Source organism: Methylobacterium gnaphalii (assembly GCF_007992215.1).
GTDB classification, from domain to species: domain Bacteria; phylum Pseudomonadota; class Alphaproteobacteria; order Rhizobiales; family Beijerinckiaceae; genus Methylobacterium; species Methylobacterium gnaphalii.
The window spans coordinates 113,186-165,443 of sequence record NZ_BJZV01000012.1 but is presented as its reverse complement, the minus strand read 5'-3'; the positions used below and the strand labels follow the sequence as shown (position 1 = coordinate 165,443).

General features: G+C 66.6%; 40 protein-coding genes and 1 other RNA gene (1 of these 41 only partly in view). 29 read left to right on the top strand and 12 right to left on the bottom strand.

Features of this window, described 5'->3' with window-relative positions; genetic code table 11:
* On the top strand, positions 1-497 hold a 497-nt coding region (locus tag MGN01_RS23565; RefSeq protein WP_210246075.1), incomplete at its 5' end, for a hypothetical protein.
* A 21-nt stretch (positions 498-518) separates the two neighbouring features.
* Here MGN01_RS23565 and MGN01_RS12300 read toward each other — a convergent pair.
* The 3 genes from MGN01_RS12300 to MGN01_RS12290 form a co-directional block, all read right to left on the bottom strand.
* A complete protein-coding gene (locus MGN01_RS12300; RefSeq protein WP_147046905.1) occupies positions 519-1,721 on the bottom strand; it encodes an ABC transporter permease in 1,203 nt (400 codons plus the stop codon).
* 28 nt (positions 1,722-1,749) lie between these two features.
* Complete coding sequence (locus MGN01_RS12295) at positions 1,750-2,217, bottom strand: DUF4112 domain-containing protein (RefSeq protein ID WP_147046904.1); 468 nt, start codon at positions 2,215-2,217, stop codon at positions 1,750-1,752.
* Positions 2,218-2,283: 66 nt separating this feature from the next.
* Positions 2,284-3,426, bottom strand: a complete 1,143-nt coding sequence (locus tag MGN01_RS12290) for an aminotransferase (RefSeq protein ID WP_147046903.1) — start codon at positions 3,424-3,426, stop codon at positions 2,284-2,286.
* A 644-nt stretch (positions 3,427-4,070) separates the two neighbouring features.
* On the opposite strand from MGN01_RS12290, the gene MGN01_RS12285 reads away from it, so the two are divergent.
* The 5 genes from MGN01_RS12285 (at position 4,071) to zwf (ending at position 15,278) form a co-directional block, all read left to right on the top strand.
* The gene (locus MGN01_RS12285) at positions 4,071-5,492 is read left to right on the top strand and encodes an MdtA/MuxA family multidrug efflux RND transporter periplasmic adaptor subunit (RefSeq protein WP_147046902.1); all 1,422 of its coding nucleotides are present in this window, start codon (positions 4,071-4,073) and stop codon (positions 5,490-5,492) included.
* Between the two features lie 83 nt (positions 5,493-5,575).
* Entirely contained in the window at positions 5,576-8,695 is a 3,120-nt protein-coding gene (locus MGN01_RS12280) for an MdtB/MuxB family multidrug efflux RND transporter permease subunit (protein WP_147046901.1), read from the top strand.
* Positions 8,692-12,132: an efflux RND transporter permease subunit gene (locus tag MGN01_RS12275; protein WP_147046900.1), complete on the top strand. Its 3,441-nt coding sequence runs from the start codon at positions 8,692-8,694 to the stop codon at positions 12,130-12,132. Before MGN01_RS12280 ends, MGN01_RS12275 begins: the two co-directional genes overlap by 4 nt.
* Positions 12,132-13,637, top strand: a complete 1,506-nt coding sequence (locus tag MGN01_RS12270) for an efflux transporter outer membrane subunit (protein WP_147046899.1) — start codon at positions 12,132-12,134, stop codon at positions 13,635-13,637. Before MGN01_RS12275 ends, MGN01_RS12270 begins: the two co-directional genes overlap by 1 nt.
* 102 nt (positions 13,638-13,739) lie before the next feature.
* Positions 13,740-15,278 (top strand): glucose-6-phosphate dehydrogenase, encoded by a 1,539-nt coding sequence (gene zwf, locus MGN01_RS12265; protein ID WP_147046898.1) that lies wholly within the window; start codon positions 13,740-13,742, stop codon positions 15,276-15,278.
* On the opposite strand, the gene MGN01_RS12260 is transcribed toward zwf, so the two are convergent.
* Positions 15,267-16,037: a restriction endonuclease gene (locus MGN01_RS12260; protein WP_147046918.1), complete on the bottom strand. Its 771-nt coding sequence runs from the start codon at positions 16,035-16,037 to the stop codon at positions 15,267-15,269. The genes zwf and MGN01_RS12260 overlap by 12 nt on opposite strands.
* Positions 16,038-16,648: 611 nt before the next feature.
* On the opposite strand from MGN01_RS12260, the gene MGN01_RS12255 reads away from it, so the two are divergent.
* Complete coding sequence (locus MGN01_RS12255) at positions 16,649-19,519, top strand: bifunctional acetate--CoA ligase family protein/GNAT family N-acetyltransferase (protein WP_238257742.1); 2,871 nt, start codon at positions 16,649-16,651, stop codon at positions 19,517-19,519.
* A gap of 38 nt (positions 19,520-19,557) precedes the next feature.
* Here MGN01_RS12255 and MGN01_RS12245 read toward each other — a convergent pair whose 3' ends face one another.
* Entirely contained in the window at positions 19,558-19,962 is a 405-nt protein-coding gene (locus MGN01_RS12245; RefSeq protein WP_147046897.1) for a tautomerase family protein, read from the bottom strand.
* Positions 19,963-20,060: 98 nt separating this feature from the next.
* Between MGN01_RS12245 and MGN01_RS12240 the strand changes: the two genes are divergently transcribed.
* A complete protein-coding gene (locus MGN01_RS12240) occupies positions 20,061-20,912 on the top strand; it encodes a LysR family transcriptional regulator (protein WP_147046896.1) in 852 nt (283 codons plus the stop codon).
* 329 nt (positions 20,913-21,241) lie between these two features.
* Complete coding sequence (locus MGN01_RS12235) at positions 21,242-21,451, top strand: cold-shock protein (protein ID WP_147046895.1); 210 nt, start codon at positions 21,242-21,244, stop codon at positions 21,449-21,451.
* A gap of 143 nt (positions 21,452-21,594) precedes the next feature.
* Here MGN01_RS12235 and MGN01_RS12230 read toward each other — a convergent pair whose 3' ends face one another.
* Positions 21,595-21,789, bottom strand: coding sequence for a hypothetical protein (locus tag MGN01_RS12230; RefSeq protein WP_147046894.1), 195 nt, complete (start codon positions 21,787-21,789; stop codon positions 21,595-21,597).
* A 365-nt stretch (positions 21,790-22,154) separates the two neighbouring features.
* On the opposite strand from MGN01_RS12230, the gene MGN01_RS12225 reads away from it, so the two are divergent.
* From MGN01_RS12225 to MGN01_RS12215, 3 genes are all read left to right on the top strand, one after another.
* A complete protein-coding gene (locus MGN01_RS12225) occupies positions 22,155-22,364 on the top strand; it encodes a cold-shock protein (RefSeq protein WP_147046893.1) in 210 nt (69 codons plus the stop codon).
* A 115-nt stretch (positions 22,365-22,479) separates the two neighbouring features.
* On the top strand, positions 22,480-22,848 hold the full coding sequence (locus MGN01_RS12220) for a DUF6481 family protein (protein WP_147046892.1): 369 nt from the start codon (positions 22,480-22,482) through the stop codon (positions 22,846-22,848).
* A gap of 37 nt (positions 22,849-22,885) precedes the next feature.
* Positions 22,886-23,083, top strand: a complete 198-nt coding sequence (locus MGN01_RS12215) for a hypothetical protein (RefSeq protein ID WP_147046891.1) — start codon at positions 22,886-22,888, stop codon at positions 23,081-23,083.
* Between the two features lie 85 nt (positions 23,084-23,168).
* Here MGN01_RS12215 and MGN01_RS12210 read toward each other — a convergent pair whose 3' ends face one another.
* The 4 genes from MGN01_RS12210 to pepN form a co-directional block, all read right to left on the bottom strand.
* A complete protein-coding gene (locus MGN01_RS12210) occupies positions 23,169-23,699 on the bottom strand; it encodes a Dps family protein (protein ID WP_147046890.1) in 531 nt (176 codons plus the stop codon).
* 158 nt (positions 23,700-23,857) lie between these two features.
* Positions 23,858-26,263 (bottom strand): PAS domain-containing sensor histidine kinase, encoded by a 2,406-nt coding sequence (locus MGN01_RS12205; RefSeq protein ID WP_147046889.1) that lies wholly within the window; start codon positions 26,261-26,263, stop codon positions 23,858-23,860.
* Positions 26,264-26,621: 358 nt separating this feature from the next.
* Complete coding sequence (locus tag MGN01_RS12200; RefSeq protein WP_147046888.1) at positions 26,622-27,677, bottom strand: HD-GYP domain-containing protein; 1,056 nt, start codon at positions 27,675-27,677, stop codon at positions 26,622-26,624.
* A 312-nt stretch (positions 27,678-27,989) separates the two neighbouring features.
* Positions 27,990-30,623: an aminopeptidase N gene (gene pepN / locus MGN01_RS12195; protein WP_147046887.1), complete on the bottom strand. Its 2,634-nt coding sequence runs from the start codon at positions 30,621-30,623 to the stop codon at positions 27,990-27,992.
* Positions 30,624-30,749: 126 nt separating this feature from the next.
* Here pepN and gloA point away from each other — a divergent pair, with 126 nt between their 5' ends.
* On the top strand, positions 30,750-31,190 hold the full coding sequence (gene gloA / locus MGN01_RS12190; protein WP_147046886.1) for a lactoylglutathione lyase: 441 nt from the start codon (positions 30,750-30,752) through the stop codon (positions 31,188-31,190).
* A gap of 150 nt (positions 31,191-31,340) precedes the next feature.
* On the opposite strand, the gene MGN01_RS23560 is transcribed toward gloA, so the two are convergent.
* Positions 31,341-31,505 (bottom strand): hypothetical protein, encoded by a 165-nt coding sequence (locus MGN01_RS23560; protein WP_170245961.1) that lies wholly within the window; start codon positions 31,503-31,505, stop codon positions 31,341-31,343.
* 201 nt (positions 31,506-31,706) lie between these two features.
* Between MGN01_RS23560 and rnpB the strand changes: the two genes are divergently transcribed.
* From rnpB to murD, 8 genes are all read left to right on the top strand, one after another.
* An RNA gene (rnpB, locus tag MGN01_RS12185) (RNase P RNA component class A) lies at positions 31,707-32,113 on the top strand.
* 358 nt (positions 32,114-32,471) lie between these two features.
* Positions 32,472-33,521, top strand: coding sequence for a 16S rRNA (cytosine(1402)-N(4))-methyltransferase RsmH (rsmH, locus tag MGN01_RS12180; protein ID WP_238257955.1), 1,050 nt, complete (start codon positions 32,472-32,474; stop codon positions 33,519-33,521).
* Positions 33,522-33,635: 114 nt separating this feature from the next.
* Complete coding sequence (gene ftsL / locus MGN01_RS12175) at positions 33,636-34,070, top strand: cell division protein FtsL (protein ID WP_147046884.1); 435 nt, start codon at positions 33,636-33,638, stop codon at positions 34,068-34,070.
* 71 nt (positions 34,071-34,141) lie between these two features.
* Positions 34,142-35,947 (top strand): peptidoglycan D,D-transpeptidase FtsI family protein, encoded by a 1,806-nt coding sequence (locus MGN01_RS12170; protein WP_373319181.1) that lies wholly within the window; start codon positions 34,142-34,144, stop codon positions 35,945-35,947.
* 226 nt (positions 35,948-36,173) lie between these two features.
* Positions 36,174-37,643, top strand: a complete 1,470-nt coding sequence (locus MGN01_RS12165) for a UDP-N-acetylmuramoyl-L-alanyl-D-glutamate--2,6-diaminopimelate ligase (RefSeq protein ID WP_147046883.1) — start codon at positions 36,174-36,176, stop codon at positions 37,641-37,643.
* 88 nt (positions 37,644-37,731) lie between these two features.
* The gene (locus tag MGN01_RS12160) at positions 37,732-39,189 is read left to right on the top strand and encodes a UDP-N-acetylmuramoylalanyl-D-glutamyl-2,6-diaminopimelate--D-alanyl-D-alanine ligase (RefSeq protein WP_147046882.1); all 1,458 of its coding nucleotides are present in this window, start codon (positions 37,732-37,734) and stop codon (positions 39,187-39,189) included.
* Between the two features lie 105 nt (positions 39,190-39,294).
* Entirely contained in the window at positions 39,295-40,377 is a 1,083-nt protein-coding gene (mraY, locus tag MGN01_RS12155) for a phospho-N-acetylmuramoyl-pentapeptide-transferase (protein WP_147046881.1), read from the top strand.
* Positions 40,377-41,735: a UDP-N-acetylmuramoyl-L-alanine--D-glutamate ligase gene (gene murD, locus MGN01_RS12150; protein ID WP_147046880.1), complete on the top strand. Its 1,359-nt coding sequence runs from the start codon at positions 40,377-40,379 to the stop codon at positions 41,733-41,735. Before mraY ends, murD begins: the two co-directional genes overlap by 1 nt.
* Before the next feature lie 198 nt (positions 41,736-41,933).
* Here the strand turns inward: murD and MGN01_RS12145 are convergent, their stop codons facing one another.
* A complete protein-coding gene (locus MGN01_RS12145; protein ID WP_147046879.1) occupies positions 41,934-43,409 on the bottom strand; it encodes a methyl-accepting chemotaxis protein in 1,476 nt (491 codons plus the stop codon).
* A 323-nt stretch (positions 43,410-43,732) separates the two neighbouring features.
* Here MGN01_RS12145 and MGN01_RS12140 point away from each other — a divergent pair, with 323 nt between their 5' ends.
* The 8 genes from MGN01_RS12140 to ftsZ all read left to right on the top strand — a co-directional run.
* On the top strand, positions 43,733-44,899 hold the full coding sequence (locus MGN01_RS12140) for an FtsW/RodA/SpoVE family cell cycle protein (protein ID WP_147046878.1): 1,167 nt from the start codon (positions 43,733-43,735) through the stop codon (positions 44,897-44,899).
* The gene (locus MGN01_RS12135) at positions 44,896-46,005 is read left to right on the top strand and encodes a UDP-N-acetylglucosamine--N-acetylmuramyl-(pentapeptide) pyrophosphoryl-undecaprenol N-acetylglucosamine transferase (RefSeq protein ID WP_147046877.1); all 1,110 of its coding nucleotides are present in this window, start codon (positions 44,896-44,898) and stop codon (positions 46,003-46,005) included. Before MGN01_RS12140 ends, MGN01_RS12135 begins: the two co-directional genes overlap by 4 nt.
* 45 nt (positions 46,006-46,050) lie before the next feature.
* Positions 46,051-47,457 carry a UDP-N-acetylmuramate--L-alanine ligase gene (gene murC, locus MGN01_RS12130; protein WP_147046876.1) on the top strand — a complete coding sequence of 469 codons (1,407 nt, stop codon included), beginning with the start codon at positions 46,051-46,053 and terminating at the stop codon, positions 47,455-47,457.
* Positions 47,458-47,467: 10 nt separating this feature from the next.
* Positions 47,468-48,397: a UDP-N-acetylmuramate dehydrogenase gene (murB, locus tag MGN01_RS12125; protein ID WP_147046875.1), complete on the top strand. Its 930-nt coding sequence runs from the start codon at positions 47,468-47,470 to the stop codon at positions 48,395-48,397.
* 49 nt (positions 48,398-48,446) lie between these two features.
* Positions 48,447-49,370, top strand: coding sequence for a D-alanine--D-alanine ligase (locus tag MGN01_RS12120; protein ID WP_147046874.1), 924 nt, complete (start codon positions 48,447-48,449; stop codon positions 49,368-49,370).
* Positions 49,337-50,281 (top strand): cell division protein FtsQ/DivIB, encoded by a 945-nt coding sequence (locus MGN01_RS12115; protein ID WP_147046873.1) that lies wholly within the window; start codon positions 49,337-49,339, stop codon positions 50,279-50,281. Before MGN01_RS12120 ends, MGN01_RS12115 begins: the two co-directional genes overlap by 34 nt.
* A gap of 60 nt (positions 50,282-50,341) precedes the next feature.
* Positions 50,342-51,664: a cell division protein FtsA gene (ftsA, locus tag MGN01_RS12110; RefSeq protein ID WP_147046872.1), complete on the top strand. Its 1,323-nt coding sequence runs from the start codon at positions 50,342-50,344 to the stop codon at positions 51,662-51,664.
* A gap of 100 nt (positions 51,665-51,764) precedes the next feature.
* A protein-coding gene (ftsZ, locus tag MGN01_RS12105; protein ID WP_147046871.1) for a cell division protein FtsZ crosses the window boundary here: on the top strand, positions 51,765-52,258 show its 5' portion. 1,198 nt of this gene lie beyond the right edge of the window; the window shows 494 of its 1,692 coding nt (coding positions 1-494); its start codon is at positions 51,765-51,767; its stop codon lies off the right edge, out of view.

The window sequence follows — 52,258 nt, the reverse complement described above, 5'->3', positions numbered from 1 at the left end:
GCGCCGAACTCATCGAACAGATTGGGAGGAATGAAAAAGGTCAACCTGACAAAATGATTGAATTGCCGGATATTTGTGTTCGGCTGAGGGAATGTCCACCCTATGGTTCAATGGAGAATATGTCTGCGACAGGAATTGCGCTCGACGATGGTGTTATTAAACTATTTTATAGATCGGCAGACTCGCTGTTCGAGATTCGGTTTTCTTTAAATTTTCAAGATGAAAGATTGTTGTTTGACGTAACTCAGGGAGTTTTTCTAGAAGACGACGGCTCGGTGGCAGCTGCTAGACATTTGATAGAAATCGAGAGATTTATCAGAGATTATTTTTTGAACGGAGAATTACAGATCTGGAACGCTCTAACTGATGAGCTGCTTTCGAGGAAAGATGCGTACATTCCGCTCAACTGCTTCCTCGACCTGGACGCCTGCAACGCGAGGATTGAGCACGCAAAATCAGAGTTAGATCGCAGAATCAAAAGCATAGATTATCAGTAACAAAATAGATTTTCTATGATCTTATGCAAAGGTTTTACGCGGATCGAAGGCATCCCGAACCGCTTCGCCGGCAAATACCAGCAGGCTCAGCATCGCCGAAACGACGAAGAACCCGGTCAGCCCGAGCCAGGGCGCGTTGATGTTGTCCTTGCCCTGCGCCAACAGCTCGCCGAGCGAGGCCGAGCCCGGCGGCAGGCCGAACCCGAGGAAGTCCAGTGAGGTCAGGGTCGTGATCGAGCCGTTCAGGATGAACGGCAGGAAGGTCAGGGTGGCCACCATGGCGTTCGGCAGCAGGTGGCGGGTCATGATCGCGATGTTGGAGAGGCCGAGCGCGCGCGCCGCGCGCACATATTCGAAGTTCCGCGCGCGCAGGAACTCGGCGCGCACCACCCCGACCAGGGCCGTCCAGGCGAACAGCGTCAGGATGCCGAGCAGCGTGAAGAAGCTTGGGGCCAGGAAGGCTGACATGATGATGATCAGGTAGAGCGTCGGCACCGCGCTCCAGATCTCGATGGCGCGCTGAAAGATCAGGTCGGTCCAGCCGCCGAAATAGCCCTGCACCGCGCCGGCGATCACGCCGATCACCGACGAAACCGCCGCCAGCATCAGCCCGAACAGCACCGAGATGCGGAAGCCGTAGATCACGCGGGCGAGGACGTCGCGCGAGGCATTGTCGGTGCCGAGCCAGTGCTTCTCGATGTCACGACAGCCGAGCGGGCGGCCCTTCGCCTCCACGCCGGCCCGTTCTGCGACGGGGCGGCACTGCTCGTCGGTCAGGTTCCAGGTGGGCGGGGAGGGCGACGGCGTCGGCAGGTCGCTCATGAAGGTGTTGTAGGAATAGGGGATCGGCGGCCAGACCGCCCAGCCGTTCTCCTCGATCTCTTTCCGGGTCTCGGGAGCGCGGTAGTCGGTCTGCGCCAGGAAGCCGCCGAACTTCTCGTCCGGGTAGTCGACGAAGACCGGCCAGAGCCACTCGCCCTTGTAGGAGACGAAGATCGGCTTGTCGTTGGCGATGAACTCCGCGAACAGGCTGATCACGAACAGCGCGACGAAGATCACGGCGGACCAGGAGCCGCGCTTGTTCCGCCAGAAGTTCGCGACGCGGCGCCTGTTGAGCGGCGAGAGCCCGCGCCGAGTCTCCGGCGGCAAGGCCTGAATCTGCGGCGCGTTGTCGGGCGCAGTCGTGGGGACCGCGTCGACTTGCGGGCGCGGCACCTCGTTCATGACGTCACGGCCCCGGTGATGACAGCGCTCAATCGAGCCGCGTTGCCGTGCCCTCGATCTCGCTCGGCCGCAAGTTGCCTTTCTTCTCGAGATGCCGGCGTAGCAGCTGGACGTTGCGGCGATTGGCCTTGAAGGCCGCATCGAAGAGGTCGCCGGCCACCGGCACCGCACCGACGAGGCCGTCGAAGGCCACGTTCGCCGCCATGCGCGCGATCAGCCAGCGCGGCGCGCCGAGTCGCTTCGCCTCGTAGACGATGTAGGAGGCGATCGCGACGCCCGCGATGTCGCCGATCACCGGCACGAGACCCATCACCGCATCGAGGCCGACTCGCCGGTTGATGCCCGGCAACACGAAGGCCGTGTCCATCAGATGCGCGATCTGCTCCAGGCGCCGGAGGCTGGCCTCCGGCCCAGTATCGGTGAAGCGGCTCAGCTCGGCCGAGCCGAAGGGCTCGGCGAAGACGTGCGGATGGCGGGGCGTGTGTGCAGCGCTCATGCCAGAGCATGTGGTCCGCCGGCCCCCCGGCGGCAAGGAAGCGACCGTTGCTCGCGGAAAATTTCATCAGGCGGCGCTCGCGCGGCGCGACAGCCGGTCGAGGGCTGCATCGAGTGTCGCGTCGGTCTTGGCGAAGCAGAAGCGCACGAGGTTTCTGACCCGTCCGGTCTCGTAGAAGGCGCTCACCGGAATCGCCGCGACGCCGTTCTCGCGCACCAGCCGCTCGCAGAAGGCGACGTCGTCGTCCTCGCCGATGTCGATGCTGAGGAAATAGGTCGCGGCGCTGGGCAGCACCGTGAAGCCGAGGGCTGACAGGCCCTTCGCCAGACGGTCGCGTGAGCGGGCGAGCCCGGCGCGCATGCCGATGAAGTAGGCCTCGTCCTTCCCCAGGCCGTAGGCTGCCGCCTCCTGCAGGTTCGGCGGCGTGGTGAAGGTCAGGAACTGGTGGGCGCGGGCAAGCACCCGCATCAGCCCCGGAGCGGCCATCACGAAGCCGACCTTCCAGCCTGTGAGGCTGAAGATCTTGCCTGCGGAGCCGACCTTGATCGTTCGCTCGCGCATGCCCGGCAGCGCCATCAGCGGAACGTGCCGGGAGCCGTCGAACATCACGTGCTCCCAGACCTCGTCGCAGAGCGCGAGGGCGTCGAATCTCTGGCAGTACTCCGCGAGCAGCGACAGATCGGTCTCGCCGAAGACCGTGGCCGACGGGTTCAACGGATTGTTGAGGATGATGAGCCGGGTGCGGTCCGAGAACGCTGCCGCGAGCGCCTCGTCCTCCAGCCGGAAATGCGGCGGCTTCAGCGTCACGAAGCGCGGAATGCCACCGGCCCGGCGCACCAGCGGCAGGTAGGCGTCGTACATCGGCTCGAACAGCACGACCTCGTCGCCGGGCTGGATCAGCGCGAAGATCGCGCCGGCCAGAGCCTCGGTGGCGCCCGAGGTGACCATCACCTCCGTCTCGGGGTCGAGGTCGAGGCCCTGGTGGCGGCCGTAATGGGCCGCGATCGCCGAGCGGAGCGAGGCCAGGCCCATCATCGGCGGGTACTGGTTGTAGCCGTCGCGCAGGGCCTTGGCAGCCACCTCGCGGACGTCGTCCGGACCCGGATCGTCGGGAAACCCCTGGCCGAGATTGACCGCGCCGTGCTCGCGGGCGAGCCGCGACATCGTCTCGAAGACCGTGACGGGAAGATCGGCGAAGACGGGATTCATATACGGCAAATCAGAGCGGTGACGACACCTGTCGCAATGTCCACGGCGTCAAGACAAGAAGCGGATACCACGCAGGGATATCATGGCGAAACGTGCGGGAACGCACACGACTTCGAGCCCTGGCATCCAGCACGACTGACGAATGTTGACAATCATCAGTCGTGAGATAACTCTGAACCCACGGCCGACCGGCGACCGCCTGTAGAGAACTCCGCCCCCTCGTTCCCTGCATGTGGTCGCCGGCTCGGTTGTAGCGAAGAGGCTGCCGTCCCGCACGGCGGCCTCTTTGCGTTTCGGGCGCTGCCCCCTGTCCTGTCGTCGCAGGGTGCTTCGCGCGTACACGCTGAACATGTTGCCATGCGACATCGCTTCTCCGAAAAGCCCGCCGCGCTCAGCAACATCCGGGAAACCTGCACGCCGTACTCACGACGCATTGCCGAGACACCGTTCGCGTGCTTTTGCGATGAGCGCTTCCCATCTCGAAGCCTACGCCTGTTCGCCAGTCTCCAGCGGATCGGAATGGATCGGGACGGAGGCTGTGATCCGTTAGTCTTCGTCCGTTGGGCGAAAGCGCAGTCCGGTTCACGGTATAGGGACAATCGGAGCGAAGACGGTTTCGACGCGACGATCTGATTGAGACGAGGATGAACGAGAGTTCGCCGATCCGCAGGGAGACCGCACGGGAATATCCGGAGCAGGTTCCCGCCCCGAAGACCCGCCGGCGCAGTCGAGCCGGGCGCTGGATGCTGCTGCTCGTTTTACTCGGATTAGCGGGCGCAGTCGCACATCGTATGTACGACGCCAAGCGTGTGCCCGAGGGAGTCGCGGCGACGAAGCATGGCCGCGGTGGCGGTCGCCATGGGGGCGGCGACATTGCCCAGGCCGTAGGGATCGCCACCGCATCGGTTGGCGATATGCCGATCGTTCTCCAGGGGCTCGGCACCGTAACGCCGCTCGCCACGGTGACGGTTCGTTCGCAGATCAGCGGCTACTTGTTGGATATCGGCTTCCGCGAGGGGCAAACGGTCAAGAAGGGCGATTATCTTGCCCAGGTCGACCCGCGTCCCTACGAAGCCCTGCTCGCGCAGAACCAGGGCCAGCTCGCGCGGGATCAGGCCCTGCTTCAGAATGCCAAGCTCGACCTGCAGCGCTATCAGACCCTGAACCGCCAGGATTCGATCTCGAAGCAGAACGTCGACACGCAGGCCGCTCTGGTGAAGCAGAATGAGGGCACGGTCGCTGCCGACCAGGCCATGGTCGATCAACAGAAGCTCAACATCGCCTATGCCCGCATTACGTCACCCGTGGAGGGCCGGGTCGGCCTGCGCCAGGTTGATCAGGGCAACTACATCTCGGCCGGCTCCACCAATATTGTAGTGGTGACACAACTCCATCCGATCTCGGTGCTGTTCACGCTGCCGGAGGATGACGTCGCTCAAGTGATGAAACGTATCCGCGCCGGCGCCAAGCTGACGGTACGCGCCTACGACCGTGGCGACCAGCATGAGATCGCCACTGGGTCCCTCGACACGATCGACAACCAGATCGACGTCACCACCGGCACGGTGAAGCTACGCGCACTGTTTCAGAACGACGATGAGACGCTGTTTCCGAACCAGTTCGTCAACGCAAAACTGACGGTCGACACGATTAAGGACGCCACCGTCGTCCCGACCTCAGCGATCCTGCGGGGCACGCCCGGCGCCTACGTTTACCTGATGCAAGGCGACGACAAGGTCACGGTGCGCCCGATCACAGTAGGCGAGACTGACGGTTCCCGCACAGTCGTCACCACGGGCCTCAAGCCGGGCGACCGGGTCGTCACGGACGGCACCGACCGCCTGCGAGAGGGGGCAGCCGTGCGGATCACTTCCGGTGGAACGCAGGCCAAGGCAGGTGGTGCGCCGGGTGATAAGGCCGCTGCAGGAACCGCTGCCTCGCAGCTGGCCGAGACGGGCAGCGCCGGCAAGACGGACGGCGGCAAGGCCCCTGACGGCCAGGGCGATGCCGTGCAGACACAAGGCGGCGAGCACTCGCATCGGCGCGGCCGACAGAAGGCTCAGTGATGGGACGCGCGACGGCCTCGCGCTCATTCTCTCCCCGCCTGCAGGGGGAGAGAATGAGCATCGCTACGCGGTAGGCACACGCCATGAACCCGTCGCGTATTTTCATCCTCCGTCCCGTGGCGACGACGCTGCTGATGCTGGCGATCCTGATCGTCGGCATGGTCTCCTATGTTGGCCTTCCGGTTTCGGCGCTACCCGCCGTCGACTACCCGACAATCCAGGTGCAGACCTTTTATCCAGGAGCGAGCCCCGAGGTGATGACCTCGGCCGTCACGGCACCGCTGGAGCGGCAGTTCGGCCAGATGGCCAATCTCAGCCAGATGTCCTCGCAGAGCTCGGCCGGTGCGTCGGTCATCACTCTGCAGTTCAGCCTCGACATTTCTCTCGACATCGCCGAGCAATCGGTTCAGGCGGCGATCAATGCGGCCGGCAACCTCCTACCCTCGGATCTGCCCGCGCCGCCGGTCTACGCCAAGGTCAATCCGGCCGATGCGCCGATCCTGACGCTCGCCCTGACCTCGGCGACGATGCCGCTGACGCAGGTGCGCGACCTCGCCGAGACAAGGCTCGCCCAGAAGATCTCCCAGGTGGCTGGCGTCGGCCTTGTCAGTATGGGCGGCGGTCAGCGGCCGGCGGTGCGAGTGCGATTTAACTCCCTGGCGCTCGCCGCCTATGGGCTGAATATCGACGACCTGCGCACTACGATCGCGAACCTCAACGTCAACACGCCGAAGGGTAATATCGACGGGCCGACCCAGTCCTACACGATCAACGCCAACGATCAGGTCCGCGACCCGGCCGTCTATTCGAGCGCAATCATCGCCTACAAGAACGGCTCGCCGGTGCACCTGTCGGACGTCGCCGAGGTGATTGATGGCGCTGAAAACACTAGGCTCGGTGCCTGGATGGACCGGACGCCCGCCGTCATCCTCAACATCCAGCGCCAGCCGGGCGCGAATGTCATCGACACAGTCGACAAGATCAAGGCCTTGCTGCCTCAGCTGCAGGCCAGCATGCCGGCGGCCGTAGGCATCGCGCTTCTCACCGACCGCACGATCACGATCCGAGCTTCAGTGGAGGACGTCCAGTTCGAGCTGCTGCTCGCCATCGCACTAGTCGTGATGGTGATTTTCCTGTTCCTACGCAGCGTTTCCGCGACGATCATTCCTAGCCTGTCGGTGCCGCTTTCCCTCGTCGGCGCGCTGGCGGCAATGAGCGTCTGGGGCTTCTCCCTCGACAACCTCTCCCTGATGGCGCTGACCATCGCCACCGGCTTCGTCGTCGACGATGCGATCGTGGTCATCGAGAACATCGCCCGCCACGTTGAGGAGGGTGACTCGCCGCTCGAGGCTGCGATGAAGGGCAGCCGCGAGATCGGCTTCACCATTGTGTCGCTGACCGTGTCACTGATCGCGGTGCTGATCCCGCTCCTGTTCATGGGAGATGTCGTCGGTCGGCTCTTCCACGAATTCGCGATCACGCTCGCCGCCACCATCGTCATCTCTGCCTTCGTCTCACTGACCCTGGTGCCGATGATGTGCGCGCGTCTCCTCAAGCCCGAGGTGCACGGCCAGCGGCGCAAAGGTTTCATCGGCCGCGCCGGGCGCAGGCTGACCGAGGGGACCATCGCAGCCTATGGCCGCGCGCTGCGCGTGGTGCTCGCCAATCAGGGTCTCACGCTGATCGTCACTGTCGGCACGATCGCGCTCACCGCGTACCTTTTCGTGGTGATCCCGAAGGGATTCTTCCCGGTCCAGGATACGGGCGTCATCCAGGGTATCTCCCAGGCTGACCAGAGCGTGTCGTATGCGGCGATGGCGGAGCGCCAGCAGCAACTCGCCGACGTCGTGTTGAAGGATCCTGACGTCGCCAACCTGTCCTCGTTCATCGGAGTCGACGGGCAGAACGTCACCCTCAATTCCGGCCGCATGCTCATCAATCTGAAGCCGCGGGCCGAGCGTTCGGCGAGCGCCAGCGACGTCATCCGGCGTCTCAACCTGGCGACGCGCGAGGTTGCCGGCGTTCGCCTCTACATGCAGCCGGTCCAAGACCTGACCATCGACACAGCGGTTTCGGCGACTCAGTACCAAGTCATCCTGGAGAATCCGAACCTGTCCGAGTTCGAAACCTGGGTTCCACGCTTCGTCGACGCGCTGCAAGCTTCACCTTTGCTCGCCGACGTGACCAGTGACTACCAGGGCAACGGTCTCGCGGCCTATGTGACCATCGACCGGGCGACCGCCGGCCGCTATGGCATCACGCCGGCTTCGGTCGACAACGCGCTCTACGATGCTTTCGGCCAGCGCATCATCTCGACGATCTTCTCGCAATCAAACCAGTATCGGGTGATTCTTGAGGCCGATCCCGCGCTACACACGACGCTGGACTCGCTGAAGAAACTTTACCTACCGTCCTCCACCGCTGCTTCAGGACAGGTGCCGCTCTCGGCGATCGCCAGGATCGATGAGCGTCGCGCGCCGCTGCTCGTCGGCCATCTCGGTCAGTTTCCGGCGACCACCGTCTCGTTCAACCTAGCGCCCGGGGCGGCCCTCGGACAGGCGGTCGATGCCATCGAGAAGACGCGCAAGGAGATCGGGCTGCCGGCGAGCTTCAACGTAGTGCCGCAGGGCTCTGTCTTCGCCTTCCAGGCGGCGCTCTCCAACGAGCTCTTCCTGATCCTCGCCGCGATTGTCACCGTCTACATCGTGCTCGGCGTGCTCTACGAGAGCTTCATCCACCCGATCACAATTCTCTCGACGCTGCCCTCGGCTGGGATCGGCGCACTGCTCGGACTGATGCTGTTCGGACTTTCGCTCGACATCATCGCCATCATCGGCATCGTGCTCCTGATCGGCATCGTGAAGAAGAACGCGATCATGATGATCGACTTCGCGCTTCAGGCTGAGCGCGAGGAGGGAATGGCCCCACGCGATGCGATCTACGAGGCGTGCCTACTGCGTTTCCGCCCTATCATGATGACCACCTTCGCGGCCCTGTTCGCGGCGGTGCCGTTGATCCTCGGCACCGGCGTTGGGTCCGAGTTGCGCCAGCCGCTTGGCATTGTCATCGCTGGCGGCCTCATCGTCAGTCAGGTGCTGACACTGTTCACGACGCCGGTAATCTATCTTGCCTTCGACCGGCTGGAGCGACGGTTGACGGGCCGGCGTGAGGGCGGCTTCCGCGCGGGCGAGGCGCTGCCGTGAACGTGTCGGAGCCGTTCATCCGGCGCCCGATCGCCACGACGCTGCTTACGATCGGCGTTCTTTTGGCCGGCCTGTTCGCATTCATTAAGCTGCCGGTCGCGCCGCTGCCGCAGGTCGATTTTCCCGTCATCCTCGTCCAGGCGCAGATGGCCGGCGCCTCGCCGGAGACTATGGCAACGACGGTGGCGGCTCCGCTGGAGCGCCGGCTCGGCATCATCGCCGATGTCAATGAGATGACATCGACGAGCTCGACCGGCACTGTGCGCATCATTCTGCTCTTTGGCCTGAACCGCGACATCGACGGTGCCGCCCGCGACGTCCAGGCGGCGATCAACGCAGCCCGCGCTGACCTGCCGACGGCTCTGCGGCAGAACCCAACCTACCGGAAGTTCAATCCGGCAGACGCGCCGATCCTCATCCTAGGCCTTACCTCGGATTCTTTATCGCCCGGCCAGCTCTATGACTCCGCCGCGACGGTGGTTCAGCAGAAGATGTCCCAGGTCGAGGGCATCGGAAACGTCGATATCGGCGGCTCCTCACTGCCGGCAGTGCGCGTCGAGCTCGACCCGACGGCCTTGTTTAACTACGGCATCGGCCTTGAGGGTATCCGCGCGGCGCTGGCCTCGGCTAACGCTAACTCGCCTAAGGGCGACGTCGTTGCGGGTAACCGCCGTTACCAGCTCTACGCCAATGACCAGGGCCGGCAGGCTGCCGACTATCGCGACATCGTCGTGGCCTACCGGAACGGCGCGGGGGTGCGGCTGAGTGATGTCGGCCAAGTCGAGGATTCCGTCGAGGACAAGCGCAACCTCGGGCTCGTCAATGGCAAGCCTGGCGTCATCCTGTTCATCTACAAGCAGCCGAACTCCAACGTCGTCGAGACGGTGAAGCGGGTCAAGGCGGCGATCCCGCAGATCCGGGCCGCGTTGCCTGGGGACATCGACCTCGACATCTCGGGTGACCGTTCGGCCACGATCCGCGCCTCGCTTAAGGAGACCGAGGAGACACTGCTCATCGCCGTCGGCCTCGTGATCCTGGTGGTCTTCGTGTTCCTACGCTCGGGACGCGCGACACTGATCCCGGCCGTGGCGGTGCCAATCTCGATCGTGGGCACCTTCGCCGCGATGTACCTCTGCGGCTTCTCGCTCAATATCCTGTCGCTAATGGCGCTGATCATCGCCACCGGCTTCGTGGTCGACGACGCCATCGTCGTCTTGGAGAACATCCAGCGTCATATCGAGGCCGGCAAGCCGCGGATGGAGGCGGCCTTGCTTGGGGCACGCGAGGTCGGCTTCACGGTGATCTCTATGAGCCTATCGCTCGTCGCGGTCTTTCTGCCGATCCTGATGATGGGCGGCATCGTTGGTCGGCTCTTCCGCGAATTCGCGGTCACGCTATCACTGGCAATCCTGATCTCGCTCGTGGTCTCGCTGACCACGACGCCGATGATGTGCGCCCGCTTCCTGAATGCTCACGACCCTGCGGCAAAGCCCAGACGCAGCAATATCTTCGTCCGCGTGCTGGAGGGCGGCTTCGAGGGGCTGCTGCGCGGCTACGAGCGTTCCCTTGGCTTCGCGCTGCGCCACCGCCGGCTGGTGCTGCTCAGCGTCTTCGTGACGATCGGGCTGAACGTCTATCTCTACGTCATCGTGCCGAAGGGCTTCTTCCCCGAGCAGGATACGGGACAGCTCATGGGCGGCATCCAGGCCGACCAGCGCATCTCCTTCCAGTCGATGAAGGAGAAGCTGACCAGGGCGAGCGCCATTGTGCAGGCCGATCCGGCCGTGGACAGTATTGTCGGCTTCACCGGAGGGCGTGGCACAAACTCGGCCAACGTCTTCGTGGGGCTGAAGCCGTTGGGCGAGCGACCGTCGATCGACGCGGTGATGGCGCGACTGCGACCGAAGCTATCGCAGGTTGCCGGAGCCCGGTTGTTCCTGTTCTCCCGGCAGGATCTCAAGATGGGCGGCCGGCAGAGCTTCGCTCAGTATCAATACGCGCTTCAGGCGGACTCGGCGGAAGAACTCTACACTTGGGCGCCGAAGCTGGTTGAGACGCTGCAGAAGCAGACGGATCTCTTCGCCGACGTGACTTCCGACCAGCAGGAAGGCGGCCTAGAGAGCCGGATCATCATCGACCGGCCGACGGCCTACCGCTACGGCATCACGCCCGACAAGATCGACCAAACACTCTACGATGCCTTCGGCCAGCGTCAGGTCTCGACCATCTACAACCCTCTGAATCAGTACCACGTCGTGATGGAAATCGCGCCGCGCTACCTCCAGAGCCCCGAGACGCTGAAGATGATCTACGTCTCGACCTCAGGCGGGAATGCGCGCGGCTCGGCCACCACTAACGCCGTGGCCGGAACCGTGACCGGGCCGACGGCGGCATCAACCTCGAGCAATGCCACGCCATCGGCATCGAGCACCGGCAGCGGCGCGATGACCGGTGCCTCGAACGCGCTTAGCGGTGCCCCAGCGCCCGGGGCCGCCAGTTCCACGGTGGCATCCTCTGCTGGCGCGGACAGCACATCGACCGGCACAGACGCCTCTTCGGTGGCTTCGGATTCCGCGCGCAACGCCGCCTCAAACGCCATTGCCGCGAGCAAAGGCGGTGCCTCCTCCAGCGCGCCGGTTTCAAGCGCGAAGGAGACGATGGTGCCGCTGTCGGCCTTTGCCCGGTTCGAGCAGGGCACGGCGCCGGTCCAAGTCAGCCATCAAGGACTATTCGTGGCCACGACGGTTTCGTTCAACCTGGCGCCTGGCAAGAGCCTCTCGGACGCAACGAACGCGATCGAGAAGGCAATGCAGGAACTGCGCATGCCGGCTACCATTCACGGCGAATTCTCCGGCGCGGCCAAGAATTACCAGGAATCGGCCTCGCGCCAGCCTCTGCTGATCCTCGGCGCGCTCCTCGCGGTCTACGCAGTGCTCGGCATTCTCTACGAAAGCTACGTGCACCCGATCACAATTCTTTCGACGCTGCCCTCGGCTGGAATCGGCGCCGTGCTGGCGCTACTCGCGACGGGAACGGAGTTCACGTTGATCGCGCTGATCGCCGTCTTCCTCCTGATCGGCATCGTGAAGAAGAACGCGATCCTGATGATCGACTTCGCGCTCGATGCCGAGCGCACCCGTGGTGCCTCGCCAGCCGATGCGATCTACGAGGCCTGCCTCTTGCGCTTCCGTCCCATCATGATGACAACGGCGGCCGCGCTTCTCGGCGCCGCGCCACTGGTGTTGGCGGTGGGCGAGGGCGCGGAGCTCCGCCGGCCTCTCGGCATCGCGATCATCGGCGGTCTCATCGTGAGTCAGATCCTGACCTTGTACACGACCCCCGTCGTCTACCTGTATCTCGACCGGCTGCGCCATTGGGCGTTGAACCGGCGCAGCAGGCGAGCTGGCGGCGGTGCGGCTCCGTTCCCAGCCGAGTAATGTCTGTGAAGCTCATCCGCACGGTGGCGGCCCTCGGTGTCGCCGCCTCGACGTCGGGCTGCCTTGTCGGCCCCGACTACACGCGCCCTTCCGTCGAGACTCCGCTCGGCTTCAAGGAGGGCGGAATGCGCGAGGACAGCCTCGCCTGGGTCCAGAAGCGGAAGAACTGGCGGCCGGCCCAACCGAATGACGGTGCCGTGCGCGGCGACTGGTGGCGGGTGTTTCGCGACCCGACCCTCGACCGTCTGATGCGGCTCGTCGACGTCGACAACCAAAACTTACGTGCGAGCGTCGCGAACTACTCGCAGGCCCGCGCCCTCGTTGCCCAATCCCGTGCAGCGCTCTTCCCGACCGTGATCGGCGCGCCGACGATCACACGTGCCCGCTCCGGCGGCTCGGAACGGACGACCTACCAGTTGCAGGGTCAGGCCACCTGGGAGCCCGACCTATTCGGGCGCATCCGGCGGCAGCTTGAGAGCGACGTTGCCAGCGCCCAGGCCTCGGCAGCCGATATTGGCCTGGTGCGCCTTGGCATTCAGGCGGAACTCGCCACCACCTATCTGCAGCTCCGCTACCAGGACACGCTGAAGAAGGTCCTCCAGGAGAATGTAGCAGGTTACAAGCGCAGCCTCGGCATCGCCGAGAATCAGTACAATGCCGGTGTCGCCGCGCGGTCCGATGTTATCACGGCGCAGACCCAGCTTCAGACCACGGAGGCGGCGGTGATCGCCACCGACGTCCAGCGCGCGGTCTTCGAGCACGCTCTCGCCACGTTGATCGGTCGGCCGCCTTCCGAGCTGAACATCCCGATCGGCCGGCTAGCGGATCGGCCGCCGGCGGTTCCGGTCGGCGTACCCTCCGAATTGCTGGAGCGGCGACCCGACATCGCGCAGTCAGAGCGGCTGGTGCAGGCGCAGAGCGAGCAGATCGGCGTCGCTGTCGCGGCCTTCTTCCCGACGGTGACACTCTCAGCCTCCGGCGGCTTCGCGGGCCTTACCCGCGACGGCATCTTCTCTGCGACGAACTCGGTCTGGTCCGTGGCGGCAGCTGGCAATGAAGTACTGTTCGATGGCGGCGCGCGCAGCGCGGCCGTTCAGTCCGCTCGCGCCGGTTATGATGCTGCGGTGGCGACCTACCGTCAGACCGTGCTCACTGCCTTCGGGGAGGTTGAGAACGGCCTGTCCAGCGTACGCATCTTGGCCCGACAGCAAGCCAAGCAGGACGAGGCCGTGGTCTCCGCCCGCAAGGCCGTCGAGATCACCCTTAACGAGTACCGCGCCGGTACGCAGAACTATACTACGGTGGTCACCGCGCAGGCGCTGCAGGTGAACAACGAAGTGGCCGCGTTGCAGGTGAAGCTCAGCCGCTTCACCACGGCCGTCGATCTGATCCGCGCCATCGGCGGTGGCTGGGATGCCCGCTCCCTCCCAACAGGCGAAGAGCTGAAAGGCAAAGCGCTCGACCTGCCGGTCGACCACGGGCAGGCTCTGCGCACGGAGGAGTGAAGCGGCGCTGGCCGGATCCTTACGCAAGACATGGAACGCCTCCCTGGCCAACCGGTTGGTCCGCCGCTGCAGCGTTGCGGTGCGTCATTCGGAGCGGTTGTGATGGGCGATCAGGTTTCGCCGAAGAAGCGCAGCGCACCTGGCGCTGATCCGGCGCCCCCCTGCACCCTCGTGATCTTCGGAGCAGGCGGCGACCTGACCAAGCGATTGCTGATGCCAGCACTCTACAACCTTTCCGGTGGCGGGCTGCTCTCGAACGATCTCAAGATCATCGGCGTCGATCACAATGAGAAGACCGACGACGGCTGGCGCAAAGAGCTCACCGACACGATGGAGTCTTTCGCCAAGGACAAGTCCGGCGAATTCCATACTGACCACATCGACGAAGCCCAATGGAGCTTCATCCGCGACCGGCTGCATTTCGTGCAGGGCGATTTTGAGAAGGAAGAAACTTATAAGGCGCTCGGCGAGCACTTGCGGGGCAACGCGGTCTTCTATCTTGCCGTCGCCGCTCGGTTCTTTGGATCGATCGTCGACGGGCTCGGCAAGGCCGGTCTTCTGAAGCAGGGCGACGACAGCTTTCGTCGCGTCGTGATTGAGAAGCCCTTCGGCCACGACCTGGCCTCGGCGCAGGCGCTGAACGCGCGCATCCTGAAACAAGCGGATGAGAGTCAATTCTACCGGATCGACCACTTCCTTGGGAAAGAGACGGTGCAGTCAATGATGGCGATCCGCTTCGCCAACGGCATCTTCGAGCCGTTGTGGCGTCGCGAATACGTCGACCATGTCCAGATCACCGCGGCCGAGACGGTCGGCGTCGAACAGCGCGGCTCCTTCTACGAGCCCACCGGCGCGCTGCGCGATATGGTGCCGAACCACATGTTCCAGTTGCTCTGTATGGTGGCGATGGAGCCGCCGAACTCGTTTGATGCCGAGGCGGTCAGGACGGAGAAAGCGAAGCTCGCCGAGGCGGTTAAGCCGATCCAGCCCGACCACGCGGTGCGCGGCCAGTACACGGCAGGCGTCGAGTTCGGAAAGGACGTCCCGGCCTATCGCAACGAGCCGAACGTTGACCCAAACTCGAATACCGAAACCTATACCGCCCTGAAGCTCGAGATCGAGAACTGGCGCTGGGCGGGCGTGCCGTTTTACGTGCGCACTGGCAAGCGGTTGACCGGGCGCCTCACCGAGATCGCGATCCATTTCAAGCCGGCGCCCTACCGCCTGTTTCGCGGCACGCCGGTAGAAGACGTCGCGCAGAACGTGATGCGTATCCGCATCGCCCCCGAGCCCGGTGAGACCACCGAGATCAACGTCAAGGCGCCGGGCCCGCAGATGCGGCTCGGGCGCGTCGAGAATGCGTTCCAGTACAAAGACTTCTTCGACGAAACGCCGAATGTCGGCTACGAGACCCTGCTCTACGACTGCATGATCGGCGACGCGACGCTGTTCCAGCGTGCGGACAACATCGAGGCCGGGTGGGCTGCGGTCGATCCGTTGCTGAAGGCCTGGAAGGATGCCCCGGTGGAATTTTATCCTGCTGGCAGTGATGGGCCGAAAGGGGCCGACGAGCTGCTGGCGCGAGACAGGCGCGCCTGGCTCCCGCTGCCCGGAGATTCTCGAGGAAAATCAGGCGGGTAGGCGTCGGTTCGCAGACCGCATCGGACGCAGTTCTGCAAGATCATCATGGTGCAGAAGCTGAACGCCGGTGGTCGCGGCGAGCTTGCGCGCGGCGGGGGTGAAGCCAGCGTTGGAGACCACAGCCGCCATATCGGCAGACCAGTGGCGGGCTGCGGCCGCTACTTCCTGCACGGCGGCGTTGCCAACGGGCTTTCCGTAGCGCTTGCATTGGATGACGAGGCGGGTGCCGGCGTTTTCGGCGATAACATCGGCGCCCTGGTCTCCGCTGGCCTGGGTGGGGCGGGCGTGCCAGCCGGCCTGGGTGAGGAGGCCGGCGCAGAAGCGCTCGTAAGCTATTCCATCTTCAGGCATATCCGTCTCATCGGGCAGGCGGACGGAGGCAGCCGCCGCCTCGACGATCGCGATCATCTGGTCCCAGCGTGGATCCAAGTAATCGGAGAAGCCGCGCTGCTCTAGAATGGGTAGGACCGTGCGCTCGATGAAGTATTCGCGCTCGCGTAGCCAGCCGTCCTCGACGGTATTGCCGTAGGCGTCCACGAAGCATTCCTGGCGGCGGCGGAGCGCGAGGATACGAGCGTGGCGACGCGCGACGCGGCGCACGAGCGAACGGAATCGGCGTGGCCGATCAAGGCGATAGAGCAGGATGGCCGCGAGCCCGGCACCGGTCGCGACGAGCGCCGGTCGGCCATAGACGAGCGCCGCCGCGCCTCCAGCAACGAAGGTCCAGAACAGATGCGTGACCGTCTTGGCGGCGGACATGGAATGGACGTGGGCTGTGTTGGTATTCGCAGGGCCGAGCAAGAGCTTGAGGAGCATGTCAGGATCCGCTTGCCAGGCGGCTAACGGCGACCGGGCGATGAGGAGCCGCGCGACGTCGAGCGGCGACGATCAGCGCAGACGAACCGAAAAACCCTAGTTTCATCAGTCGGATGGCGTGCGGGGCGTTGGCCCTGCCACCTCATCAAAGACCTGTGGATGGCTCCGCCCTCTCCACATCATGACCCCGGGCGCTGCCGATCGACGGTCGTCAAAGTATTCGATCTAGAACGATACTGTGTATGACTGGAGGTTTATTGGGGCCGTGCGCAGCGCCAACGCCGAGGCGGGGCGCTCCGCGCGAGTACCATCTGTCCAAGTCACTACGGAAAAACGGCTTTCGCCAATCATTCCGCCTCGCCACCACGCGCTCGGCCTCTCGTCCGCCTCGCACAGATACTTGCGCCACAGCACCTCTCATCATCCCGCCAACGGGTGCGGGTGTTCAAAACACCGGAAAGGCTGATACTCCTCGGGCATCCCTTTTCCCCTGGTTCCGGTGCGGCCGTCGTGCTCACAGGGATCATGTTCCGCGCGAGCATCCGAGCCAGCTCATGAGCACTTACGGGTTCGCCGCGATGTTGGCGCCGGGCAGTGTGGCGATCGTCGGGGCGGGCGAGCGTGACGGTTCGGTTGGCCGGGCCGTGATCGACTCGCTGCGGGCCGGCGGGTTCGAGGGTGCGATCCGGCCGGTCAATCCGGGCTACGAGACGATCGACGGCCTGCCCTGTTTCCCCAACCTCGCCAGCCTCCCCGAGGTGCCGGACCTCGTGCTGATCGCGACCCCGCCGGAGACGGTGCCCGGCATCGTCGCCGAGGCGGGGCGTTGCGGGGTCGCGGCGGCGGCCGTGCTGTCGGCGCATCTCGGCCGGGGGGAGGGGGCGCCGATCGGCGCGGCGCGGCGGGCGGCGCGGGAGCACAGCCTGCGGCTGCTCGGACCGGACAGCATCGGCGTGGCCGTGCCGGGGCGCAAGCTCAACGCGTCGCTGCTCGCGCATCCGCCCCTGGCCGGCGATCTGGCGCTGGTCACGCAATCCGGCACCGTGGCCTCGGCCATCGCGGCCTGGGCGCATCGCCGCGAGGTCGGCTTTTCGGCGATCCTCACGGTCGGCCGCTCCGCCGATGTCGACGTGGCCGACGCGCTCGATCATTTCGCGGCGGATCTCCAGACGCGGGCGATCCTGCTGTCGCTCCACCGCATCGAGGATGCCCGAAAATTCCTCTCCGCTGCCCGAGCCGCCGCGCGCGTCAAACCCGTGATGGTGCTGCGCACCGGCCGGCACGAGGCGCTGGAGGAGTCGCCGCAAACCCACACCGGCGCACTCGCCCGGCCGGATGCGGTCTACGAGGCAGCCTTCCGCCGGGCCGGCCTGCTCTCGGTCGATACGCTGGACGAGATGTTCTCCGCCGCCGAGACCCTGCGCCGGCAGCGGCTGTTCTCAGGCCGCCGGCTGATGATCGTCGCCAACGGACGCGGCATCGGCGCGCTCGCGGCCGACAGGCTGGCCGAGCGCGGCGGCGAGGCGGCCGATTGCGCGGAGGCCACCCTGGAGGCCCTCGCGGAGGTCCGCCACGGCTCCTCGAAGAACCCGATCGATCTCGGCGTCGATGCCGAGGCGCACGAATACGCCACCGCGCTCAAACCCCTGCTCGCCGCCCGCGAGAACGATGCGCTGCTCGCCATCCACGTTCCCACCGCTCGGGCCCGCGCCCGCGAGACGGCGGAGGCCATCGCCGCCGCAGTGACGGCGGTGAGGCCGGATGGCGGACGCCGGAAGCCGGTCTTCGCGGTCTCGGTGGGCGAGAGCCCGGCAGCGGCGGCGGTCTATGCCAAGGCGGGCATCCCGCTCTTTCCCACCGATGCGGATGCGGTCGACGGGTTCCTGCACGCCGTGCGCTACCGCGAGGCGCAGGACGACCTGATGCGCACCCCGGCCTCGCTGCCGCAGGACTTCAGGCCGGATGTGGAGACGGCCCGCGCCATCGTCGAGGCGGCGCTGGCCGACGGCCAGAGCTGGCTCGATCCGCTCTCGGTGAAGCGGCTGCTCGGCACCTACGACATCCCGATGCAGCCCTGCCTGCTGGCGCCCGATGGCGAGCTCGCCGCGGAGGCGGCCTGGCCGATGATCGCGCAGGGCCAGCCCGTGGCGCTCAAGCTCGTCTCGCCAGACATCGTGCACAAGTCGGATGTCGGCGGCGTGCGCCTCGCCCTGACCTCGGAGGCCGATGTGCGCGAGGCGGCCACCCGCATGATCGCCAGGGTGCGCGCGCAGCAGCCCGAGGCGCGCATCACCGGCTTCGCCGTGCAGGCCATGGTACCGCGCGGCACCCGGCGCGAACTCATCGTCGGCCTCGCCGAGGACCCGACCTTCGGCCCCGTCGTGGTCTTCGGCCGCGGCGGCACCGCCGTCGAGGTGATCGACGACCGGGCGCTGGGCCTGCCGCCCCTCGACCTGCGTCTCGCCGCCGACCAGATCGCCCGCACCCGCGTCGCCCGGCGTCTCGCCGCCTATCGCGACGTGCCGGCAGCCGATGTCGATGCCATTGCCCTGGTGCTGGTCAAGCTCTCCCAGATCGCCATCGACCTGCCGGAGGTGCGCGAGCTCGACATCAACCCCCTCCTGGCCGATGCCGACGGCGTGCTCGGCGTCGACGGGAGGGTGCGCGTCGCCCCCTACCGCCTCCGTCATTCCGCGGCTGCGACGCAGAACCGGGACGCGCGGGCGCGCGCCGCAGGCGTGCCATCCACGACGGCCGACACCGTCAGCCCATCCTCCACGGCGACCGAGGAAGCCGCGACCGCGTCTCCCGCGTCACGGGGGGATGACGCGTTCTCCCCTCCGGTGGGCCCCGGAGTGACGGAGGGAGAGCCAGCTCGCATCCGCGCCACCCACGCCCACCTCGCCATCCGCCCCTATCCTGTCGAGTGGGAGCGAGTGATGACCCTCAAGGGCCGTCCCATCCAGGTGCGCCCGGTGCGCCCCGAGGACGAGGGCATGTTCGCGGCCTTCTTCGCCGAGATCGACCCGGAGGACGTGCGCCTGCGCTTCTTCACGCCGATGAAGCACTTCAGCCACGCCTTCCTCGCCCGGCTGACCCAGCTCGACTACGCCCGCGCCATCGCCTTCGTCGCCATCGATGCCAACACCGAACAGATGCTCGGCGCGGTGCGGGTTCATGCCGATGCCAACCACGAGAGTGGCGAGTTCGGCATCCTGGTCCGCTCGGACATCAAGGGCGTGGGGCTGGGCTACGCGCTGATGCGGCTGATGCTGGACTGGGCGCGCGCCGAGGGCATCGGGCGAGTCGAGGGGCTGGTGCTGGCGGAGAACAAGGCGATGCTGGCAGTGTGCCGGCGGTTGGGGTTCGAGGCGAAGGCGGATCTCGACGATCCGAGCGTGATGAAGGTGACGTTGGCGCTGTAGGGGAAGGGCTACCGCCAGGTAGTCCTTGTCGGATGGCGCTATCCGGGGTTCGCAACCGCCCAACGGCCGTTCTGAGTGCGGCCACCGTAGCCGTAAGCGTCGCCATCGACGGCGTGCACGTAAACGTAGCACTCCTCATGCAGCGGGCCGATCAGCTCTCCCATCCCCGCGAAGGCGGCTTGAACGAAAGACGTGGTCTCGGCCTTCGTGTTGGTCCCGGCCGTGATCTTGATATCCAGCCAGAACGCCGACAGCCCGGCATCTGTCGGTCGCTCGCCCGCGATGAACCAACTCTGCGGATCAGCCTCTTCGACGAGCACGGCCGTGACGTTCGGGTCCTTGCCGAGCCTCTCGGCTCCAAGCCTCGTGGCCAACCGGGCGATATCGGACCTGAGATCGTCTCTTGGCGAGGCCGTGACGTAGCGGACGGTAATCATGGGCATCGAAACCTCCTGGCATGAGTTGCGGCGGGAGATCTCGCATTGGTCCGAGCAATGTGTAACGCTATGAGATGCACTTCTCATCATAGCGTATTCGTATCATGCTCGATCTCGCTTCAGTTCGCCTGTTCATTCTTGCCGTGGAGTTCGGCAATCTGACGCGCGCGGCAGAGGCTGCAGGCACGGTACAGCCTGTGGTCAGCGCCCGCCTCAAAGGCCTGGAAACGGCCCTTGGCCGTAAGCTCCTCGATCGCACGCCTCGCTACGTTCGGCCGACCGATGATGGCGTCGCGTTTCTCACCAAGGCGCGTGCGCTGATGGCGGCGCACGACGAGGCCGCACGGTTCGATGACGAGCCGACGATGCGGCTCGCGATCGGAGCCAGCGATCACGCGCTCGGAACGGGACTGGAGCACGTCATCCGCCACGTTCGGGCGGCACTCCCATCGAGCAGCGCGATCGAACTTCGCAGCGGGACGTCCCAGCACGTTCGCGCCTCCTTCGACGACGGTGAACTCGACGCCGTCATCATCCGGCGTGAGGCGGGCGGAGCGGATGGCGAGGTGCTCGGCACGGATCCTCTTGGTTGGCGATCGGGAGACGAGAGCGCCGTCACGCTGGGGCACGCCGTCCCGCTGGTCACGCTCGGTCCGACCTGTGGCGTGAGAGCCGTTGCGATCAAGCGCCTCGATGCAGCCAACCGACCGTGGCGGGAAGCCTTTGTCGGAGGGGGTTGCACGGCGCTTCTGGCTGCCGTGAGAGCAGGGCTCGGCATCGCGCCGATGGGTGCCATTGCCTCAGGCCACATGAGCGATGTCGGATCGCGCTTCGGCCTTCCCGACCTCCCGCCGTCAGAGATCGTGATGTTCGCGCGCACCGGCTCCCCGGCGGCGAGCGCCGCCGCACGAGCACTCGAAGTCGCGGTCCAAACGATGCTGCGGTCGCGCGCCTGAGACGCAAGGATCGCGGTCCTGTTTCACAAGCCTCGACCCGGAGTGCCGGTATGAGCAGGCTGCGAGGGAATACCCTCACCATCGGGCGATGACGGGAGCGCGTCTTCGCGGCCTCCGCTCGGCGTCGTCCCAGATGCGGTAGGGGTTGGCCGCCTTGCCATCCCGCCCCCCGACCCCATGTCCTCTTGATCGATCTGTGGCCGGACTTTCCGGGTCGTGACTCCTTCGCAGGGCGGCCCCGTCGTTTCCACCCCTATCGGTATCTCCGGCCCTTCGCGTCCGCGCGGAGTGCTCTCCACTCGACAAGCCTGCGAAGACCAAGGACTGACATGGCGACCGGCACTGTAAAGTGGTTCAACGAGACGAAGGGCTTCGGCTTCATCCAGCCGGATGACGGCGGGCAGGACGTGTTCGTGCACATCTCCGCCGTCGAGCGCGCCGGCATGCGCAACCTCATCGAGGGCCAGAAGATCTCGTTCGAGCTCGAGACGGACAAGCGCTCCGGCAAGAAGGCCGCGGGCCAACTCCAGGCCGCCTGAGGCGCCTGAGCCGGGCCGTTCGATGCCCGGCCGGACATGAGAAAGCCGCTCCCACGGGAGCGGCTTTTTTCGTTCGCGTCGGTTCTGTGCGCGACGGGACGCGCAGCGGCCCGAACCCTTCCCCGTCGAGGGAGAGGACGTGCTCAGGTCTCGGACTCGCTGGTCTCCTCGGCCTTCGGCGCAGCGGGCCTGTTGTCGCGGCGGAAGCGGGACGGGGTGGCGCGGCGCGTCTCGCCCTTCTCGATCTCGCCGGTGGCCGCAGCCACCTTTTTCGCGCGGGCGTTGAACTCGGCCATCGAGAGGCCGGGGGTGCGCCCGCTGGAGCTGTTATGTGCCATGCGATGTCCTCTGAGCGGCTTGCCGCGGCGGCGCGGCACGCGAGGATGAGGGGCGGCATGAGCTGCCGGCCCCGTGGTTGCCCAAGGCACCGAATTGCGCAGAGGGTACCGGTATATAACACGCCCGGGCCGGCGAAGTGCCGATTAATTCTGGAGCCGGTTTCGCTCAATTTTCCGGCCACCCTTGCCGCGAAGGCGAGAAAGGTTTACTTAAGCGGCATCGATCTAAGCCCGGATTTTGGGCCGTGACGCCTTCGCAGGGCGGTTCGGAATTTCTCGTCTTCTATCGGTATCGAAGGGTTCACCGCTGCAAAGCGGTTGAACGACTATGCATAATTACCTGCGAAGTGACAGGAACGAGATTTATGGCTACCGGCACCGTCAAGTGGTTCAACGAGACCAAGGGCTACGGCTTCATCCAGCCGGATGACAATTCCAAGGACGTTTTCGTGCACATCTCCGCCGTGGAGCGCGCTGGCTTCCGCAACCTCGTCGAGGGCCAGAAGATCTCCTACGAGCTGGAGACCGACCGTCGCTCCGGCAAGGAATCGGCTGGCAATCTCCAGGCCGCCTGAGCCCGCCTCGACCACCGTGTCTGAAGCCGCTCCCTCCGGGGCGGCTTCTTCGTTTGTCCAACCGCATCGTATCCAGGCCGGGCCATCGGGGCCGCGGTCGCAGCTAGGACCCTACGTGAGCTTCATCAACCAGAACGCCCTCGACGACCGTCTCTCCGCCCAGCAGAAGGCCCGCGCGGCCATGGTGGAGCGCTTCCGCCAGCGCCCCAGTGCCGACGATCCGGCCGTGATCGCCCGCAGCGCCGAGCGCAAGGCCATCGCCGAGGCCCGTGCCGCCCGCGCGGAGGAGCGCGAGCTCGCCCGCATCGCCGAGGAAGAGCGCAAGGCTGCCGAGGCCGAGGCTGCCCGCCTGGCCGAGGTCGCCCGCAAGGCCGCCGAGCTCGAGGCCGCCGCCGAGCGCGCCCGCGCTCAGCAGGCCGCCCAGAAGGCCGAGCGCGATGCGCGCTACGCGGCCCGCAAGGCCAAGATCAAGCTGCGCCGCTGAGCGCGGCGCACCGACCCTACGAGACCAGGAGGACGTCATGTCCCACAAGTTCAAGCTCGGCCAGCAGGTGAAGCGCCTCGGGCCGATCCCCAGCAACGACAAGACCGGCTTCGGCGAGATCGCCGAGGTCGTCCGCCTGATGCCGGCCGACGCCTCGGGCGAGGTCTCCTATCGCATCCGCTCCGGCGCCGCCGAGCGTGCCGTGCGCGAGGACGAGATCGAAGCGGCGGCCTGATCCCGCTCCTCGGCCCCGCCGCACGAAAAAACCCCGCATCCTGCGATGCGGGGTTTTTCGTGTTCTGCCGTGAGGCAGAGGTGGCTCAGTGGCCACCCTCGCTGGCGTCGCGCGTCGACTCGTAGAGGAACCAGGTGCGCTCCTCGGACTGGTCGATCCACTCCTCCAGCAGGCTGGTCGTGGAGACGTCGTTGGCCTCGTCGGTGATCGCGTGCAGCTCACGCATGTTGGCGGTGAGGTTGCGGTTGTCGTCCCGCAGCTCCTTGAGCATGTCGAGCGGCGAGACATAGTCGGCGTTGTTGTCCGGCACCCGCTTCAGCTTCTCGGCCTGGCCGAGGGAGCGCAGCGTCGTGCCGCCGATCTTGCGGGCGCGCTCGCCCACAGCGTCGATGATCGCGAAGATCTGCTGGCTCTGCTCGTCGAGCAGCAGGTGATAGTCGCGGAAATTCGGGCCGCTGACGTGCCAGTGGAAGTTCTTCGTCTTGATGTAGAGCGCGAACAGGTCCGACAGCAGGACCGTGAGGCCCTCGGCGATCTTCTTGGTATCCGCCGGATCGAGATCGGTCGGCGTGTTGAGGCGGTCGCTGGCGACGCGCAGGGGCTTGGCCTTGGCCATGAAACGAACTCCGTTCGGTTGCCGTGAAGGGCTGTGCAACGCCCGCTCGTCCCGGAGCGTAGCGCTTCATGCCCGATGAATGAGCGGCAGTACCGATGGTTCCCCTCTGCATGGCCGGGCTGCACGAAATGGGCAGCTTAGACCAATTCTAACGGATCTCAGCCGGCTGCGGCGGCCCTGCCGTCCGGCCGTTGCGTGGCGCCGGAAGCGAGGCGGAGCGAGTCGAGCGTAGCCTCGGCACCGGGCCGTGTGAGCGCGGCGAGGCGCTCCGGCGTCGGAGCCGGCAGGCGCACCATGACGATCGTGCCGACGCCGATATCGGAGCGGATGCGCAGGCTCCCGCCATGCAGTTCCGCCGTCGAGCGGGCGATGGCGAGGCCGAGACCCGAGCCGCGATGGCTGCGGGTGAGGTTGTTCTCGACCTGCTCGAAGGGCTTGCCGATCTTGTCGAGCGCGCTCTTCGGAATGCCGATCCCGCTATCCTCGACGAAGAGGTGGATGAAGGTGCCGCAACTGCGTCCCCGCACCAGGACACGCCCGCCGGACGGCGTGAACTTCACCGCGTTCTGCAGCACGTTGCCGAGGATCTGGATCAGCGCGCGCTCGTCGGCGAGCAGACGCAGGTTCGGCTGCATCTCGACGCGCAGGGCGACGCCCTTGGATTGGGCGGCGAGCTCGACCAGCTTGACGGCATCGCGCACGGCATTCACGGCGGCGATCTCGCGGCGGTCCAGGCTGACGCGCTTGGCCTCGATACGGGCCATATGGAGGATGTCGTCGATGACGGAGAGCAGGTAGGTGCCGCTCTCCTGGATGTCCTGGCAATAGCCGACGTAGCGGGCATCGCCGAGGCGGCCATAGACCTCGTTCTCCATGAGGTCTGCGAAGCCCATGATGGCATTGAGCGGCGTCCGCAGCTCGTGGCTCATATTGGCGAGGAATTCCGACTTCGCCTGGTTGGCGATTTCGGCCTTGGCCTTCTGGTCGAGGTGCTGCTCGGCGAGTTCGGCGAGCTGGTGGGTCTGGATTTCGAGGGCGCGGCGGGACCGCTTGAGATCCTTCACCGTGGCGAGGAGCTCGCGCTCGGAGACGACGAGCTTTTCCTGCTGACGTTTCAGCCCCGTGATGTCGGTGCCGACCGAGACGTAGCCACCGTCCTTGGTGCGTCGCTCCGAGACCTGGAGCCAGCGCCCGTCTGTCAGCTCTACCTCAAGCGTGCGTGCGGAGAATGCATGATCCTGGGGGCTGACGCGGCCGATATCGGGCACTTCCCGGCGCACCGGCGGCAGCACGCCGCGGCCCATGATGTCCGCGTAGCGTCGGCCCGGCTGAGCATCCTCCGCCGAGAGTGCGTGCAGGTCCCGGAATTTCGAGTTGCACAGGACGAGGCGATTGGCGTCGTCCCAGAGCACAAAGGCCTCGGAGATCGCCTCGACCGCATCGCGCAGGCGCATGTCGGCGGTGGCGTTGGATTCGGCGAGGCGGCGCTGCTCGGTGACGTCGACGGCGATGCCGACGAGGTGGCGGCTGCCGTCGGCCTCGTCGTGGACGATTTCGGCGCGGGTGCGCAGCCAGATCCAGTCGCCGGAGGCGCCGCGCATGCGGAACTCGTGGTCGATGGTCGAATCGGTGGCGGCGAGCTGGCGGGCGAGGCTGTAGAGGTCGCCGTCGTCGGGATGCACCAGATCGTTGACATCGCCGAAGGAGAGCAGGCCCTTCTCGGCCGGGTAGCCGAGCATGGCGTACATCGAATCCGACCAGAAGATCTCGCCGCGCGGGATGTCCCAGTCCCACAGGCCGCAACGGCCGCGTCCGAGAGCGGTGTCGAGCCGGCGGCGGACCTCCTCGCAAACCCGGTCGGAGGCGCGCGCGCGGCGGCTCTGGAGCGTGTAGGCGGTGCCGATGCCGGCCACGACCAGCGTGGTCGCACCGAACAATACGGCCAGCGTGCAGAGCCGCTCCCACCATGCCGCCGTCACGTGAGCGACGGGGCGGATCACCGCGACCTGCCCGGAATTATTGGGCAGGCTGTGAACGGCGGCGATCACCTCGGCGCCGTCGGCAAGCCGCATGATCATCGCACCGGCGGACTCGGCGAGCGCGCCGATGGCTTGGTCGGGCCCAAGCACGGCGGTCAGGGTCGATGGCAGGCGGATCGGAGCCGGATAAGCGGCGACGATCCGGTCGTCTCGACCCGCGACGAAGACCTGACGGCCCCCCTGCGCGCCGGCAGGCATCAGCGCATGGAGGCGGTCCTGTGCCGAGGTGCGAGCGGCGTCACCGACCAGGTTGCTCTCGCCGAAGGCCGCGGCGGTCAGCCGTGCCAAGCCCTCGATCTCGACATGGGCCGTGCGCACGGCCTCGGCGTGCTGCAGGCGAAGGTGCAGGGTGATGACGGCGAGCAGGCAGAGCAGGAAGCCCGCCAGCATGCCCGGCACGGCGATGCGCAGCCAGGTCTCGGCCCGCTCCATCCGCTCATCGGCTGCGCTGCGCTGTCGCCGGATCCCAAGGATCGTATCGGCGCGCACGCGCGCGGCCAGGGAAGCGGAAACCGCCTCCGGCATGTGGACCCCCACTCTGTCACTGGAACGCTCCGGGGCGGTCACTCACGCTCGCCTCGAATCGTATTCACATTGAGCACTTACGGGGGCGTTTTGTCCACGAATTTTATCAGCGAAATTGTTGACTCTTTAACGATGTTGCGACTCGGTCGAGTCTGTCGGACGATCAAGAAAAGAAAAATGACAGAGTAGTTTAGATGGTGAGACTCACTCGCCGGCCGCAAGCTTCGCCCATGCACCGGCGCGCTTTTGGAAAGTCCATCCCAGAAATCCGGGGTGCGCGCGGAATTTTGCGGTGGACGGCTTCGGTTGCGCGCCGCCTCACAGCCGTTTCGATGCCCGCGCGCCCGTTCGGCGGAAATCAGCGCTTGAAGACGGCCTGCTCGAAGGCAGCCAGCAGATCGCCGTCGAGCTTGCCCTTCATGTCGCGCAGCACCTGCAGAGCGTCGGCAGGCTTCATCGGCTCGCGATAGGGCCGGCGCTCGATCAGCGCCGCGTAGATGTCGCAGATCGTCACGAGTCGGACCCGGTCGCTGATCTCGGACCCGCGCAGCCCGTCCGGGTAGCCCGAGCCATCGAGCATCTCGTGATGGTGGCGCACGACGTCGAGGGTTGCCGCGTCGAAGCCGGTGGCCTGTTCGAGGATCTCGTAACCAACAGCAGCGTGCGAGCGCATGACGCGCAACTCGTTCTCGTCGAGGCGACCCGGCTTGTTCAGGATCGCCAGCGGGATCCTCGCCTTGCCGATGTCGTGGATCAGCGCCGCACTCACCAGATGCTGCCGATCCGCCTCCGAGAAGCCGAGATGCAGCGCGAGCGCTGCCGTCAGGCCCGCCACCAGCAGGCAATGCTGGTAGGTGGCATCGTCGAAGCTCCAGACGAGGTCGAGCCAGCGGATCAGACCGCCCGCCGCGACTGCCGTCAGGATCGGGTGGACGCCCGCCTCGAAGGCCTCGGTGTCGAGCGTCTCGTTGGCGCGCGCGGCATCGAGCAGGGTGTTCAGCGCGCGCCCGGCGCGACCGACCGCCCGTGTCACGGTGAGGTCGATCATGTCCTGGCGGGGAGAGGTCTGCGCGAGGAAGGTCTGGGCGACAACGTGGGGCGAGGTTCGCGGCAGCAGGCAGATATCGGCGCCCATCGCCTTGGCGTCGGCAAAGCTGCGTGCACTGCGGCTGCGCATCAGCACGAGCAGGGGAGCGTCGCCCGGCTCGACCGCTTCCCGCAGCCTGCGCACCGTCTGCCTCGTCCGCGAGCGAACGATATCCACGTCCGCGATGATGCCGGCGAGCGGTGCCGACCCTGTCCAGGGCTCGTCCATGCCCAGGACGTGGCAGGCCATGGCTGGCTCCAGCGCGGCCGCGATCCCCGCGCTGCGATCGGCCCGGTCCGTCAGGAGAAGAGCGACAGGATCCTGCATCACGCGATCCGAAGCGAACGACTCAACGATTGCATGGCCAGACGTCGGGGCCAGCAAGCACGCCCACGGACTTACGCAGCGCAAGTTAATTTATATTTTCCGTTCGCACTTTTCTGATCGGTCCGCTGGTTGGCGGACGGTCTGGGCTACAGCGAAGAAATATACAAACATATACGTGACAGCACAGTGGCTAGTCGCTTTTTTCAGATCATGACTTGATCATCTCTGTGCCTATAGAAATTTAAAATTCACATCGACTGTTTTCGGTGTATTGGGGCTCGCTCATTGGCGTCGAAAGAGACTTTGCGCCGATCAGCTCGCCAGGCTGCGGCCGGCGATGTCCGCTACGTCTCGCGACAATCCTCCCACCGCTACGATCCCGCGCAGGGTCTCCTCTGCCGCAGCCCGGCGCCGGGGCTCCATTTGGCGCCACGAGCCGAAGGCGGTGAGGAGGCGCGCGGCGACCTGCGGGTTGCGCTTGTCGAGGGCCAGCACGGTCTCTGCAACGAGGGCGTAGCCGGCACCGTCGGCGCGGTTGAACTGCGTCGGATTCGACAGGCTGAACACGCCGACGAGGGAGCGCACGCGGTTCGGGTTGGTGATCGAGAAGGCGGGATGCTGCTGCAGCTGGCGGATGCGTGCGATGGTGCCGTCCTCGGGGATGGCGGCCTGGATCGCGAGCCACTTGTCGAGGATCAGCGGCTCGCCGGCATAGCGTTCGGCAAAAGCCGCGAGTTCGGCCTCACGCGCATCGCCGGGGATCTGCGAGAGCGTGGCGAGCCCGGCGAGCCGGTCCGTCATGGTGCCGGACGCGGCGATCTGCTCGCGGGCGAGCACCGTGCCGCGGTCAGGGTCAGCCACGGCGATCAGGTCGAGGGCCGCGTTGCGGAAGGCGCGCCGGCCGGCGGAGGCGGCATCCGGGCTGAAGGGCGCACCTGCCGGCTCGGCGAGCCTTTCCCGCAGGACGATGAGCGGGTCGCGCAGGCGCAGTGCGATCGCCTCGCGCAGGCGGCGGCGGGCAGCGAAGATGGCATCGGGATCGATGTTCGCGCCGATCTCGCTCGCCACCTCGCCCTCACTCGGCAGCGCCAGCATCAGCGCCGCGAAGGCCGGATCGTTCACGGCTTCCTGGTCGAGGAAGGCGGCGAGTGCGTCGGCAAAGCCCTCGGCCCCATCGAGCGTCTCCGAGCCACCTCGCGCGGCCGCGATGATGATGCGGAGCGCCACGCGCTGAGCGGATTCCCAACGGTTGAAGGCGTCGGTGTCGTGCCGGAGCAGCGTCAGGCGCTCGGCATCGCTCTGGTTGATCTCGACGCGCACCGGCGCCGAGAAATCACGAAACAGCGAGGGCACGGGCCGCGAGGCGACGCTCTCGAAAGTCACGCTGTCCTCCGCCTTGTCCAGCACGAAGACGCCGTCCTGTACGCGCTCACTCCTTGCCGCGAGCGGACCATCCTCGCCGACGAGACCGAGGGCCACCGGGATGACCAGCGGCGGCGCGTCAGCACCTGCGCCGGGGCGGGTCTGCCGGAAGTCGAGCCGGTAGGTCTTCGCGGCTGCATCATAGGTGCCGGTGACGGCGATGCGGGGCGTGCCGGGCCGCTCGTACCACTGCGCGAAATGCGAGAGATCGCGGCCCGTTTCCGTCGCGAAGGCCGCCAAGAAGTCTTCGACGGTAGCGGCAGTGCCGTCATTGTCGGCGAAGTAGCGGTCCATTCCTTTGCGGAACGCGTCTTCGCCGATCAGCGTCTTGAGCATCCGCACGATCTCGGCGCCCTTCTCGTAGACGGTCGCCGTGTAGAAATTGTTGATCTCGGCATATTGCTTGGGACGCACCGGATGGGCGAGCGGGCCGGCATCCTCGGGGAACTGGCGAGCGCGAAGCGTGCGGACCTCGCTGATGCGATGCACGGCGCGTGAGCGCATGTCCGACGAGAATTCCTGGTCCCGGAAGACAGTAAGACCTTCCTTCAGACAGAGCTGGAACCAGTCGCGGCACGTGACGCGGTTGCCCGACCAATTGTGAAAATATTCGTGCGCGATGATCGCCTCGATATTCGCATAGTCGGCATCGGTCGCGGTCTCGGGGCTGGCGAGCACGTATTTGTCGTTGAAGATGTTGAGACCCTTGTTCTCCATCGCGCCCATATTGAAGTCGGACACGGCAACGACGTTGAACACATCGAGGTCGTAGGCGCGGCCGAAGCCCTCCTCGTCCCACTTCATCGAGCGGATGACGGCGTCCAGGGCATAGTCGGCGCGGGCTTCCTTGCCCGGCTCGACATAGACGCCCAGCGCCACCTCGCGACCTTCCGAGGTGGTGAAGCGGCCCGTCACGCTGCCGAGACGGCCGCCGACGATGGCGAAGAGATAGGCCGGCTTCGGGTGCGGGTCCTGCCAAATCGCATAGTGTCGGTCGGTGCCGGGCACGTCGCCGCTCCCGACCGGATTGCCGTTGCCGAGGAGCACCGGCGCTTCCTCCCGCGAGGCCTCGATGCGCGTCGTGTAGATCGACAGGATGTCGGGCCGGTCGAGGAAATAGGTGATCCGCCGGAAGCCGTCGGCCTCGCACTGGGTGCAGTACACGCCGCTCGAGCGGTAGAGCCCCATCAGCTTGGTATTCGCCGTCGGGTCGATCTCGGTCTCGATCGCGAGCGTGAAGGGGCGCTGCGGCGGCCGGTGAATGGTGAGGCCGGAGGGCGAGGCGGTGTAGGCGTTCTCCAGCAGCACCTCGCCATCCATCGCGAGGGATACGAGCTTGAGCTCGTCCCCGTCGAGCACCAGCGGCGCGCCCACCTTGCCCTGCGGGTTCGGCCGCAGCGCCAGCAAGGCCGTGACCCGGCTCGCATGCGGGTCGAGCCGGATGTCGAGATCGACCCGGTCGATAAGATGGTCGCTCGGACGGTAATCGGCGAGGTGGATCGTCGGGGGCGTCTCGGTGCGCATGCGGGCTCGGCCTTCGGCTCGGACGGTCTGCGCCCTCTATCGAGTCCGCGGGGCGCGTGTGCAACCGTTGACGGGCGCCCGGGCGGGGCCATCTTGCCGGTCACGGCACGCAGCTGGGATCGGACGATGAAATACCTGCACACGATGGTTCGCGTCGCGGACCTCGACAAGGCGCTCGACTTCTACGTGGACACCTTCGGGCTCAAGGAGGTCCGCCGGGTCGACAACGAGAAGGGCCGCTTCACCCTGGTCTTCCTCGCCGCCCCCGACGACATGGCGCAGGCACAGGCCGAGAGGGCGCCGCTGATCGAGCTGACCCACAACTGGGACCCGGAAACCTATTCGGGCGGCCGCAACTTCGGGCATCTCGCCTACGAGGTCGACGACATCTACGCCTTCTGCCAGCGGCTGCAGGACAGGGGCGTGACGATCAACCGGCCGCCGCGCGATGGGTACATGGCCTTTGTGAAGTCGCCGGACGGAATCTCGATCGAGATCCTTCAGAAGGGTGGGACCAAGGAGCCTCAGGAGCCCTGGAAGTCGATGGAGAATACCGGCAGCTGGTAGTTCTTTGCCGAATTCGTCATGCCGAGGCCGTGCAGCGGAACCCGGCCTCCGCGACGGGGCGCAGCGTCACGGACGGATTGCGCCCCTCCGATGCACCCCTCTCGGTCCGGGTTCTCGCCGCTGGCGAAGTCCGGAATAACGGCGCGAGAGCTAGACGCTCACCGCCGGCGTGATGCCGAGTTCGGCGAGTTTGGCGGCGACGGCCTCGATGGGGCGTTTGAGCCGCATGCTGATCACCGACACCGGCACCCCCTCGCGGGCCATCGTGCGCAGTTGCTGGACAGTATCCAAGGTCCAGTTCGTCTCAATCGACATGGCGAGACCTCCTTCTCAGGTGGCGGCAGGCCCGGCACGCGGCGGCGCAGGGCCTGCCTGCAGATGAGAGTGGTCCTATCGCCGTGAGCCGGCAACCGTCTGCCGAAAATCGGTGCAAGCTCGAAAATTGGGCGTGTCAGTCGAGTGGTACCACCGCTGCCCTTGACCGCATCGCTGCCCGCGGCGCACATCCGCCCCGGATCAGTCGGCCGGGCGGCCGCTCCGTCCAGGTCTCGCGACCTGTGCGGGGAGGAAAGTCCGGGCTCCATGGAGAGACGGTGCCGGATAACGTCCGGCGGGGGCGACCCCAGGGACAGTGCCACAGAGAGCAGACCGCCCTGCATGCAGGGTAAGGGTGAAAGGGTGCGGTAAGAGCGCACCGCGGACGCGGCAACGCGGACGGCATGGCAAACCCCACCGGGTGCAAGACCGAATAGGGGCGACACGCATTCCCCGAGAGGGGAGGGCAGGCCGGCTCTCCAGGCCCGTCGCCCGGGTTGGTTGCTCGAGGCGGTCGGTGACGATCGTCCCAGAGGAATGGCCGCCACGTCCGGGTGCCGCAAGGCATCCGGGCCCTACAGAACCCGGCTTAAAGGCCGGCTGATCTCCCCGTTTTTTCGCTGCCGTCACCGCCCGGAATCGAGGGGTCGGTTGACGCTCGGTTAACCTTGCTCGGGTCTTTATCGAGGGGACCATTTCCGTTCGGCCACGCTCGTTGACGGCGCTCGAAACCCCATGGTACCCGGCTCGAACCCGCTAAAGGTGATTTTCGGATCGGCCGCCTCCCGCCCTGGTTGCGAGAGGAGCGGTCGTGCGCGGGGATTCGGTCGGCCGTTCGTCGGCCGCGACACCTCTGCCCGAACCGCCTTTACGCGCCCCACGCGCCCCGTAGGAACGCATGAGCCGGATCGCTTCCCTGTCTCTGCAGTTGGCTTCGATTCCGGCAACGCTGCGGGAGGTCGTTTCGTGAGCCGCTCCCCGCGCAGCAAGGCAGTTTCAGCCGAAGGCCCCCACGTCCCGGTGCTCCTGGCCGAGGTGCTCGAGGCCCTCGCGCTGGAGGGCCCGGGTCTCGCTGTCGACGGCACCTTCGGAGCGGGCGGTTACACCCGTGCCTTGCTCGACGCGGATCCCTCGATTCGCGTCATCGCGATCGATCGCGACACCACCGCGATCACCGGTGGCGCCCCCCTCCAGAAGAAGGCCGGCGGGCGGCTCCGACTGGTGGAGGGCCGCTTCGGGTCACTGGATACGCTTGTCGAGGCACAGGGTGAAACCGGGGCCGACTGGGTCGTGCTCGATATCGGCGTCTCGTCGATGCAGCTCGATCAGCCCGAGCGCGGCTTCTCCTTCCGCAATGACGGCCCGCTCGACATGCGGATGTCGAGCGAGGGCGAGAGCGCGGCCGACCTCGTCAACGAGGCCGAGGAGGCTACGCTCGCCGACATCTTCTTCCATTATGGCGAGGAGCGCCGCGCCCGCGCCGTTGCCCGCGCCATCATCGAGACCCGCCGCCGCGCGCCGATCAAGACCACCGGCGAACTCGCCGAACTGATCGCCGGCGTGGTGCGCGCCGAGCCGGGCAGCCACATTCACCCCGCCACGCGCAGTTTCCAGGGCCTGCGCATCGCCGTGAACGATGAGCTCGGCGAGCTGGTCGCGGCGCTTCACGCGGCCGAGCGCATTCTGCGCCCTGGCGGGCGGTTGGCCGTGGTCACCTTCCATTCGCTGGAAGACCGGATCGTGAAGCAGTTCCTCTCGGCCCGCAGCGGACGCGCCGTCCAGGCATCGCGACACGTGCCGAGTGTCGAGCTGCCGCTGCCGAAGAGCTTCTCGCTGGTCACCAAGGGGCCGGTCCTGCCGAGCGACGAGGAGTGCCGCGTCAACCCGCGGGCGCGCTCTGCCAAGCTTCGCGCCGCCGCGCGCACCGACGCCCCCGTTCCCGCGCCGCTCGATGCGGTCCGGGAACTCGCCATCCTTCCGGCCACCGCCGCGCTTCGTGGAGGATCGCGTCGGTGATCCCAACGGCCGTTCACTCCGACTCTTTCTGCCGTCGACCGCCGGTGAGCGAGAACGCGCACCGCGGCTCGTGTGGCGGACGGCCCTTGAGGCGCAGCATCAAGGGCGAGCATCATGATTAGGATCCTGAACATCCTCGCCGTGCTCGGGCTGATGGCCTCTGCCGTGCATGCCTATTCGACGAAATACGACACGCTCTATCAGGCCGCGCAGGTCTCGAAGCTGAAGAGCCAACTTCACAACGAGCGGCAAGCCATCGCAGTGCTGCGCGCCGAGTGGCAACTTCTGACCCGTCCCGACCGGCTCCAGGCTGCCGTCGAGCGCCACCTCGCGCTCGAGCCGATCGGCATCGAGCACCTGGCGCGGATGTCCGACCTGCCGGCCCGTCCCGACCGCGGCGACGAGATCGGCCGGCTGCTCGCCGCCACCGCGACGCCGAAGGAGAAGACCGCGACCCGAGCCGACGAGCCGCGCACCACGGGCTCGATCACCCGCTCGACGACGACCCGCACCGTCAGCACCCGCACGCCTGCCACGGCTTCGAGGTAGTCATCGTGTCCGAATACCATCCGCAGGATCAGGGTGCGCCAGCCGCCGGCGAGCACGAGGCTCACGAGGCGGTGCAGTTCGAGCAGCCCGTAGAGCAGGCCGGCGAAGAGGATGGCGTCCCCGAGCGCTTCGTCGCCACGGAGCCGCGCGAGCGCTTCCTCGGCCGCCTGTGGCACACGATGTTCCGCCTGGCGATCGAGCGCTCTTACGCCCGCGTCGGCATCGTCGGCCTCGGCTTCGGCGCGGTCTTCTGCGCGATCGCGGTTCGCCTCGTGATCATGGCTTCGGCGCCGAGCTCCAGCAACGACGACCACCGCATCGCCGCTTCCGCGACCACCGCGATTCGTCCCGACATCATCGACCGCAACGGCGAGATCCTCGCCACGGACATCCGCACGGTCTCGGTCTTCGCCGAGCCGCGCAAGATCTACGACAAGGATGAGGCGGTCGAACTGCTCACCGCCGTCCTGCCGGAACTGAACGCCTCGGAGCTCCGCGCGAAGCTGTCGACGAAGAAGGGCTTCGTCTGGGTCAAGCGCGAGATCACCCCGAAGCAGCAGCAGGAGGTGCACCGCCTCGGCCTGCCCGGGGTCGGCTTCCTGCCGGATCACAAGCGCGTCTACCCGAACGGCGTCGCTGCCGCGCACATCATCGGCGCGACCAACCTCGACAATGTCGGCATCGCCGGCATGGAGAAGTACATCGACAACCAGGGCAACGGCGCCCTCAACAGCCTCGGCTTCGTCGCCAAGCAAACCGATCTCGCGCCCGTTCAGCTCTCCCTCGACCTGCGCGCCCAGTTCGCGGTGCGCGACGAACTCGTGAAGGGCGTCGAGCACTTCAAGGCCAAGGCCGGCGCCTCCATGATCCTCGACGTGAATACCGGCGAGGTGATCGCGCTCGCCTCCTATCCCGACTTCGATCCGAACGAGCCGAAGGACGCGCTCTCGCCCGACCGCATCAACCGGATGAATGTCGGCGTCTACGAGATGGGCTCGACCTTCAAGGCGATGACGCTCGCCATGGCGCTCGATTCCGGCAAGTACAACGTCAATTCGACCTTCGACACGCGCGGCGGTGCGATGCACTGGGGCCGCCAGACCATCCACGACTACCACGCCACGGGCCGTGTCCTGACCATGCCGGAGGTGTTCACCCACTCCTCCAACATCGGCTCGGCCAAGATGGCGCTCGGCGTCGGCATCCCCGGACACCAAGCCTTCCTCCGGAAGATGGGCCTGCTCGACCGCATGCGCACCGAGCTGCCGGAGAGCGCTTCGCCGATCCTTCCGCCGCGGTGGAGCGAGATCAACACGATCACCATCGCCTTCGGTCACGGTATCGCGGTGGCACCGATCCAGGCCACGGCCGCGGTCGCCGCGATCATCAACGGCGGCGACTTCATGGTGCCGACCTTCCTCAAGCGGGACGAGGCGACGGCCCGCGCCAAGGCGCGGCACGTGCTCTCGGCGCAGAACAGCGAGGCCATGCGCTACATCATGCGCCTCAACGCCACCGAGGGCTCGGCCAAGAAGGCCTCGATCCCGCTCTATTACGTCGGCGGCAAGACCGGCACGGCCGAGAAGGTGATCGGCGGGCGCTACAACAAGAACCGCCTGTTCACGACCTTCATGGCCGCCTCGCCCATGAATGCCCCGAAATATCTCTTCGTGACGCTGATGGACGAGCCCCAGGGCCTGCCGGAGACCGGCGGCTACGCGACCGCCGCCTACAATTCCGGCTCGGTGACGGGTAAGATCATCGAGCGCGTCGCGCCGATCCTCGGCCTGCCGCCGCAATTTGATCCGCCGGCCAAGCCCTTCCCGCAGATGGTCAAGGCCGGCGCGTATCACGTGAACATGGTCGATGGGCGGTGAGCCGTCGGCTTGCGTCGGGTGAAGTCACCCGCGCCATCGTCCTGATCTGTAACGCGCGTCATTCTGAGGTTCGCCGAGGGCGGGAAACCGAACCCGGCGGGGCATGCCGGAGGCGACCCGTCCACCAACGAGCGACGCATCTCGAGTGGAGTCCTGGTCTCGCTACGCGGACCCGGAATGACGGCGGGAACGAAAACGCGGGACCTTCAGCCCGGAGGGCGGCGCCATGACAGCCTTGACGCTCCACAGCCTGTTCCCGGATGCCGACGTTGCCGGCCATCCGGTCGCTGCCGTCACTGCCGACAGCCGCAAGGTCGTACCCGGCGGTGTCTTCGTCGCGATCCCCGGCACGAAGGCGGATGGCCGGCTCTTCGCCGCCACGGCTGCCGCTGCCGGCGCGATCGCCGTGGTCGGCGAGGGCACGCGCCCGGCCGATCTACCTGCCGAAGCCGCATGGATCGCGGTATCCGACGCCCGCCGCGCCCTGTCGCTCGCCGCAGCGCGCTTTTCCGGCCGCCAGCCCGAGACGGTTGTCGCCGTGACCGGCACCGCCGGAAAGAGCTCGGTCGCCGATTTCGTCCGCCAGATCCTGTCGCGGATCGGCCGAGAATCGGCGAGCCTCGGCACGGTCGGCATCGTCACCAACAAGGGCGCGGCTTACGGCTCGCTGACCACCCCCGACCCGGTGACGCTGCACGAGACCCTGGCGCGGCTCACGGATGACGGCATCACCGATCTTGCCATGGAAGCCTCCTCGCACGGGATCGAGCAGCGCCGGCTCGACGGTGTGGTGTTGAGGGCGGCCGGCTTCACCAATCTCGGGCGCGATCACCTCGACTATCACCCGACCGTCGAGGACTATCTCGAAGCCAAGCTCCGGCTGTTCACCACGCTGCTGCCGAAGGGCCGGCCGGTCATCGTCAATGCCGATGGTGCCTATGCCGAGAGGGTCATCGGCGCGGCCGATGCCGCAGGCCACGAGATCCGGACCACCGGTCGCGCCGGCCACTACATCCGCGTCGAGGACGTTCGGCCGGAGGGCTTTTCGCAGGCGCTGACCCTGCATGGCCCCGGCAAGGACGGCGAGACCACCTATACCGTCCGGCTGCCGCTCGTCGGCGAGTTCCAGATCGAGAATGCCCTCGTCGCGGCCGGCCTCGCGCTGGCGACGCCCGGCGGCGAGGCCGATCCGGCCGGCGTGTTCGCAGCGCTCGAAACGCTCACAGGCGTGCCGGGCCGCATGGAGCGGATCGGCGAAGCCAATGGCGGCCTCTGCCTCGTGGATTATGCGCATAAGCCCGAAGCGCTGGAGCATGTGCTGATGGCGCTTCGGCCCTTCGCGACAGGTCGCCTCGTCCTGGTCTTCGGCTGCGGCGGCGACCGCGACACCGGCAAGCGGCCGATCATGGGCGAGATCGCCCAGCGCCTCGCCGACCGGGTCATCGTCACCGACGACAACCCACGCACGGAGGAACCGGCTGCGATCCGCGCCGCAATCCTGGCGCAGGCTCCGGGCGCCGAAGAGATCGGCGACCGTGCCGAGGCAATCCGCACCGCCGTTCGTGAATTGCAGCCGGGCGACGTGCTTGTCGTAGCCGGCAAGGGTCATGAAACCGGCCAGATCGTGGGCGACCGGGTACTCCCATTCTCGGACCACGACACGGTTCGCGCCGCCATCGCGGAGCTGAAGGGGTGACCACGTTTCCGGCAGACCCGCTGCTTCCGCGCTCTCCGCAAGCGGGGGGAGCGGACGCGCGCATCTTTTCTGGCCAATCGGAGGCCGCATGACCGACCTTTGGACGCGATCCGCCCTCGAGGCGGCCACCGGCGGCAGCCTGCAGGGTGAGCCCCGTGCCGTCACCGGCGCCTCGATCGACACCCGCACGCTCCAGCCGGGCGACCTGTTCTTCGCCATTCGCGGCGAGACCCGCGATGGCCACGACTTCGTGCAGCCGGCCCTGGAAAAGGGCGCTGGCGCGGCTGTCGTCGCGCAGAGCCGTGCCAGGGAATACGCCGGGTTCGGACCCGTGCTCGCCGTGCCGGAGACCGGCGAGGACCCGGTGCTCGACGCCATGCGCGCCATCGGCCGCGCCTCGCGCGACCGCTCCCAGGCCGGCATCGTCGCGGTGACGGGCTCCGTCGGCAAGACCGGCACCAAGGAGGCCCTGCGCCACGTGCTCTCGGCCCAGGGCGAGACCCACGCCTCGGTCGCCTCTTACAACAACCATTGGGGCGTGCCGCTGACCCTGACGCGCATGCCCGAGAGCGCCCGCTACGGCGTTTTCGAGATCGGCATGAACCACGCCGCCGAGATCGTGCCGCTCACTGCGCAGGTCCGTCCGCAGGTGGCGCTCGTCGTCACGGTGGAGCCCGTGCATATCGAGCACTTCCGCTCCCTCTCGGCCATCGCCGACGCGAAGGGGGAGATTTTCTCCGGTCTTGAGCCCGGCGGTGTCGCCATCATCAACCGCGACAATCCGAATTTCTCGCGGCTCCTGGCGCATGCCCATGCCTCCCGGGCCGGCCGCGTCGTCACCTTCGGCGAGCATGAGGAGGCGGATGTCCGCGCCAATCGCATCGTCACGCGGCCAGACCTTTCGGTGGTCGATGCGACGGTGATGGGCGTGCCGGTGACCTACCAGCTCGGCACCGCCGGCCGGCACGTCGCCATGAACTCCCTCGGCGTGCTCGCCGTGGTCCACTCCCTCGGCGCCGACCTCGCCCGCGCGGCGATCTCGCTGGCCGGACTGAAGCCGCCGGTGGGCCGTGGCGAACGCACCGCGCTCACCATCAAGGATGGCGAGGCGTTCCTGGTCGACGAGAGCTACAACGCCAACCCGGCCTCGATCCGCGCCGCCCTGGCGACGCTCGCGGGCATCGAGGTGACGGGGCGCGGCCGGCGCATCGCGGTGCTCGGCGATATGCTCGAACTCGGAGCCTCCTCCGAGCAGCGCCACCGCGAGCTGGCCGATGCAGTGCGCGCCAACGGAATCGACCTCGTCTTCACGGCGGGCAGCATGATGCGCCACCTGTTCGAGGCGCTGCCGGTCGCGAATCGCGGCGCGGCGGCCGCGACCTCGGCGGAACTCGTCGACGCCGTGCTCGACCGCCTTCGGCCGGGCGACGCCGTGATGGTGAAGGGCTCGAACTCCATCCGCATGGGCAGGATTGTGGAAGCGGTGAAGGCTCGCTATGCGAACGCCACCGATCCGCGGGACGCGCAACTCAAGGCTGCTCCCTGACCCTCCGATGGCGGCTGCCTCTCGACGCTGCCGTGCCCTCCCGATCTCGCTGACCGGCGCAAACCTTGCCGGACGCGACCAGAGCCCGCGGCGACTGGCAGACGAATGTTCTACCTTCTCTCAGACCTGAGCAGCAGCTTCACCGCGCTCAACGTCTTTCGCTACATCACCTTCCGCACCGGCGGCGCGCTGTTCACGGCGGGCCTCTTCGTGTTCTGGTTCGGGCCGTGGATCATCTCGCTGCTGCGCCTGCGTCAGGGTAAGGGCCAGCCGATCCGCGAGGATGGCCCCGCCACCCACCTGACCAAGCGCGGCACGCCGACCATGGGCGGCCTGATGATCCTGGCCGGCTTCCTCGTCGCCGTGCTGCTCTGGGCCAACCCGCGCAACCACTACGTCTGGATCACCCTCGCGGTGACCGTGGGCTTCGGTGCGATCGGCTTCTACGACGACTACCTCAAGGTGACGAAGCAGTCGCATCTCGGCTTCTCGGGCAAGTTCCGCCTGCTGCTCGAAGCGTCGATCGCCGGCGCGGCCTGTGTGCTAATCTCCTATTATTCACCGCCCAGTCTGCAGAACGAGCTCGCCTTCCCGGTCTTCAAGGATGCACTGCTGAACCTCGGCTGGTTCTGGGTGATCTTCGCCGGTTTCGTCATCGTCGGCGCCGGCAATGCGGTGAACATCACCGACGGTCTCGACGGCCTCGCCATCGTGCCGGTGATGATCGCCTGCGGCACCTTCGGCTTTATCGCCTACCTCGTCGGCAACTCGTTCACCGCGGGCTACCTGCAGGTGAACTACGTCCGCGACACGGGCGAACTCGCCGTGGTCTGCGGCGCGGTGATCGGAGCAGGCCTCGGCTTCCTCTGGTTCAACGCGCCGCCCGCGCAGATCTTCATGGGCGATACCGGCTCGCTGGCCCTGGGCGGCCTGCTCGGCACCGTCGCGGTGGCCACGAAGCATGAGATCGTGCTCGCCATCGTCGGCGGCCTGTTCGTCCTGGAGATGATGTCGGTCATCATCCAGGTCGCCTCGTTCAAGCTTACGGGAAAACGCGTCTTCCGAATGGCGCCGATCCATCACCATTTCGAGCAGAAGGGCTGGAAAGAGGCGCAGGTCGTGATCCGCTTCTGGATCATCGCCGTCATCCTGGCGCTTGCCGGCCTTGCGACACTGAAGCTGCGCTGATGACCCCTGCCACCACATTCGCCGGGAAGAAGGTCGCCCTCTTCGGTCTCGGCGGCTCCGGCCTTGCCACGGTCCAGGCGCTGAAGGCCGGCGGTGCCGACGTGATCGCTTGGGATGATAGCCCCGAGAGCGCCGAGCGGGCTCGGCAGCAGGGTATCACCGTCGCCGATCTGCGCGAGGCGGACTGGTCCGGCTTCTCCTCGCTCGTCCTCGCGCCCGGCGTGCCGCTGACCCACCCCGAGCCGCACTGGACTGTCGGTCTCGCCAAGGCGGCCGGCGTGGAGATCATCGGCGATATCGAGATCTATTGCCGCGAGCGCGCCGCCCACGCGCCGGACGCACCCTTCGTCGCCATCACCGGTACCAATGGGAAGTCGACCACGACCGCGCTGATCGCGCATGTCCTCGCCAGCGCCGGCTACGACGTGCAGATGGGCGGCAATATCGGTACCGCGATCCTGTCACTGCAGCCGCCCTCGCGCGAGCGCATCCACGTCGTCGAGTTGTCGACCTTCCAGATCGACCTGACGCCGAGCCTGAAGCCCAGCGCCGGTGTCCTGCTCAACCTGACGCCCGACCACCTCGATCGCCACGGTACGATGGAGAACTACGCGGCGATCAAGGAGCGCGTGGTCCAGTCGGCAGACCTCGCCATTGTTGGCGTCGACGACGCGTATTGCGAGGCCATCGCCGGTCGCCGCTCCGGGCCGATGATCCGCGTCCATGTGGAGGGCCACGGCCAGGCGCAAGCCGAGTTGATCGCGCGCGACGCCAAGGTGTTCGAGGGCGGCACGGTGCTCGCCGATCTCGATGGGATCGGCTCGCTGCGCGGGGCTCACAACTGGCAGAACGCAGCCGTTGCCGCCGCCGCGGTGCGCGCCTTCGGCGTCGAGGGCGAGCGGCTGGCTGCCGGGCTGAAGAGCTTTCCGGGGCTTGCCCACCGCATGGAACAGGTCGGCCGGCGCGGCCGGGTGCTCTTCGTCAACGACTCGAAGGCGACGAACGCCGATTCCACCGAGAAGGCGCTCACCGCCTTTCGCGATATTCATTGGATCGTCGGCGGCAAGGCGAAGGAGGGCGGCATCACCCCGCTCGTGCCGCTCTTCGATCGCGTCGCCCATGCCTACCTGATCGGCGCGTCGAGTGATGCCTTTGCGCAGACGCTCGATGGGCGGGTGCCCTACACGCTCTGCGGCACCCTCGACGTCGCGACGCAGAAAGCCGCCGAGGCCGCCGCCGCATCGGAGGCGGCCGAGCCGGTCGTGCTGCTCTCGCCGGCCTGTGCGTCCTACGATCAGTTCCGAAACTTCGAGATCCGAGGCGACCGGTTCCGGGAGCTCGTCAGGGCCCTTGGCTGACGCCCACGCGGCCATCGTCCGACGCCTGCAGCTGGGCAGAAGGTGATCCGGGAACCAGCGCAGGGAGGGGCGCGCCAGCGGCTCCTTACGAGCGGCGCTGATAGCGAGACGCTTCGCGACGTCTTTCGCCGGCACGAGAAGGGCCGCTGTTGCCCCCATCCGGGGGCTGCCAGCTTGGCGACCTTTCGGGGCGCTATCCTACCGCGCCAGCACCTGCGCAGCGTTGCGCGTCGTGGCCACGGCATCCGAGACCTGGGTCACGGCCGAGGTGATCCCCGTGATATTGTCCGCGATGGTCGCGACCGCACGGGCGGCCTCCTGCATGTTCACCGACATGTCCCGCGTCACGGCCGACTGCTCCTCGACCGCTGCTGCCGTGGCGACGACGTGGTTGCGCATCACATCGACGGACTGGCGGATCGAATCGAGCGCTCCGACCACCTCGGACGAGACCGCTTGGATGCCTTCGATTTCGCCGTTGATCTGGTCCGTGGCGCGCGCTGCCTGACTGGCGAGGCTCTTCACCTCCTGGGCGACCACCGCGAAGCCGCGTCCCGCATCGCCAGCGCGCGCCGCCTCGATCGTGGCGTTGAGCGCCAGCAGGTTGATCTGTGCGGCGATGGTGTTGATGAGGCCGACGATCCCACTCATCGCATTGGCGGCGTTGGAGAGCCGCTGCGTGTAATCACTGGCCTCGCGGACGCGCTCGGAGGCGCTGTCCGTGGCAGCCTGTGACTTCTGCATGCTCTGCGAAACCTCCGCGACCGAGGCTGCAAGCTCTTCGGTGGCGGCGGCCATGGTGCCGACGCTGCCCGAGGTGGTCCGGGCGGCATCGAGAGCGATCTGCGACTCCTGGGTCGAGCGGCCGACGGCCTGGTCGATCTCGCCGAAATTCTGGTCGATCATCACCCGGAGCTTCGCAAGGAGGCTGACCTGCTCGGTGATGTCGGTCGCGAACTTCACGACCTTGTAGGGACGCCCCGAGGCGTCGAGGATCGGGTTGTAGGATGCCTGGATCCAGACTTCTCGCCCGCCTTTGGCGAGGCGCTTGTACTGCCCGGCCTGGTAGGTGCCCCGATTCAGCGTCGCCCAGAAGGCGGCGTAGTCCGGAGCGACGCGGTAGGCCGGGTCCACGAACATGGAGTGGTGCCGGCCCTTGATCTCGTCGAGCCGGTATCCGACCACCGAGAGGAAGTTTTCGTTGGCGTCGAGGATCGTGCCATCGAGGTCGAACGCGATCACGCCCTGCGACTTGCTGATCGCTGCCACCTGCCCGGCGCGGTCGGCATCCTCGGCCTTCTGGCGCGTGATGTCGGTCGCGAACTTGACGATGCGATAGGGCTTGCCGGCGGGATCGAAGAGCGGATTGTAGGAGGCCTCGATCCAGATCTCGGCACCACTCTTGGAGAGGCGCTTGAACTGCCCGGCCTGGTACTGTCCCGCGCGCAGCTTCTCCCAGAAGGCCCGATAGTCAGTCGACTCCTTGTAGGCTGGATCGACGAACATGCTGTGATGTCGGCCAGCGATCTCCGGAAGCGCGTAGCCGACAGCGGAGAGGAAGTTCTCGTTCGCAACGAGGATCTTGCCGGAAAGGTCGAACTCTATGACCGCCTGCACGCGATCGAGCGCTGCCAGCTTCGCGTTGTTCTCCTGCTCACTCTTCGATTTGAACATCACGTTTTCCAACCTCACCGACGAGCAATGTCGATGCCCCCGAAAGACCGAGGCGCGAGATTTGATTAGGAGTTTTGCGCTGGAGACTGAATCGGCCTCGTGCACGCAACTAACAGTATCAAATTAGAGTGCACTATGAGACAAAGATGATTAATATAGACTAAATGGGCTTGTTCTCGTGACCGTCGGTCAAAACCGTCGGTTGAAATCGTTATTCGAAATGCGGGACCACGAACCTAAGGAAGCGTTTACCATTCGGCTTCACCATTTTCGCTGGCCGCGGTCTAGCCAAGCGCGGCCGGCTGAAGAGGTTGATCCGCACGATGATGTCTCGCGCCGAGCGCACGCCGCTGAATGACTGGTGGTGGACGGTAGATCGCGCCCTGCTGGCAGGCCTTGGCTGCCTGATGGTGGCCGGCCTGGTCTTCCTGATGGGCGGTGGGCCGCCGGTGGCGGAGCGTATCGGCCTCCCGACCTTCTATTTCCTCAACCGGCAGGCAGCCTATCTCGTGCCGACGATCGGGCTGATCGTCGCCGTATCCTTCCTGTCTGTGCGCCACATCCGCCGCTTCGCGCTGGTCACTTGGCTGATCGGCGTCGTGCTCTGCGTGCTCGCCAGCAAGTTCGGCCCCGAGATCAAGGGAGCGCATCGCTGGATCCAGTTCGGCTCGTTCGGCCTGCAGCCCTCCGAATTCGTGAAGCCGGCCTTCGTGGTGGTGGCCGCCTGGGCCTTCTCCGAGGGCGCTCAGCGGCGTGACATGCCAGGCGGCCTGCTCGCCATCGCACTTCTGCCGATCACCATCGTGCCGCTTCTGCTGCAGCCGGATTTCGGCCAGACCATGCTGATCACCATCGTCTGGTGCACCTTGTTCTTCGTGGCAGGCCTGCACTGGTTCTGGGTCGCCGGCCTCGGCGGCCTTGGCCTGCTCGGTGTGCTCGCGGCCTATACGATCCTCCACCACGTCAAGGAGCGTATCGACCGCTTCCTCGACAAGGATTCAGGCGACAGCTTCCAGGTATTCTGGTCGCGCGAATCGTTCACCTCCGGCGGCTGGTTCGGCACCGGCCCGGGCGAAGGCGTCGCCAAGCGCCACCTGCCCGATGCGCATACCGACTTCATCTTCTCCGTCACCGGCGAGGAGTTCGGCGTGATCGTCTGCCTCTGCCTCGTCGCGCTGTTTGCCTTCATCGTGATGCGCGGCTTAAAGCTCGCCCGGCGTACGGACGACACCTTCTCGAGGCTCGCTATCACCGGACTGACCACGCTCTTCGGGCTGCAGGCCTGCATCAACATGGCGGTGAACACGCAGCTGATGCCAGCCAAGGGCATGACCTTGCCCTTCGTCTCCTATGGCGGCTCGTCGCTGATCTCGCTGGCGCTGGGCATGGGCTTCCTCGTTGCGCTGACCCGCAAGCGTCCGCGGACTTCGACCCTCGGCCAGCGTCCGCCCGGCACGACGCCGTCGGCCGTTCCCGGTCTCATGCAGTGACGGTCTTCCAACCCCTCGTCCTGGTTTGCGCGGGCGGCACCGGCGGGCATCTGTTCCCCGCCGAGAGCCTCGCACATGCCCTGAAGGCCCGTGGCATCCGCGTGGCGCTCGCCACCGATGCCCGCGTGGATGCGATCTCGGGCGAGTTTCCGGCCGAGGAGATCGTCACGATCCCCTCCGCGACCCCATCGGGCCGCTCGATCCTCAAACGCGCAGGAGCGATCGGACAGCTGGGCCGCGGCTTCGGCCGCGCGGCCAGGGAGATCCGCCGGCTGAACCCGGCCCTCGCGATCGGTTTCGGCGGTTATCCGACCGTCCCTCCCGTTCTTGCCGCGCAGATGATGCGGGTGCCGACGATCCTGCACGAGCAGAACGCCGTGATGGGCCGGGCCAACGGTTTCCTGGCTCGCGGCGCGCGCGTCATCGCTACCGGATTCGCCGAAGTGCGCGGCGTGCCGGCCAAGGCAACGGCCCGCCGGGTCCATACCGGCAACCCGATCCGCCCCGCGGTGCTGGCCGTGGCCGACACGCCGTATCCGTCGACCGAGCCCGGCGCTCCTTTCCACCTCCTCGTCTTCGGCGGCAGCCAGGGCGCGCGCGTGATGAGTGACGTCGTGCCGAGCGCGATCGAGTCGCTGCCCGCGGATTTCCGCGCGCGGCTGCACATCGTCCAGCAGGCGCGGCCCGAAGACCTGACTGCGGTCCAGAACCGCTACCTCGCCATGGGGCTCGCCGGAATCGAGGCTGCGCCGTTCTTCAAGGACCTGCCCGGCCGCATGGCGAGGAGCCACCTCGTGGTGGCCCGCTCGGGCGCCTCGACGGTCTCCGAGCTTGCCGCGATCGGCCGGCCGTCGATCCTGGTGCCGCTGCCGGGCGCTCTCGATCAGGACCAGGCCGCCAATGCCGCGACGCTCGCCACCATCGGCGCGGCGCTGAACCTGCCGCAAAGCGCGTTCACGCCCGATCGACTCACCGCCGAGCTCGTGGACTACTTCGAAGCGCCCGAAAAATTGACCGCAGCGGCCAAGGCCGCCAAAACCGCCGGCATCCTCGACGCGGCCGAGCGGCTGGCGGCTCTGGTCGTCGAGACGGCCGCCCGGACCTGATTCTTCTCATTCTTTCGCGTCAGTGCACGCCACGGACATCATCCCATGAAGCTGCCCGAGAAACTCGGCCCCGTTCACTTCATTGGCATCGGCGGCATCGGCATGTCCGGGATTGCCGAGGTCATGGCCAATCTCGGCTATACGGTGCAGGGCTCCGACGCGAACGACAACGCCAATGTGCGCCGGCTCGCGGACAAGGGCATCAAGACCTTCGTCGGCCATAGGGCAGAGAACGTCGAGAACGCTGCGATCATCGTGGTCTCCACCGCGATCCGCCGCGACAACCCCGAACTCGAAGCCGCCCGCGAGCGCCGCCTGCCGGTCGTCCGCCGGGCCGAGATGCTGGCTGAGCTGATGCGCTTCAAGTCCTGCGTCGCCGTTGCCGGCACGCATGGCAAGACCACGACCACGTCGCTCGTCGCCACGCTGCTCGATGCCGGCAATCTCGATCCGACCGTGATCAACGGCGGCATCATCAACGCCTACGGCACCAATGCCCGCATGGGTGCCGGCGACTGGATGGTGGTGGAGGCCGACGAGTCCGACGGCACCTTCCTCAAGCTGCCGGCCGACGTGGCCATCGTCACCAACATCGACCCCGAGCATCTCGACCATTTCGGCTCGTTCGAGGCGATCAAGGACGCCTTCCGGCGCTTCATCGACAACATCCCGTTCTATGGCTTCGCGGTGATGTGCATCGATCACCCGATCGTGCAGGACCTCGTCGGCCATATCGAGGACCGCCGGATCATCACCTACGGCGAGAACCCGCAGGCCGACGTGCGCCTGATCGACATCGATCTGCGTGGCGGCCAGAGCAAGTTCCGCGTCATGATCCGCGACCGGCGCCCCGGCTTCCGGATGGAGATGAGCGACCTCGTCCTGCCGATGCCCGGCAAGCACAACGCGCTCAACGCCACTGCCGCCCTCGCCGTGGCCCACGAACTCGGCGTGCCGGAGGACGCAATCCGCAAGGCGCTGGCCGGCTTCGGCGGCGTGAAGCGCCGGTTCACCCGCACAGGCGAGTGGAACGGCGCCACGATCTTCGACGATTACGGCCATCACCCGGTGGAGATCGCCGCGGTGCTGAAGGCAGCCCGTGCCTCCACCGACGGGCGGGTCATCGCCGTGGTCCAGCCGCACCGCTACACGCGCCTGCAGTCGCTGTTCGACGATTTCTGCACCTGCTTCAACGATGCAGACACGGTCGTCGTCGCGCCGGTCTATGCCGCCGGCGAGGCGCCGATCGAGGGCATCGACCGCGATTCCCTCGTCGCCGGCCTGCGCTCGCGCGGCCACCGTGATGCCGTGGCGCTCGAGAAGCCCGAGGATCTCGCCGGCATCATCGCGGGCCATGCGGGGCAGGGCGATTATGTCGTATGCCTCGGCGCCGGCACGATCACGCAATGGGCCTACGCTTTGCCGGGTGAATTGGCGGCGCTGAAGGGCTAAGCGAGCCTCCATGGCTTCCATGACCCTCATCGACGACATTCGCGGCGCCGCTCCCGCCCTACGCGGACGCCTGCTCGCCAACCAGTCGCTCGCCGACCTGACCTGGTTCCGTGTCGGTGGGCCGGCCGAGGTGCTGTTCAGCCCGGCGGACGAGGAAGACCTCGCGCTGATGCTCGGTGCGCTTGATCCGGCCATCCCGGTCACGGTGATCGGTCTCGGCTCGAACCTGATCGTGCGCGACGGCGGCATTCCCGGCGTCACCATCCGACTCGGCGGCAGGCCGTTCGGCTCGGTCGAGATCGACGGCGACAGCATTCGCGCCGGCACGGCCGTGCCAGACATGCGCCTCGCCAAGAGTGCGGCCGAGGCCTCTGTCGACGGGCTCGCCTTCTATCGCGGCATCCCCGGCTCGGTCGGCGGCGCGCTGCGCATGAATGCCGGCGCCCATGGCGGCGAGACCACCGACGTGCTGGTCGAGGCGCGCGGAATCGATCGCTTCGGAAACCTGCGCACGCTCACGCATGCGCAGATGGGATTCTCCTATCGCCACTGCTCGGCGCCGGACGACATCATCTTCACGAGCGCGCTCTATCGCGGCCGGCCTGGAAACCGGGAAGAGATCGAAGCCGAGATGGATCGCGTCACCGCGGCCCGCGAGGCGGCGCAGCCGATCCGCGAGCGCACCGGCGGATCAACCTTCAAGAACCCGGACGGCGCCAAGGCCTGGCAGCTCATCGATGCCGCCGGCTGCCGTGGCCTGACCTACGGGGGCGCGCAGGTCTCGGAGATGCACTGCAACTTCCTGATCAACCGTGGCGGGGCGACAGCTGCCGATATCGAAGGCCTCGGCGAGGAGGTGCGCCGGCGCGTCCGCGAGACCTCCGGCCACGAGTTGCACTGGGAGATCAAGCGCATCGGCGTCACCGCCGACGCAGCCTGACGCCGAGAGATCCCTCCGTGCCCTGCGGGGCCTGATCCGGAGCCCATCCATGTCCAAGCACGTCGCCGTCCTGATGGGCGGTTGGTCCTCCGAGCGGCCGATCTCGCTGAGTTCGGGCAATGCCTGTGTGAAGGCGCTCGAAGGCGAGGGCTATCGGGTGACGCCCGTCGACGTCGGACCGGACATTGCCGCAGTGCTGACTCAGCTGAAGCCAGATGTGGCGCTCAATGCCCTGCATGGCCCCGCTGGCGAGGATGGCACGATCCAGGGCCTCCTGGAGATCTTGAAGATCCCCTACACCCATTCCGGCGTGCTCGCCTCGGCGCTGGCGATGCACAAGGAGCGTGCCAAGACGGTGCTGCATGCCGCCGGCGTCGCCGTGCCCCAGGGCTGCGTCGTTAACCGTTTTGTTGCAGCAAAGTCACATCCGCTGCCTCCGCCATATGTGGTTAAGCCCATCGCGGAGGGCTCCTCGATGGGCGTGATTATCGTGCGTGACGAGCGCTCGCATCCGCCCCAAATCCTGGCCTCGGACGAGTGGACTTTCGGCGAGGAAGTCCTTGCAGAGACTTACGTTGCAGGCCGCGAGCTGACCTGCGCCGTACTGGGCGACAAGGCCCTCGGCGTGATCGAAATCAAGCCGGCTTCGGGGGAGTGGTACGACTTCGATGCGAAGTACGCCGAGGGGGGCTCGATCCACGTCCTCCCTGCAGAAATTAAACCGAATGTTTACCAGCGTGTCCAAGAGTTGTCGTTAACGGCGCATCAAGCACTCGGGTGCCGGGGCGTAAGCCGTGCCGACCTTCGTTACGACGACACGCCGGGGGGAACCGGGGCGCTCGTCGTCCTGGAGGTCAACACGCAACCCGGAATGACCCCGACGAGCCTTGTGCCGGAGATGGCGGCCCATGCGGGCATGAGTTTCGGTGAGCTCGTTCGATGGATGGTGGAGGACGCCTCTCTGGGACGCTGAACCCCGCCGGGAATCCGGAGGGTGCCGGCTTTCCCGCGGCGGTGGCGAGTCGGCTCCAGGGCGTCCTGAAGCCGCTCCTGCGACCGCGCCGCTCTAGAAATTCTCAGCCGATCGAGGCGCGTCTCCCCCGTGGGCTCGGCGCGGCCCTCGTCGCCGGCACGTTCGCCACCGTCTCCATCTTCGGTTTCGTCGCCAGCGGACGATACGACGCCTTCATCACCGAGAACGGCCGTCCCCTCGACATCATGGCGCGCATTGCCGGCTTCGGCGTCGAACGCGTCACGATCTCAGGCATCTCGCGGATGTACGAGCGGGAGGTCATGCAGGCCGCCGGCATCGACTGGCGCTCCTCGGTGCCTTTCCTCGATGTCAACGAGGTCCGCCAGAAGCTGATGGCCGTGCCGCTGATCGCCACGGCCTCGGTGCGCAAGCTCTATCCCAACGAGATCGTCATCACGCAGGTCGAACGCGAGCCGGCCGCCCTCTGGCAGAAGAACGGCGAGATCCAGGTGATCGCCGCCGACGGCACCGTGATCGACGAGATGCGCGACGAGCGCTACGCCAACCTTCCGCTGGTGGTTGGCGAGGACGCCAACGTCCACCTGCAGGAATATCTCAAGCTGATCGATGCGGCCGGTCCGCTCGGCGAGCGCGTCAAGGCCGGCAGCTACGTCTCCGGCCGGCGCTGGACGCTGAAGCTCGACGGCGTCGACATCCGTTTGCCGGAGACCGGCGCGAACGAGGCGCTCGCCCGTCTCGTCGACCTGGAGCGCAAGAACCGGCTCCTGGAGAAAGATATCATCGCGGTCGACCTGCGCATGGACGACCGCGTGGTGGTGCGTTTGACAGAGGAGGCTGCGGCCGCCCGCGCAGAGGCGCGGAAGAAGACGAAGAAGGGAGCCGCGACATGATCCGTGCCGCGCTCTCTTCCGCCGACCCCGCTGCAGCGTCCTCTCTCCGGTAAGCGTCACATGTCATCCCACCACGGCCTCACGCCGCGTATGAAACCTCTCTCCGCCCGGCGGAGCGCGACGCTGTCGATCCTCGACATCGGCACGAGCAAGGTTGTCTGCCTCATTGCTGAACTACAGCCCATGGAGCAGCTCTCGACCCTGCGCGGCCGCACCCACATCGCCCGCATCATCGGCATCGGGCACCAGCGCTCCGTGGGCCTCAAGGGCGGCGCCATCGTCGATCTCGAAGCTGCCGAGAATGCGATCCGTCAGGCGGTGCACGCCGCCGAGCGGATGGCGAAGGTCGAGGTCCAGTCGGTCATCGTGAACATGTCCGGCGGTCGCATCGCCTCCCAGCGCTTCGAGGCGCGGGTGAACGTCCGCTCAGGCACCGTGACCGGCTCCGACGTCGAGCGTGTGCTCGAGACCGCCAGCGCCCATGGCGTCGGTCCCGGCCGCACCGTCCTACACGCTCTGCCGACGGGCTACGCCCTCGACGGCCAGAGCGCCGTGATCGATCCCTCGGGCATGATCGGTGACATGCTTGGCGTCGACCTTCACGTCGTCACCAGCGAGGCGGCTGCCGCGCGCAACCTGATGCTCGCGGTCGAGCACTGCCATCTCGGCGTCGAGGGTGTGGTCGCCACGCCCTACGCCTCCGGTCTGTCGGTGCTCGTGGATGACGAGGCCGAGATCGGTTGCGCCGTTGTCGACATGGGCGGCGGCACCACCAGCGTCGGCGTCTTCTCCGGTGGCCATCTCGTCCACACCGACGCCATCGCGGTGGGCGGCCATCACGTGACCATGGACATCGCCCGTGGCCTCTCGACCCGCGTCGCCGCGGCCGAGCGGCTCAAGACGCTCTACGGCTCCGCCATCTCCACGACCTCCGACGAGCGCGACATGATCGCGGTCCACGGCGTCGGCGAGGACGAGGCCGAGACGCCGACCCACGTTCCGCGCTCGCACCTCGTGCGGATCATCAAGCCGCGGGTCGAGGAGATCCTTGAACTCGTCCGCGACCGGCTCCGCAAGGCCGGCTTCGCGGCGCAGGCCGGTAACCGGCTCGTGCTGACGGGCGGTGCCAGCCAACTCGTCGGCCTGCCGGAGACGGCGCGCCGGCTGATGCAGGGACAGGTACGGATCGGGCGTCCGCTCGGCATCCGCGGCCTGCCCGAGGCGGCCAAGGGGCCGAGCTTCTCGGCCGCGGTCGGGCTGCTTGTCTACCCGCAGGTCGCCCATGCGGAGCATTTCGAGCCGCGCCGGCAGCGCGCCTTAGCGGCTACGGGAACCAACGGATATTTTGGCCGGCTCACGCAGTGGATCGGCGAAAGTTTCTGAGACGGATTTGAACCGGCCTTCCGCGAGGAAGGCCATCCAAAGAGAACCGGGCGCCGCAGGGCGCACACGCAACGCAAAGAAATCGAAGGGGCTTCACATCATGGCCATCTCCCTGCAGGCGCCGGACATCCGCGAACTCAAGCCCCGCATCACCGTGTTCGGTGTCGGCGGCGCCGGCGGCAACGCCGTCAACAACATGATCGAATCCGGCCTGCTCGGCTGCGAGTTCGTCGTCGCCAACACCGATGCCCAGGCGCTGACCTCGTCGAAGGCCGAGCGCGTGATCCAGATGGGCCTTGGCGTGACCCAGGGCCTCGGCGCCGGCTCGCACCCGGAAGTTGGCTCGGCCGCTGCTGAAGAGGTGATCGACGAGATCCGCGATCAGCTCTCGGGCGCGCATATGTGCTTCATCACCGCTGGCATGGGCGGCGGCACCGGCACCGGTGCGGCTCCGGTCATCGCCCGCGCGGCCCGCGACATGGGCATCCTGACGGTCGGCGTCGTGACGAAGCCGTTCCAGTTCGAGGGCATGCGCCGCATGCGTACGGCCGATGCCGGCATCGCCGAGCTTCAGGCCGCCGTCGATACCCTGAT

Excerpts from the sequence above, each read along its gene's own strand:
- MGN01_RS12300 (WP_147046905.1), bottom strand. The coding sequence starts at position 1,721 with ATGAACGAGGTGCCGCGCCCGCAAGTCGACGCGGTCCCCACGACTGCG.
- MGN01_RS12295 (WP_147046904.1), bottom strand. The coding sequence starts at position 2,217 with ATGAGCGCTGCACACACGCCCCGCCATCCGCACGTCTTCGCCGAGCCC.
- MGN01_RS12290 (WP_147046903.1), bottom strand. The coding sequence starts at position 3,426 with ATGAATCCCGTCTTCGCCGATCTTCCCGTCACGGTCTTCGAGACGATG.
- MGN01_RS12285 (WP_147046902.1), top strand. The coding sequence starts at position 4,071 with ATGAACGAGAGTTCGCCGATCCGCAGGGAGACCGCACGGGAATATCCG.
- MGN01_RS12280 (WP_147046901.1), top strand. The coding sequence starts at position 5,576 with ATGAACCCGTCGCGTATTTTCATCCTCCGTCCCGTGGCGACGACGCTG.
- MGN01_RS12270 (WP_147046899.1), top strand. The coding sequence starts at position 12,132 with ATGTCTGTGAAGCTCATCCGCACGGTGGCGGCCCTCGGTGTCGCCGCC.
- zwf (WP_147046898.1), top strand. The coding sequence starts at position 13,740 with ATGGGCGATCAGGTTTCGCCGAAGAAGCGCAGCGCACCTGGCGCTGAT.
- MGN01_RS12260 (WP_147046918.1), bottom strand. The coding sequence starts at position 16,037 with ATGTCCGCCGCCAAGACGGTCACGCATCTGTTCTGGACCTTCGTTGCT.
- MGN01_RS12255 (WP_238257742.1), top strand. The coding sequence starts at position 16,649 with ATGAGCACTTACGGGTTCGCCGCGATGTTGGCGCCGGGCAGTGTGGCG.
- MGN01_RS12245 (WP_147046897.1), bottom strand. The coding sequence starts at position 19,962 with ATGCCCATGATTACCGTCCGCTACGTCACGGCCTCGCCAAGAGACGAT.
- MGN01_RS12240 (WP_147046896.1), top strand. The coding sequence starts at position 20,061 with ATGCTCGATCTCGCTTCAGTTCGCCTGTTCATTCTTGCCGTGGAGTTC.
- MGN01_RS12235 (WP_147046895.1), top strand. The coding sequence starts at position 21,242 with ATGGCGACCGGCACTGTAAAGTGGTTCAACGAGACGAAGGGCTTCGGC.
- MGN01_RS12230 (WP_147046894.1), bottom strand. The coding sequence starts at position 21,789 with ATGGCACATAACAGCTCCAGCGGGCGCACCCCCGGCCTCTCGATGGCC.
- MGN01_RS12225 (WP_147046893.1), top strand. The coding sequence starts at position 22,155 with ATGGCTACCGGCACCGTCAAGTGGTTCAACGAGACCAAGGGCTACGGC.
- MGN01_RS12215 (WP_147046891.1), top strand. The coding sequence starts at position 22,886 with ATGTCCCACAAGTTCAAGCTCGGCCAGCAGGTGAAGCGCCTCGGGCCG.
- MGN01_RS12210 (WP_147046890.1), bottom strand. The coding sequence starts at position 23,699 with ATGGCCAAGGCCAAGCCCCTGCGCGTCGCCAGCGACCGCCTCAACACG.
- MGN01_RS12205 (WP_147046889.1), bottom strand. The coding sequence starts at position 26,263 with ATGCCGGAGGCGGTTTCCGCTTCCCTGGCCGCGCGCGTGCGCGCCGAT.
- MGN01_RS12200 (WP_147046888.1), bottom strand. The coding sequence starts at position 27,677 with ATGCAGGATCCTGTCGCTCTTCTCCTGACGGACCGGGCCGATCGCAGC.
- pepN (WP_147046887.1), bottom strand. The coding sequence starts at position 30,623 with ATGCGCACCGAGACGCCCCCGACGATCCACCTCGCCGATTACCGTCCG.
- gloA (WP_147046886.1), top strand. The coding sequence starts at position 30,750 with ATGAAATACCTGCACACGATGGTTCGCGTCGCGGACCTCGACAAGGCG.
- MGN01_RS23560 (WP_170245961.1), bottom strand. The coding sequence starts at position 31,505 with ATGTCGATTGAGACGAACTGGACCTTGGATACTGTCCAGCAACTGCGC.
- ftsL (WP_147046884.1), top strand. The coding sequence starts at position 33,636 with ATGATTAGGATCCTGAACATCCTCGCCGTGCTCGGGCTGATGGCCTCT.
- MGN01_RS12165 (WP_147046883.1), top strand. The coding sequence starts at position 36,174 with ATGACAGCCTTGACGCTCCACAGCCTGTTCCCGGATGCCGACGTTGCC.
- MGN01_RS12160 (WP_147046882.1), top strand. The coding sequence starts at position 37,732 with ATGACCGACCTTTGGACGCGATCCGCCCTCGAGGCGGCCACCGGCGGC.
- mraY (WP_147046881.1), top strand. The coding sequence starts at position 39,295 with ATGTTCTACCTTCTCTCAGACCTGAGCAGCAGCTTCACCGCGCTCAAC.
- murD (WP_147046880.1), top strand. The coding sequence starts at position 40,377 with ATGACCCCTGCCACCACATTCGCCGGGAAGAAGGTCGCCCTCTTCGGT.
- MGN01_RS12145 (WP_147046879.1), bottom strand. The coding sequence starts at position 43,409 with ATGTTCAAATCGAAGAGTGAGCAGGAGAACAACGCGAAGCTGGCAGCG.
- MGN01_RS12140 (WP_147046878.1), top strand. The coding sequence starts at position 43,733 with ATGATGTCTCGCGCCGAGCGCACGCCGCTGAATGACTGGTGGTGGACG.
- murC (WP_147046876.1), top strand. The coding sequence starts at position 46,051 with ATGAAGCTGCCCGAGAAACTCGGCCCCGTTCACTTCATTGGCATCGGC.
- murB (WP_147046875.1), top strand. The coding sequence starts at position 47,468 with ATGGCTTCCATGACCCTCATCGACGACATTCGCGGCGCCGCTCCCGCC.
- MGN01_RS12120 (WP_147046874.1), top strand. The coding sequence starts at position 48,447 with ATGTCCAAGCACGTCGCCGTCCTGATGGGCGGTTGGTCCTCCGAGCGG.
- MGN01_RS12115 (WP_147046873.1), top strand. The coding sequence starts at position 49,337 with ATGGATGGTGGAGGACGCCTCTCTGGGACGCTGAACCCCGCCGGGAAT.
- ftsA (WP_147046872.1), top strand. The coding sequence starts at position 50,342 with ATGTCATCCCACCACGGCCTCACGCCGCGTATGAAACCTCTCTCCGCC.